The sequence below is a fragment of the Evansella sp. AB-rgal1 genome (genome assembly GCF_041820985.1).
Classification (GTDB): Bacteria; Bacillota; Bacilli; order Bacillales; family Salisediminibacteriaceae; genus Evansella.
Genome location: NZ_JBGUAU010000008.1, coordinates 57,672 through 115,342, shown reverse-complemented (window position 1 = coordinate 115,342; position 57,671 = coordinate 57,672). Strand labels below are relative to the sequence as shown.

Here is a 57,671-nt window from a genome sequence, read left to right as displayed (position 1 = left end):
TCTCTTCATCGGAGGCATAATCAATGAAAGCATGTCCGTAATCTAGTTTTATTTTTTCAGCTTCTTCAGAAGAAGTGCGAAATCCTACTGAAATATCATTGGTAATATGATCTCCGCCTACAGGAATTTGCTTTGTTCCTTGTAAGTTGCCATTTTCGAAAACTGATACAGTTGTTGACCCTCCACCCATATCAATTAAAGCAACACCAAGACTTTTTTCATCCTTAGAAAGTGCTATGGTTCCTGCAGCTAATGGTTGCAATACGATGTTTGCGACTTGTAAGCCTGCTTTCTCTACACAACGAATAACGTTATGTAATGATGTTCTTGAACCAGTAATAATTGTACCTTCCATTTCTAGACGTACCCCTATCATACCACGAGGATCATTTATTTCATCTAAACCATCAACAATAAATTGTTTTGGTATCACGTCAATAATCTCACGTTCAGGAGGAATAGAAATAACTTGTGCTGCATCAAAAACTCTAGAAATATCTTCATCACCAATTTCACGATCCTCACTGGAAACAGCAACAACTCCATGGCAAGGTTGCAATTGAATATGATTTCCTGTAATTCCAATGATAACATTTTCAATAGAAAGTCCAATCATTCTCTCTGCTTTTTCTACGGCAGTTCTTATAGAATGAACTGTTTCATCTATGTCCACGATGGATCCTTTTTTGATCCCTTCCGAGTTCGCTTCTCCAACACCTATAATATTAAGTGATCCATTTGTCATTTCGCCAATAACCACGCGAATGCATGATGTGCCCATATCTAGAGTGACGTATGTATCATGGTTGTTCATTTGTTGGCACCTCCTTAAATCCTACATCCATTTCAGTTTTCATTTCGGGTTAAATAGTACTACAAAAGAGTTATGAAATGTATTCAACATCCACTTCTCATTCCCTCTTTTTTTCAGAGGATTTTCATGGAAAATATATATTTTTTCATTTTTTCCCATAAATTTAGTTATTCTTTCTTTTCAATGACCAATTACTTAATAATGTACGACGTATCAAAGCAAGATTATGAAACAATCGTACACCAAATGCAAAAACTGCTGCTAAGTATAAGTCTACACCAAGATGGACTCCTAGAAAAGCTAAACCCGCAGCTAAAATGATATTGGAAAAAAATCCCGTTAAAAATACTTTTTCTTCAAAAACTTTATCTAAATGGGCTCGAATTCCCCCAAACAATGTATCAAGTGCAGCTAATACCGCGATAGATAAATAACTTGAGTATTCATCTGGCACTCGAAAATCACTAAAAAGACCAAGGAGGATCCCAACCAAAAGTCCGATGATCGGAAGCCACATTTACTATTCCTCCTTTATTATTTCCATATGTCGAACGCGCACTGGTTTTTCAAATGCTGGTAAAGACACATAGTTAATAGGGGTTGAATTGATGGAGAAATTTTCATAAGAGAAAAACTCTCTCGATTGCGATGACATAATTGCGTGATGAAGCGATTCGGGATCATCTGATAGAACCCTTACCCTTAAAGGAAATTGGGTTACTCGTGCACTATTAATGAGGGTGACACCATTTGCTTCCCTAATAGAAGAAGTGGAAATGAGTCGTTGATGGCCAATTGCAATTTCTTTTGCACCATTAATATTTAGCTCATTAACTAACATGCGTAATAAATAGGGAGGAATTGACCGAATAGGTCCACCTAGATAATCTTCATCAAAAACAAGAGAAATATCAATGATTACTCCTTGTCCATTTATTTCAGTGAGTCCAGCTCTTTCCCTTAATTCGTCAATGGTATCGCCCATGACTGATTCTACATCTTCGGTTTGTTGAAGTTGATATAAAAGATCTATTTGCTTTTCCATCTCGACATTTAGTTGCTTTTGACGATCTTTTTCCATTGCTAATGCTTGTCGAAGTTCATGAATGTTTCTTGTATCACGATATTCTGGTTCATTTGTCGTTTGGAATTGAATAGCAATCATAAACCCTATAATTGTTGTAACACATGTAAATATAATCATTTTATCTTTCATTTATGATCGTCACCCTCTTTCAGAATAATAAGGATCGAGTGCGATCTCATTCTTTTGCTCAATGCGAACTTCAATATTATCGCTAAGTAACTGATCTACTACACCACCAACCATATTTAATGCACTATTTAACGTTTCACTTTCACCGATAGCTGTAATTTCAAACGGTGCATAGGATATATTTCCGTCTACTTCAATTACTGGTCCAATACATTGTATATAAGAGCGATGGTTTATACGATGTCCATTAATAGCAATGGCCTCAGCACCAGTCACTAATAACTCATCGATAACTCTTTGGATATGCTGTTCATGAACGATATAATTATTTGGATTATCACCCTCTGGTACATAATCTGCATCACGAAGAATGACACTAAGGCCTTCACCCTTCACTTGTACTGACCCAGTAATCATACGAAGACGATCAATATCTTCTACCAAATTAAAATAAGTTCGTTGTTGGTTTGCAATTTCTTCTTCAATTTCTGTGATCTGATTTTGAATCACCCGTAATTCCTCTGTTAAATTTCGATTAATGGATTGTTCCATTAAAACCTGATTTCTAAGTTCATCTTCTGCTCTCCATTGAGAAGATGATAATTGATTTCCTGATTCACTATTTTCATTTGTAAATTGATAGCTTATAGCAAGAATGAAGCCAGTTACTAATAAAACAAATGAAAAAATAACATGACTACCCTTCACTCTCAACTACTTCATCCTCCTCGCTAGTAAACCTCTCAAAATACGGATTCATTCTCATGTGAACAATACCTTCTATTGCTGGGTCCAGATGCTCAATAATAGAAGGGTATGGGGAAATCCGTTCGGAAAATCTTCGTATTGTTGAATGTACAACGAACCCATCATTCATATAAAGAATAATACGTAACGGATCATTCTCTGAAGGCGCTAGATAAATTTCTGAAATTCGCTCCCGAATATATTGCGGGGTATCTAGTAATTCTTGTGCCATTTGCATTTTTTGATTTTCATTAACAAAATCAACTATTAGTGGTGCATCATATGGGATAAAAGCTTCTTCTAGACTAGAAAGTACCTCGCCATTTTCTAATAATGGTGTATATAAACCATCTTCTTGTATGTAAGCAATACGTTCATATTCTTCTACTAGAAGAGTAACTGTATTTGGCCATGCTCTCGCAATAGAAATATTTGATATTTCTTGATGGGCTAACAGATCGTTTTTTATTGCATCTTCATTTATTCCCCACATGCTTGTCTCATCTAATAATCGAGACTTGACCACTATCAAATCAGTAGGAACATGGATATTACCTGTCACCTCAACACTTTTCACATGGCTGATAGAAGATTGAAAATAAGTAACAATCGTAATTAAAATAAAGAAAAACGAGATATAAAAAATAAGTCTGCGATTAGCCCGTTGCTTGCGACGATCTTTCAAAGTGGGAATTCTTTCTTCTATATCAATTACATTCTTATTATTCATTCATCCTTCCTCCATTGTATAGCAAGCATTAAAACGAGAAAACATTTAAATCGCATTTTTTTCAAAAAAGGACAAAATGCCTGTATTTTCAACAAGAACTATAGTTAAATATACTCCTCAAAAGGAGAAATTTCTACTTTTTTATCATAAACCATATAGATTATTTTTTGGTAAAAAACTACACAGCATATTCATGATAATGGTTTCGAGGGTGTAGGAAAGATTTTTAATCATTCCTACACCCTCAATCATACCATTTTTGTTAGTCTATTTAAAATTAACACTACCAACTAATTCAACCTCAGTGTGCATAGTAACACCATATTTTTTTTTAATCGTTTCTTTTATATAATCAATTAAATCAAGTACATTTTGAGCCGTTGCATTACCTTTATTAACAATAAAGTTTGCATGCATGGTAGAAACTTCTGCATCACCAATAGAATATCCCTTTAATCCTGCTTCCTCAATCAATTTACCTGCATGATTTGGAAGTGGATTACGAAACACACTTCCACAACAAGGGTAACTCCAAGGTTGAGTTTCTCTGCGATAATCTTTATTCCCTTGCATTTCTTTCGTAATCGTTTCTTTGTCCCCTTTTTTCAATTCGAAAACTGCTTCTACGCAAATACCTTTTTCCTTTTGGAGCTTAGAGGTACGATAGGAAAATTCCATCTCCTCATTTGTATACCACTTAAAGGTACCGTCTGGAAGCAACACATGTGCCTTTGTAAGTATTTTAGAGATATCTGATCCATGGGCACCAGCATTCATAAATACAGCCCCACCGACAGAACCAGGTATTCCTCCCGCAAATTCTAAACCTGAGTACCCCTTTTTACTTATAATAGTGGCAAGCTTTATTAAAGAATAACCCGCCTCTACTTTTAAGGTTTCACCCTCTTGTGTAAAACTAGCTGTCTGTTCTCCTAATTTAATAACTATTCCATCAATACCTTCGTCGGAAATAAGTAAATTCGATCCTCTTCCAATAACAAACCAAGGTACTTTCCTTTTTATGATTTCAACCATAGCTTTTTGAAGCCCATCTATGGAAGAAGGCTCAAACAAAATTTTAGCCGGTCCGCCAATCTTCCACGTGGTATGATTTTTTAACGGTTCATTTTCCGTTACCTTCCCAACTTGAAGATCCTGTAGTATTTTTACTAAATTGTTCATACATACCCTCCATCACTATCTTTGTTGTACTAGTTGTATCATTAACTGATAGAGTTTATCTCCTGCAGTTTGCATGCCAATACTTAAAGCACCTTTACGCATTGATTCCCAGTTTGCATCATCTCCAATGATTGTATCAATTTCTTTTAATAACGTTTCAGGAGACATATCTTTTTCTAATATTACTTTTGCTGCATTCACACTCTCTAGAGAACGTGCATTTTTCTCTTGATGATTGTTAGTTACATATGGACTCGGAATCAAAATAGACGGCAGACCAAGTGCAGTTGTTTCTGATAAGGTTGTGGCACCTGCTCTAGCAACTAGTAAATGAACTTCACTTAAAACTTGTGGCATATCGTGAATATAAGGAACACAGACAATATTATTTAGCGTTGGTACCTTCTCTAACTCTTTCTTTACACTTTCATAATGGACTTCTCCGGTCACATATAAACATTGATAATCTTTCTTCTTCCACTCATCAAGAGTACCAATAATCGCTTCATTTATTGGCCTTGCTCCTCTACTTCCACCAACCACTAGCACGGTCTTTTTTGCTGAAGATAGACCTAGCTTTACAAGTCTATTTCCATTAGATTTCTTCGCTGCCTCCACTACTTCTTGTGCTCTAGGATTCCCTGTAAGCACTACTTTCGATTTTGGAAAATATTGTTTCGAAGCATCAAAAGAAATCGCAACACGATCAACATACTTACTCAAAAATTTATTGGTTAAGCCCGGAACACTGTTTTGTTCATGAATAATTGTAGGTATCCCTTTTTTGGCAGCTGCGTAAACAACTGGCCCACAAACATATCCACCAGTTCCTACAACAATATCTGGCTGAAAATCTTCTATATACTTTCTCGCAACTCTTACAGCCTTTAAAAAGCGTAGTATTGTTTGAACATTATCAAAAGAAAGTTTCCTCTTAAATCCTGAGATGTTTACTGTTTTAAAAGGAATATTTTCCTTGTTTACAATCTTTGCTTCTAACCCATTCTCAGTTCCAATATATAAGTATTTTGCATCTTTATTATGTTTCTGTATGGTACGTATGAAAGCTAAAGCAGGGTATATATGCCCACCTGTTCCACCACCTGTAACTAATACCTTCATAATTCCCCTCCAACATGACTCATTTCAAATCTCTTACATTATATTGTACAACCGATTGTCCTAATGAGACGATATTCAAAAATAGCGTAAATCAGATATGTTAAAAAACAACTGCGTATATTAGAGGGTACCGTAAAAGATCGTTTTCCATCCTTTTTTAGTTCCCTCTTTTACAATAAGAGTAGCCATTGTATTTTTAAAAAGATAAGTATAAGATTTTGAACTTAGAAAGTTCTAGCTCCAGGCGCCATGACCTCGTGTCAAATAACCTGGACGATGAAAAGTAAAAAGCACTTTTTATCGTCCAGAACATTTGCATTTCGGTCGTGAAAGGGCGCCTTGCGCTTTTCTTATCGACTAATAAGAGTGGAAACATTGAAAGAAGTTGAATTTTAGTTTTCGATAACTTCATATATAAGCAACTAGGTTAGTATACAATATATATCCATCATAGTATAAAAAAACCAAAAGATCAAAAATTGATCTTTTGGCGTTATGAAAGACTGTGACGAGTTTCATGACAATTGTTGTACCTTAACGCATATGCCGACTAATATTTAATAAAACACCTACGGATGTAAGCATAAGGGTTAATGACGACCCACCATAGCTTAAGAACGGCAATGTAATACCTGTAACTGGCATTAAGCCTATAACTACACCAATATTAATCATTACTTGTATTGCAATCATTCCGATAATACCAGTAGCCAACAAACTTCCATATAAATCAGGTGCATATAAGGCAATTCGTAAACCTCGCCATAATAGTAATGCAAAAAAGCTTAATACGAAAGCTCCACCAACAAACCCTAGTTCCTCTGACAGAATGGCAAAAATAAAATCCGTTTGTGGTTCAGGAAGATAAAAATATTTTTGTCTACTTGCACCAAGTCCTAATCCTAAAAAACCTCCTGGACCAATCGCATAAAGTGATTGGATGATTTGAAAACCCGTTCCTAATGGATCTTGCCAGGGATCTAAGAATGATGTTATTCTTTGTAACCGATAGGGAGCGGATACAATTAAACCAACTAAACCAGCTAGTCCCATAAAACCTATCACTACAAAATGCTTCACTTGAGCACCTGCGATAAAAACCATTACAACAGCAGTTAGCATCATTACCATCCCTGTACCTAAATCTGGCTGAAGCATTATCAAACCAAACGCAATTGATACTGTACCGAGAGTTGGCATTAGTCCTCGTTTTACTGTTGTGACATATTTTTGTCGTTCAGATAAATACTTTGCAAGAAAAAAAATCATGGCAATCTTCATGAATTCTGATGGTTGGATGGAAAAAGCCCCTACTCCTAACCAGCTTCTCGCTCCTCCTCGAACAAGACCTACGCCAGGAATAAGTACCAAGATCAGAAGTGCAAAACAGATAATCATAATAATCTTTGTCATTCGTCTCCATGTCCAAAAGTCAACATTCATAATGAAAAACATGGATATTAAACCTAAAATAGCAAAAAACAATTGTCGCTTAAGGAAAAAAAAGGAATCATTAAAATTGTATTCTGCCCAAACCGCACTTGCACTGTATACCATAATTAAACCAATCGTTAATAAGCTGACAGTTGCAGCTATTAATAAAATATCTGGTGCTTGTTTTATTTTCGGCAATAGAGAACACCTCAGTTTCTGTTCTAATTTCAATTACATAACGTTAAATTGAAATTACTATTGAATCTCTATTACCTATGTTTATGTGGTTATTGGACAAACATGACTCTTACTGGACAATCTTTTTTACTTCTTCAATAAAGCAATCTCCACGTTCTTCAAACGTTTTGAACTGATCCCATGATGCACAAGCTGGGGAGAGCAAAATAACATCTCCTTCTTGTGAATAATCGTATGCTTTTTGAACTGCTTCTGATAGCGTTTGAACAGAAGTAGTAGCTGCGCCTGACTTAGATGCTGTGTCGGCAATTTTCTGTGCAGTTTCCCCATATGTAACGACAGCCTTTACACGTTCAGTAAAAAATGGAATCAGGCCATCGAAGGATATTCCTCGATCAAGTCCACCAGCTATTAATACTATCGGCTGTTCAAAAGCTTTCAATGCAGTTATCGTCGCTTCTACATTTGTCGCTTTTGAATTATTATAAATAGATCTCCCTTTAAAATTATCTACAAATTGTAAACGATGTTTAACACCCGTAAATGTTTTGAGTACATGACGAATTTGCTCCTTACTCGCACCTGCTAAGAACGCAGCTACAGAAGCAGCTAAACCATTTGAAATATTATGGTCTCCTGGAAGTGACATTTCCTCTACAGAAATAAGGTTTTCACCAAATAATGTTAAGAATCCATTTTTTATACATGCGCCATCTTCAAAAACTGACTTAGTAGAAAAAGGTATTTTTTTTGCTGCTCCTCTTTCAATAAGTTTACTGACTTTAGAATCATCCGCATTATAAATGATACAATCGTCTACCGATTGATTTTTGAAAATATTTCCTTTGGCCTCCACATAATTTTCCATTGAACCGTGATAATCTATATGTGCTTCAATCAGATTTAAAACCACTGATATTTTAGGTCTAAATTGCTCTATTCCCATTAGCTGAAAGCTGGAAAGTTCAGTAACTAGTACGTTATCTGTTGAACTAGCAGCTGCAACCTCACATGCTACCTCCCCAATATTCCCTGCTAAAAGAGGAGTACGCTTACTACCCTTTAGCATTTCAAAAACGTAGGTTGTTGTTGTCGTTTTTCCATTAGAACCTGTTATCCCAATTATTTCTGCTTCACTAATGTGATATGCGAGCTCTACTTCGGTAATAACTGGAATACTATGTTTCATAGCTTCTGCTACGAGCGTATTATCGTAACGAATCCCTGGATTCTTTACAACATAGTCTAATTTTTCATGAACTAATTCAATGGGGTGGGAACCGCAAACTACTTTTGCTCCTAATTTTTGAAGTTGCTGTGCCTGTTCATTTTCCTCCAATGGCTTTTGATCGTTGACTGTCACACTAGCTCCTAGTTCTAAAAGTATTTTTGTAGCAGCTGTTCCACTTTTGGCTAAGCCTAATATGAGAATGTTTTTATTTTCAAAGTAATTTGTCTTTATCATTACAACCACACCTCTAAGTAGACTCCGATTGTTGCGAATAGTAAACCAACTGTCCAAAATGTAACTACTACTCGCCATTCGCTCCAACCAGATAATTCATAATGGTGATGCAAGGGACTCATTTTAAATATTCGTTTTCCACCTGTAGCTTTAAAATATACTACCTGTAAAATTACTGAAATTGTTTCTATAACAAATACTCCCCCAATAATGATTAGCAAAATTTCCATTTTGGTTAAAATAGCTATCATTGCAAGGGCTCCTCCAAGTGCAAGGGAACCTGTATCTCCCATAAATACTTTTGCTGGATGTGCATTGAACACTAGAAATCCAAGAACTGCCCCTACAACTGCTACAGAAAACAAGGAAACAGTATACAAAGAAAAGGAAAATGCTATTATTGCAAACGCGCCAAATGCTATCGCTGATGTACCAGCTACAAGACCATCTAATCCATCCGTTAGATTGACAGCATTAGAGGCTCCAACTAACATGACAATGATCAGCGGAAAATAGAACCAACCAACATCTAACGACAGTGTTGTACCAGGTAACGTTATCGTTGTAGATAACCCCGTTTGTAAAAGTACAACATAAACGATTGCTGATATAACCACTTGCCCAAGAAATTTTTGTTTCGATGTTAATCCTAAATTTCTCTTTTTTACAACTTTAATAAAATCATCTAAAAACCCTAATAAACCAAAACCGAACGTGACAAAAACAAGTAACCATATTTCCACATCGACAGAATGGAATTGACTAGCCATAATAAATGTAGCAACAATGACCGAAAGTAATATCATAATTCCACCCATCGTTGGTGTACCACTTTTCTTTTGATGAGATTGAGGACCTTCATCTCGAATACTTTGCCCAAATTTTAACCTTCTTAAAAAAGGTATGAAGATAGGTGATAATAAAACAGTTATTAAAAATGATAAGATCAGAGTAAATAGTAGACCCTGTTCCAGCATAATAGGAACTCCTTTCTAAAATGACGACACGATTATTCTATACAAAAGGAAAATGAAAAAACAAACAAGAAAAACGCAAGGCGCCCTCTCGGACCGAAATACAAATGCTCTGGACGATAAAAAGTGCTTTTTACTTTTTAATCGGCCAGGTTATTTGACACGAGGTCCTGGCGCCTAGAGCTAGACACCTTTCTAAGTTCAAAAAAATTTTATAAATTCTTATCTTTTAAAAAAAGTACTATTATCATTTTATCGCCCTTTGTACAATTTCATGCCTTCTGAATATGGAATTGTCTCAATTTTCTATAATTACATCTTTTATCGCATTAGAAATTTCATCTGCCAAAATCCCTAAATGGACACACAAGGCTATGGAAAACAAAGCGCATTTCACATCGGCTTTGCTTCTACTTTGAATAGTAAACGGCATATGCACACCAGCTAATTCAAAATGAATTTCTTGATCTGTCTGTGACATGGTGGTTACATGAAATAGATTACTTTCACCAAAACCACAGGAGACAACATCAGCTATCCAGTCAAGGTTAAGAAGATTCTCATCATCACCATCAAGAATTAAAACAGAACTTGCTTTCATTCCTGTTTCAACATCTATAACTTTTTGAATATCGTAATTCTTTGAAACATTTGCTACGATAGTAAAGCTTGGATGTAAGAATTCACTTATATGTTGCACACCTTGTTCGAGGTTGTATTCACATATAAAAATATCGGTTCTTCTATCCATATCAAGGATAGATAAAGAAAGTTCTAATAAGTTATTTTCTCTCAACTTACATTGATGAGTGTAAAACTTATTCTTGATAACGGAACAGAATAAGTCCATTGTTGTGGATGTCTGGTCGCAACCCGTTATAGTAACGATGATAGGTTCAATATGATTCATATAGTTTTTTGCAAGTGAAAGAATTGCATCCGTAACATTTTCCACTTCAAATATCATGAAGTTTTCAGGAAGGTTTGGAGGGGAAGGAATTCCTTTTCGCCACATAGCTGCAGTTATTCCTCTTTCCATAGCCTTCTCCAGGTTTACTTGTAGATTTTTTTCATCTAGTGCAATAAATAGAGAGCTATCAATACCGTCTTCACTGTCGATACAGATCCCTGTTACAGTAAAAGTAGCAGGAACCTGTCCAATAGTATTCACACTCACCGATTTTAAGAGTGCCACATTCATACTTCCTGCCATTATTTTTGTCTCTCCTCTACAGCTTCCCTTGCTACAACACGATCGTCAAAATGATGGTTCACTTTCCCAATTGTCTGATATGTTTCATGTCCTTTTCCAGCAATTAAAAGGACCTCATCTTTTTCCGCATTTTGAACTGCTTCGAAAATCGCATCTCTACGACTTTCTATGACAGTATACACATCTCCTCTCATCCCTTGTTCCATATCCTTCAAAATTGCTTTCGGATCCTCCGTTCTAGGGTTATCAGAGGTTAAATATACTTTATCTGCGTACTTTTCTGCTATCCCTGCCATTAATGGGCGTTTCGTTTTATCACGATCACCACCACATCCTACTACAACACTTATTTTTCCCTTAGCAAATTCCTGAATTGTCTCTAATACATTTTGCAAACTATCTGGGGTATGTGCGTAGTCAACAATGATATGAAAGTCTTCGTTCGTAATAATTCTTTCAAAACGACCTGAAACTCCTTCAACACTGGATAGACTTGAAGTTATCTGTTGTAATGAAATCCCTACTGCATATACAGCCGAAGCCGCGGCTAGGGCATTATATATGGAAAATGTACCAGCCATTTTTAAGGTTACTGGAACAGTCTCCCCATTTACTGATAAATCAAAATTGGAGCCTGACTCGTGTAAGTGTATATTCTCTGCCTTTACATCGGCTTCCCCTTCGATTCCGTATGTAATAATAGGGGCTGCAGTCATCGTTTCTAACCGCTGAAACGCATCATCATCTACGTTTAAAACAGCTTTTGGTTGGTGGTGTTTTTTATATGCATTACCTAATTGAGCAAATAGTAATCCTTTTGCATGAGTGTATCTTTCCATTGTCTCATGAAAATCCAAGTGATCCTGTGAGATATTTGTAAATACCGCTACATCGTATTGACTTCCATGTACACGCCCTAGCTCCAGAGCGTGAGAAGAAACTTCCATTGTCACAGCGTCAACCTTTGATTGGACCATTTCATGGAAGTGTTTTTGTAAAACAAGTGACTCTGGTGTTGTATTTGCAACAGGTACTTCTTGCCCTGCATACTTCATATACATCGTGCCAATAATAGCTGTATTTTTTCCCGAATCACTTAATATCTTTTCAATTAAATGGGTAACAGTAGTCTTTCCATTTGTACCTGTAACTCCTATTAAATCGAACTTTGTTGTAGGGTAGTCATAAAATAGTGATGATAAAATAGCCATTGCACGCTTTGAATTTTTCACTTTCACCACGGGGATAGGAACATGAAGATCCTGTTCTGCAACAATTGCAACAGCACCTTTTTCTACTGCTTGGTTAACAAAGTCATGACCATCGACAGTGTAGCCTCGTATACAAAAAAAGAGACTACCTTCAGATACTTCACGAGAATCCATGTGTAATTCATGAACTGTTGGATTTTCTTCTCCTGAAAGTTCATAAGAAGGTAACCCTTTTAGTAATGAGTGTAATTGAATCATTAAAACATCCCTCTTTCATTTCCACTGAGATAAAGATGGATGGAGGATCAAAAAGAGGGAATCCCTTTTTGATCACCAGTTCTCTATCTTTTACTCTTTCTCATACGTTCCATTTTACTGTTCTCCTTCAGGTTTGTCACCCATATATACCCGAATGGTAGAACCCGCCTTTACTCGAACTCCAGATTCAGGTGATTGAAGAACAACTTCTTTCCCTTCTCCAGATACATCTAATTGCAACTCATAGTATGCTTGATTTATTTCTCGAATCGTTAAACCTACTAAATCTGGAACATCTACAATGGGTTCATCATTCCAATTTAACTCTTTTGGGATCTGTCCTTCTCTTCTTTCTACCCCCATAACTCGCAGACTATCTTCCATTATATTTCCAACAATAGGGGCTGCTACGGTTCCCCCAAACTGTCTAATCTCTTTCGGATTATCAATCGCAACATAAATCACTATTTGAGGATCATCCGCAGGAGCAAATCCAATGAAAGACACAATATGGTTATTTTCTAAATAACGCCCTCCTTGAGCTTTCTGAGCTGTACCTGTTTTTCCTCCTACACGGTAACCATCAATGTATGCATTTCTTCCGGACCCTTTTGCAACAACATGTTCTAAAGCTCTTCTCACTTCAGCCGATGTGTCTTCGGAAATAATATTCTCTCTTGTTACAGTAGGTGTCGTTTTTGAAACAACTTCCCCTGTCTTTGGGTCCACAAATTCTTTTGCTAAAAAAGGCTGATACAACGTTCCACCGTTAATCGCAGCTGATACAGCAGCAACTTGCTGTATTGGTGTTACTGACACCCCTTGACCAAATGCTGTCGTTGCTAATTCCAACGGGCCCACAGCATCTAGATCAAATAAAATCCCAGTACCTTCTCCTTGTAAATCTATCCCCGTCTTACTTCCAAAACCAAAATTACCAATATAATCAAATAGGGTCTCTTTGCCTAACTTCTCCCCTAAAGCCACAAAACCAGGGTTACAAGAATTCTGTACAACTTCTAAATACGTTTGGGATCCGTGACCACCTTTTTTCCAACAACGGAGTCTGTGTCCTGCAACCTCGATAAACCCTGGATCATGAAAGTCATCTTCGTCCAAGTTCACATGCCCTTCCTCTAGTGCTGCAGCTAGGGTTATAATCTTAAATGTAGACCCTGGCTCATACTGACTCCATACTGGTTTGTTTTGATTATATATCTCAGGAGGCACTTCCTGAAAACGTTCTGGATCATAATCTGGGCGAGAGGACATCCCTAATATTTCACCTGTATTTGGATCCATTGCAATCGCTATTGCACCGTCAGGATTATAGATAGCTTCCGCATTATCTAACTCTCTTTCAATAATCGTTTGGATTCGTGAATCAATAGTCAATTTTAAGTGTTGTCCATCTATTGGTGCCGTATACTCATCTGCTAAGTTTGGCATCCTTCTCCCTTTTGCATCAGAGTAAAAGGATACATGCCCTTTTTCACCTGATAACTCCTTATCATAATATAGTTCTAGACCTGTTAACCCTTGATTATCAATGCCTGCAAACCCTAACACATGAGATAAATACTGTCCATTTGGATAATGTCGTTTATTATCCTCAGCGATGTACACACCATCTAGTTTTAACTGTCGAACTTGATTTGCTAATTCATTACTAATTTTCCGACCTTCTGGATTTATTCGTACAATAGATGCGTTTTCTGTTACTTTCTGGTATGCTTTTTGATTATCCATGTTAAGAATTTTTGCTAATTGCGCTGCTACATTTGAAGGATCCGAAACTTGTCGAGGAACTACTAATACAGATGGAGCACTTATATTAGTTGCTAATGCTACTCCATTTCTATCTAGTATCTCTCCTCGTTTGGCTTCAAAAGGAATATTTCTACTCCATGAATCTTCTGCCTTTTCAGAGATTTCATTCCCCATAACTAATTGAACAAAGCCTAAACGGATAATCATGACGAAAAACACAACTAGTCCTACACTTAATGCAAAAATAAGTCTTTTACGTACTGTTACATTCGATACTCTTTTCATCGTGAACCTCCCAATGTTTAAACACTATGGCTTGGTTCAGTCATATGAAAAAAATGGACAGGATAGAACCTGTCCATTACGATTTTATCAGAAAGTAGAAAACAGAGCGAACCTTGTTAATAATAAACAAACCAGGTACTTCTTTATTTAAATTTTCTGTTTAGGAACTATTTTTCATACAAATTATTTTACCCTATAACTCTCTAATCCATAAAAAACTCTTCTTCTTCCTCTTCATCCTCTAGAGAGTCTCCTTCCTGATGTTGATCCTCTTCCACGTGATCTCCAGGAAAACGAAGATTTGCGACAATCGTTGCACGCTCAGTTAATTCTTCTCCCGGACTAGGAGTTTGAGAGTATACATAGCCTCTTCCTACCAAATCAGCTGTTAAATCTAACATAATAGCTAATCCATAGACTTGTCTAGTAGACCATCCTTCAATATTAGGCATTATTACCGTAGCGCCATCTGTTTTTATAAAGACCTTTTCACCAGGAATTAGTTTTTGGTTCCCCAATGGGTGTTGTAACGTTACCTGTCTACCATCACCTAGTACAACAACATCATATCCCATTGACTCTAATTGTTCTATTGCATTAGAAACACTATATCCTGTTACATCTATCATTTCATTTATTTCGTCTTTCTGGTCCGTAGATTCTGTTGGTGATATGTTTAAATATTGTAAACTTTGATTCATGACTGATCTAAAAATTAATGATACCGGAGCAGACCCTGGTTCTGGATCCACAATTTTCGGTCGATCTACAGCAACGTATACTATAACTTCAGGGTCCTCTACCGGTGCCATCCCCATGAAAGAGTATATAAAGTTCCCATCTCCCGTTAGATATCCTGGGCCATCGTCACGAGGAATTTGTGCTGTACCTGTTTTACCTGCTACTCGGTATCCATCAATTGCATACGGCCTACCTGTACCAACTTCGGAAGTTACTACGGATTCTAGTAATTCCAACACTTCTTTTGATGTAGTTGCAGAAATAGGTTCCCCTACAATTTGTGGTTCATTATTAAGTATTGTCTCCCCTTCTGTAGATTCGATTCGATCGATGATATATGGCTTCATCATCTTACCACCATTAGCAATAGCAGTCGCTGCTTGAATTTGCTGAATGGGAGTTACTGCAGAAGCTTGTCCATAAGCCGTCGTTGCAGCATCAATTCGTTGATTTCGGGCTATAGTACCATTTATTTCATTTGGCAAGTCAATACCTGTAGGAGAGTAAAAACCAAAAGCATCTAAGTAATTATACAACTTGTCGGGACCTAGCTTTTCCAATGCAAGAATGGAAAAAGCAACATTTGATGACCTTTGAAATCCTTCATTAAACGATATTCTACCCCAACCTCCACGATTATGGTCATGAATTCTATCTGGTCCAATTTGATAAGATCCCGATTGATAGAATTCCTCTCCATCATAAATTCCTTCTTCAATAGCTGCCGCTAATGGGTACATTTTCATTGTTGAACCTGGTTCAAATCTAGCAGAAATATTAAAATTAGTATAATTAATAATAGATTCGTATTGATTAGGGTTAAAACTAGGACGATTGGACATTCCCAGAATTTCTCCTGTCTTTGCATTTGCAACAATTGCCATTACTCGTTCAGGATTATACTCTTCTATCACTTGGTTCATTGTTTGCTCTATGGCCATTTGAATTCTAGTATCTAAAGTTAAAAAAACATTATCTCCATTTTTCGGAGGATCTATAATTTCATTAGCATTTGTAAGCCTTCGATTCTTCCCATCCTTTTGGTAGGAAATTCTTCCTTGCTCATCTTTCAGATATTCATTTAAACTGCTTTCTAAGCCCATTCTTGCGACAGACATATCCCGTTCTGTATAACCTAATATATGAGAAGCAAATGTTTGCTTCGGATAATACCTTCTTGGATCTTGTCGAAATTGAATTCCAGGTAACTTCAATTCTTCTATCTCTTTCATTTTTTCATAGCTTAGGTTTTTTGCATTTGGACCTAATTCTACCTGAACTCTTCCTTCTTGACTTAAGTATTCAGTAAGACTGCTAACATCTATATCTAGTACGGTATTAAGTTGCTGTGCTGTGTGTACTGGGTCTTCCACTCTATCATGATAACGTTCATCTAGTATCGCTACCACTGTATAAGAAGTTAATTCCTCTGCTAACGTTTCCCCATTTCTATCAAAAATAGAGCCCCGTTTCCCTTCAAGAACTCTTGACTGAGACCAGCGTCTTTCCAGTAGTTCTTCAAGGTCATGCCCCTGAACCTCTTTAGCAGCTTGTATGTAAACAAAACGGGAAAATAAACCTGTTAACCCTAGAAGGAAAATAACTAAAATAATGAGGGCGCGCTTGATGACGATTGATCTATTTTTGTTCTTATCCACGGCGTACCTCCTCTGTTTATGTATAGCGGAGAGGCTGGGGCATAACGAAAGTGTAGAACTGAGAAGCAGAACGATGTGTAACCTTAGCGGAGGAAATATACGAAGACTCCGGCGGGATCAAAAGGCAAGGGTGAGACCCCAGGAGTGCTTAAGCACTCGGCGGCTCAGCAGCCACCCGCGGAAAGCGAAGTATATTTCCGTAGCGAATAGTAAACACAAGTATCATTTCGTTCTGCTTTCACCGTGATGAAAACACTTTTGGCCCAGCCACATTAGATTTTTGTACGTTTTTTAATCATGTTAATTGTCGTTAGAATGAGTGAATCGAACGTTTTCGTTATGTAAACCCATCCCCATTTCTTTTGCTTTAGATAGTATCGTTTCAGGATCAGATAACTCCATCACTTGTAGTTGTAGGCCCTCGTTCACACTTAATTGATTGTGGATTTCTAACTCTGATTTTTGAATTTGATGGTTCGTAACATAGATTGTAGCATAATTAGATAACACGAAATAGAGGGAAAATACAATCCCAATTAAAGCAATACTATATATGAGTTTTTCCCCTTTTGTAACTCTTTTTTTAGGAGTAGCTTTAGGAACAGGTTGTCTCCTTCTACTAGGGTTTATTACTGGTTGTTCCATTTGCCTTTGCACTAGTGAACTCATATTTCTCCTCCTCAATGTTTATGTTAATTTTTCTCTGCGATCCTTAATTTTGCTGACTGGGCTCTAGGGTTAGCGTCTAATTCTTCTTCCGTTGCTAATATTGGTTTTCTATTTATTAATGTTAGTTCTGGTTGCATCTCTTCTGGAATTATTGGAAGACCCCTCGGTAAATCTTCTCTAGTACTTTTACGTTTAAATAACTGCTTACAAATCCTATCTTCTAAAGAGTGAAACGTAATAACTGCAATTCTTCCTTTCGTTTCAGTGAAATCAATAGCATCCTCTAACGCTTCTTCAAACACATTCAATTCATCATTTACAGCAATACGAAATGCTTGGAAGGTTCTTTTTGCAGGATGCCCACCTTTTCTTCTAGCAGGAGCAGGGATTGCATCCTTAATTATTTCAACTAATTCAAAAGTAGTTTCAACAGGCTTGACCTCTCTAGCTTTTTCGATTTTTCTTGCAATATGTTTTGCAAAACGCTCTTCCCCGTACCTAGATATAACCTTCATTATTTCTTCAAACGGCCAACTATTTACAATATCAAACGCTGTTAAAGATTGATTTCTGTCCATTCTCATATCAAGAGGAGCATCAAATCTATAACTAAAGCCACGCTCTGGTTCATCAAATTGAGGAGATGAAACTCCCAAATCAAACACAAAACCATTTACTTTTTCAAAGCCCAATTTCGTTAATTCTTCTTTTAAGTACCGGAAATTACTATGTACAAAAATGATTTGTTTCTCGTAGGAGGCAAGGCGCTGTTTCGCATGGTTTAAGGCAACCTCATCTTGGTCGAATGCAATAAGCTTCCCGTTTTCATTTAGTTGCGAAAGAATTCGTTCACTATGACCTCCACCACCAAGGGTACAATCTACATATACTCCATCCGGTTGAATATTCAGGCCATCAATTGTTGGCTCTTTCAAAACTGTCTCATGTTCAAACAATGATGTATCCTCCCTTTTTTTAACCTTCGTTTATAATTCAAAGTCCACAATTCCTTCAGCAATTTCAGCAAAAGAATCTTCAGACTCAGCAAAGTACTCTTCCCAAATGGATTTACTCCATATTTCCACTCGATTAGATACGCCGATTACAACACATTCTTTTTCTAACTGTGCATAAGAGCGGAGAGTCGGTGCAATATTCACTCTACCTTGTTTATCTAAATCACTTTCTGTTGCACCTGAGAAGAAAAACCTTGTAAATGCACGGGCATCTTTTTTTGTGAAGGGTAATGTTTTTAGTTTCTGTTCTAATTGTCTCCATTCTTGCTCAGGATAAACAAATAAACATTTATCCATTCCTCGGGTTACGACGAAGTTGGGACCTAGTTCTTCACGAAACTTTGCAGGAATGATCATTCTTCCTTTTTCATCAATCGTATGATGAAACTCGCCCATGAACATAGGAACCCCTCCTTCCCCCACTTTATATCACTAATTTACCACATCCCCCCACTTTCCACCACCTAGAATAATGAATTTATGATAAAAAGACCTATATCGACAGTGTTTAATTAGGGATTAGACAAGGATATTTTTGATTTTACTTATTTCAACATCAGGAAAATAAAGAAGGAAATAGTGATTTTTCAATAAAACAGAGAGAAATTATCATGTTTTACTAATAAGTGGGGGTAAGTGGGGGATTATTTTATAAAATTATCACTAAAACGTGTTTTATGAATACAAAAAGGAAATGGCTAAGGCTCAGTTCGGGCACATTGGCGCCTCCATTGTTACCCATATACTGTTCAGGTGCGGTGGTCGGGCACATTGACGCCTCCATTGTTACCCATATACTGTTCTGATGCGGTGTTCGGGCACATTGGCGCCTCCATTGTTACCCAAATACTGTTCAGGTGCTCAGTTCAGGCACATTGGCGCCTCCATTGTTACCCATATACTGTTCTGATGCGGTGTTCGGGCACATTGGCGCCTCCATTGTTACCCAAATACTGTTCTGATGCGGTGTTCGGGCACATTGGCGCCTTCATTGTTACCCAAATACTGTTCAGGTGCGGTGTTCGGGCACATTGGCGCCTCCATTGTTACCCAAATACAGTTCTGATTAGGTGGTCGGGCACATTGACGCCTTCATTGTTACCCATATACTGTTCAGGTGCTCAGTTCAGGCACATTGGCGCCTCCATTGTTACCCAAATACTGTTCTGATGCGGTGTTCGGGCACATTGGCGGCAAATAAAAAAAACACGCATTATTTTCCCTAAGAAAATAATGCGCGTTATTCTTGCTCTTATAAATAAACATATAAAAAACTACCGATTAAATTTCGAGGTGGTAGACTTTTAAGCACCTGTAAAATTAAGTCTTCACCATGCTCATTCAAAAAAGGAAATATGTTCAAATATCTTTCCTGCCAATTACCGTTTGGCCTTAGTTCTGTCTGCACTTTATCAAATCGTAATAAAAATGGTCTATGCTTATCGTAGAGGTATTTCCCAACCCTTTTTTCATATTGATTTAGTTCATTTTTGAGCAATTTTTTATACCTATCATGTATCTGATTCGCATCGGGACCAAGAGGTTTCAAAGAATTTTCTACTTTTATGAGTATGTTCTCGAGGTCTTGAGATAAAATTTGAAATTCTTTAGGTACATCTACCTCACTAGATCGATTAAACCACCTTGTCTTGTGATTTTCAATCCCTTCTGTTGTCACTGTATGAGGCTCCACGTTCATCCACTGAAGGTTTTTTTCTGAACTTCTCGAAACAAAAGCCAAATGTAACCTCGGATAAATTAGTGGCATACAAATCCCCATTGTGCGAAACACTTTTTTTAATGTTCCCCAGTACATCAGTTCTCCAGGTCCTGATACAAAAGAAACAACTGGCAAAAGCTTATCTTGCATAATAGGACGAGTTACAACATTATTACTTAATAAAGAACTATTGCTGTTCAAAAGGTCGTGAAGTGCCTCAAGCGTCCATTTATTTATACCATTTTTTTCTTTAAAGTAACTTCCCTCTTTTTCTAATAAAAAACGCTGACCTTGGTCGTGTATAAATATGTGTGCGTTATTTTCATTTATTTCAATAGGTTCCCCAAAGCCTTCATTTCTAAATTGCATTGCTCCTTCTGAAAACGCCGCTCTGATATTGTCATTGTTTTTCAAGAGATCTTGAAAGTATGGCTTTTCAATATTTCTTATGTTCGGGTCTGCTGCATCCATTAACACGAGTCCTGTATCCTTAAATAACCTGTGAATGATACGGGCAAACCATTGAACATAGGTAACTTCATTTTTGTTTAAGTCCGCTATTAAATCTGAGTATAATCCCTTTGTATACATCGTCTCTGGTAAAAATAAAAAGGCATCTTTCAAGAGTGCTTTAGCCTCTTCGATAGATATTTTCCGTTCAGAGACAGGTTGTTTAATACTATTTTTCTCATGTAAAAGAATTTTTTTCGTTTTTCCCAAATAATGAAAATATGTATGGTTTACTTCATCGACATCATGATCTTCTCCTGCGATCCAAAAGATTGGTATAACAGGAACCTCCAATTGCTCTTCTACCATTTTTGCTTCATGAAGAATCGATAAAATTTTATTTATTGTATAAACTGGACCTGTTAAGAGGCCCGCTTGCTGACCACCAACAACAACGACAGAGTCTTCATCAAGCAACCGATGTATTTGTGTAAAAGTTGCTTCGGAATTGGTAAGAGGTCGATTAAACGAAAGTAACGCCTTTACTAATGCAGTACGTTCAAACTTTCTACTTTTCAATTCTTCGTATCTTTTTACCACTCCAGTTTCATTTAATGGATAATCATAAAACTCCATTACTTTAGGATCCCCGTGTATGTATTGGTGTAAAAAGGTATCTGGCTTTATATGATCCTGAAACATCATCTTCATGTAGATAACAACCTCTCACTCTTTTAGCAATTTAGTAACATCTTGATAGAATAAACTATGTTTCATTATAACAAAGAATAAGGACTGTACCAATTATCATGACTTATCATTTGGCTAGCACATACACATGTCTAACTAATCCATAAAATATTAGGATAAAGTATAAAACAAAAAAGACGAAGAATTGAAAACGCCATACTCCTTTTAATACCTTTGTGATTTGGATATCTTCATATTTTTTCCAGTGTAAAAATGTAAATATCATAGCAGATAATAGAACGAACAAAATGAAAAGCCACATTATTCTTACTTCCCATATTTCTAATATAATAAAATACACTGCAATGATAAATAAAAAGGCAGTGGAGTCAACAGCAAGTTTCACTGAATACACTTTATTATGTGTTGATTTTACAGCAATCAAATAAACAATATAGAGTCCAATTAATGGAGCGGTCACTAATGTCGCCGCAACGAATACGAATACTTCACTGACACCATTCACTTTCATACTCCCTCTCTAAACCAACGATGGATTGATGAACAAACGTTATAAATGGAAGTTCCCGATTCTCTTTTTTCGCTAAATCTAGTACATAACCAGTAATACTATGTATTTCTGTATTTCTTCTTTTTTTCATGTCTTGATACATAGATGAATAATTTCCTCTTGTTTTTTCAACTATCTCTTTAACATAATTCCATTCCTCCTGAGATAAATGTAAGACTGTAATGCCTTCTTCAAACATCTTTCTCGCATTTTGGTAAAAGAAACTATTTGTTAACAGCTTTCCATTCTTTATTCTATATATAGCTGTTAGGGGATTTACTACAAGATTTACTACTAATTTACGTTTCATTTCATACTGAATATCATCCACCTGTTTTATAGAGAAAAAAGGATGACTATCTAGTAACTTTCCTACAATGTGACTTTGTTCTTTCCCAACCACCATTTCACCGACTCCGGTATGTATAACAAGATTATCATCCATCCTCCTTGCCCCATGCGTTACAATTCCACAAAAAACGTTCGTAGAAAGAAATTGTTTTGCTAACTCTTCATGCCCCATCCCATTCTGTAAGAATAATACAGGAGGAATGCCTCCAACTTCTTTCCAACGTATTAAAAAATCCGGTAGAACTATTTGTTTTAATGTTACAATCCAGAGTTGTACATCACAATAATTTTCCTTATGTGTTAGTACTTTCTTTGGGCTTACACGAGAGCGTTTTCCATCTTTTTCTAAAAATAGTCCTTCACGAATTAAAATGTCTTTTTGCTTCTCTGTTTTTGTCACAATCGTAACTTCATGCCCCATTTTTAGTAAGTAGTAACTAATTAATAACCCTACTGATCCTGCACCGATAACTGCGATATTAATGGCATTCACCACCTTAGCGAAAGTCATATTTTAAGAGAACACCCCGTAATATGTATTGTAAATAGTTTATCATAACTGATCAAAATTAACTTCAATATATTCAATGAACGAACATCAATTTTATTCTTTCACATCCTTTGATTAAAGGGAAACTACTCCACCATTGGTAAATAAAAATACGTTGTGAAGTATATTAGTATCAATCCCTTCCTATGGATAAGCGCCGGTCCACGAACTCCAGTGGGAAGTAGAGTAGGGGCGAGACACCATAGCGACAGGAGCCAAGATGGCGACATGATGCCATTGCCGACAGGACGTGTGCGCGTACCTAGGCCAAATTGATGAAAGTGGCTCGGCAACTCCCCAAGGGAAAGGAGTGGACTGGAGTGAATGGAACACTTACCTACACAACCACTAATGAGATCACGTATTTTCAAGGTAGCTTTTTTACAACATACCTGAAAATCAACTTTATTATTTTCATAGTAATAAAAAAGATAACGTTTTCTTTTTGTTTCCTTTTAAATTATAATAATATATAGACTATTCAATTTTTATATTTTTTCTAGACCGATCAAAACACATAAATAAATAAAACGTGGAGGGATCAAGTTTGGTAACAAATAGAGTAGTACGATTACATGTGAATTTTAAAACATTAGAGGAATTTGAAAACTTCAGAGAATATGGTTTGCAGGAATTATCTATGAAAGAAGATTTAGAAGCTAATATTATTGAAAACGATAGTGAATCTCCCTTTTATGGAGTATACTTCGGAAATAAGCTTGTTGGTCGTATGAGTTTGTATAAGATAGATAAGAAGTTTGATCGATACTTTGAACCACCTCAAGACTATTATGAATTATGGAAATTAGAAGTTTTACCAGGATATCAAGGGAACGGGATAGGTAAATGTTTAGTAGATCATGCAAAAAGCTTAGGTTTACCTGTCAAAACAAATGCTAGACAACGCTCAGATGATTATTGGAAGAAATTAGGGTTCGAACCTCTTACATATCTACCTGATCGAGATCGTGGTGAAAACCCGTTCGTATGGTTCCCTGCTGGAGTCAAAGAGCAAGTCACAGAGTAAAGAGAGCTTATTAGCTTCAGACTTATTAAAGATAAGAGGGTGTAGCAAAATATTCTGCTACACCCTCTTTATTACTTTGCTGTATATTGCGTGGAACCTCTTTTCGACGCCCGCTCCATCACATTGATCATCAACTGATAATCGTTTTTCACAATTTCATATTCGTGCTTTAATCGTGTTAACTCTTCTTCTAAATGTTTATTTTCTTCTAACAACGCGTCTATCTGTTTAGACGTACGTTGTAAATCAGACTTTTCTTGATTAACTAATAACTCCTCTTTTTTGGAAAGGAGAAAGTGAACCATTTCGTCTATGGACTGTAAAACAGATTGACTTTCATCTTCATGGACAGTTACCTGAGTCTCTCTAGCTTCTGGAAAACGAAAGTCCTCCTTCTTAAGCTGTTTTCTCTGCTTTTTTGCTAACTGAATTGCTGACTCATACTTTTTTCTTATTGAGGAGTTCCAACGAAACCCACAAGCAGCTGGAGTTCGCGATAATTTTTCGCCCACTTCTTCAAAAGCAGCTAATTGAGTACCACCCTCCCGAATGTGGCGAAGTACTACTTCAGCTAACAATAGATCTTCATCTTGATTCCAAGCATCCTGTCTAACCAACGAACTAATCCCTCCTTCTTCGTTTATCATCTAATATGTATGCAATTAGTAGAAAAGATAGACTAATTTCTAGAAATAGTATGATCCTTTCTAAAAAATCAATTCGTAAAAGAGGAATTATCCGTAATCTTGTACTACCATTCTCTTCTATTTCTTCTTTGTTAGAAAGGTATTTACTGCAAGGTGATGGGATTCAGATTCCCAAAGACTAGCACAAGCTTCTATTTCTTCGTCCATTGCTAGAAACAATTCCTGTTGTTCCTTTTTAGTATGTAAAACACGTTTGTAGGCTTGTACAACTTCTGGATCTATCCATTGTCTTGCCCAATTATCAACCTCCGACACATCGTCTATAAATACTTGGATGAATCCAAAATCATAAGCTTCCGCCATCGTAAACTTATTTGCAGTTGCTAGCATCGAAAGAGCATTTTCTTTGCCTACTCTTTTTTTCAATAAGCTAGCACCACCCCAACCTGTTGTTATGTGGAGATTTCCCTGGATAAATCCTAAGACACCTCTATTGAGGCTCAGTCGATAGTCCGTAGCACTGGCTATTTCCGCACCCCCACCTACTGCCGTACCATTTAAGAGGGAAACAGTAATTGCTGGGAATGTTGCTATCAATTTCAATACTTCACACATGGGGCTAAGCATAGTAAGAGCATCCTCTTTTGTCTGAAGACTATGAAAACTATGAAGATCTCCCCCGCTACAAAAAGATTCTCCCGCTCCTCGAATAACTAATACAGAAATAGTTTTGTCCGTCTTTAATCGCTGTAGGCAGTCTGTTAATTGCTTAATTACATCGAAGTCCACTGCATTTCTTTTTTCTGGTCTATTTAATATGATTTCGGTTACGTGAGCAGATCGCTTTTGACATATTACTTTCAAGTTCGTTTGCCTCCTTATTATATTTTTGGGGGTCATCATGGTTCTGTGCGATTCTCGTGATTTCTGTACGATCCAACCATGGTTCTGTGCGATTCTCGTGATTTCTGTGCGATCCAACCATGGTTCTGTGCGATTCTCGTGATTTCTGTGCGATCCAACCATGTGGTTCTGTGCGATTCTCGTGATTTCTGTGCGATCCAACCATGGTTCTGTGCGATTCACATGATTTCTGTGCGATCCAACCATGGTTCTGTGCGATTCACATGATTTCTGTGCGATCCAACCATGGTTCTGTGCGATTCACATGATTTCTGTGCGATCTTACCCTGTTTTTGTGCGATTCTCGTGATTTTTGTGCGATCCAACCATGGTTCTGTGCGATTCACATGATTTCTGTGCGATCCAACCATGGTTCTGTGCGATTCTCGTGATTTTTGTGCGATCCAACCATGGTTCTGTGCGATTCACATGATTTCTGTGCGATCTTACCCTGTTTTTGTGCGATTCTCGTGATTTTTGTGCGATCCAACCATGTGGTTCTGTGCGATTCTCATGATTTCTGTGCGATCCAACCACGGTTCTGTGCGATCTTACCCTGTTTTTGTGCGGTCAAAAAAAACAGGAGGGTTGCCCCTTCCTGTTTTTGCGTTCATTATTTGTTTACTACTTCTTCACCTTTGTATGATCCACATTCTTTACATACGCGGTGTGATAATTTCATTTCACCACAATTAGGACATTTCACCATACCAGGTACAGTAAGTTTAATGTGAGTACGTCTCATTCTTTTCTTTGTTTTACTTGTACGTCTAAAAGGTACTGCCATGAGTCCCACCTCCTTGAAGATATTTAAAACACATGCTGAGAGCATCAGGTCATGTTATTTTTCCTTATCGAAGAACTTTGCAAGCTCTTGTAATCGAGGATCAACTTTTTCTTGTTCCTCTTCTTCTTTCGTATGAAGCTCCCATCCATTTCCTGAAGCAGGAGCCGCACCTTCGTCTTTATCACTAAAGACACGTAACGGTTTTTCTAACAATATTCTTTCTCTGACATAAGGTAACAAATCAACCGTGTTATCTTTCACTACATGTACATCTTCATCATTTTCAAACGTAGCCCATTGATCCAATTGAAAAATCTCTGTTGCATCAATTGTAAAAGGAAATTCTACATCATTTAGAGTCCGTGCACATGGTAACGTCATCGTTCCTTCAATAGTAAGCTGGAATGTGACTGCTGTATTTGAAAAGTAAGCATCTCCAACAACTTTTATAGGAGAAATCTCACGAATTTCACGGTCTATTTTTCTTACTTCCTCCATATTAACAAATTGATCAATATGGAGACCTTTTCCTTTATTGGCCAACAACTGTTGAACCGACCATTTCATAGGTTTTCACCTCAAGACAACAAATGTAATTATATCTTTCGTATTTTGGTTTGTCAAGATAAATTCTTTACAACAACCTTGTGAACCACTAAGTTGTAGGATACCACAAAATCATAGTAAAATAAACTAACTATCCATTAAAACTTTTACTATTATTTACTTTAGGATAATAAATTATCCATAAAGTTAGTAAAATGTGTGATTATTATGATACATAACGTATATTTCCCCTTTGAAACTGTGTAAAATGCAACTAGTTACTTAGTTCGATATAATAGGATATTAGAAATTCACTTGCAATTTACCACAGAATTCGGGGCAAAAGGAGGTATTACTATGAATATTCTTGGATTGATAGTTGAATATAATCCGTTTCATTTCGGTCATCTACACCACTTAAAAACATCTCAGCAAATAACAGATGCTGACATTACCATAGCTGTAATGAGCGGCTCTTTCTTGCAACGTGGCGAACCTGCCTTAACCACTAAATGGAAACGTACGAAAATGGCACTAGAAAACGGAGTTGACATTGTTATTGAACTCCCATACATTTTTTCCACACAAAAAGCTGAAATATTTTCTGATGCTGCTGTAAGTCTTCTCCACTCCATTGGAGCGAATCGTCTTTGCTTTGGAAGTGAGTTCGGGGAAATTGATACGTTTTCCACAACAGTAAGAAAAGTAAATGAGCACGAGCTTGAATTAAACACCCAAATAAAAAAGTACATGAGCGATGGGGTAAGCTATCCAAGAGGATTTTCCCTTGCATTTGAGACAATTTTTAATAACGAGGATTTAATTGACTTAAGTAAACCGAATAACATTCTCGGATACCACTATGTGAAATCCATTCAGAAATTAGACTCAACCATGATACCATCCACTATTAAACGAGAAAAAGCAGAATATCATGATCAAGATGTTACAAAAGGGGAAAAAATTGCAAGCGCTACATCTATTCGTAAGGAACTAATTGAACGAAACAGGAAACTGAAAGAGGTGCAAAGCTATCTTCCTCCTGCAAGCACTACTCAACTACAGAACCATCTTGATGAATGGCAAGAGTTTGCTCATTGGGAAAAATACTTCCCTTTCCTTCAACATCGAATTATTACTGCAACCGTCTCAGAATTACATGCCATTTACGAATGTGAAGAAGGATTAGAATATCGCTTGAAAGATGCAATGACAAAGGTAAACTCTTTCCAAACTTTTATGGAAGAAGTAAAAACAAAGCGTTATACATGGACAAGATTGCAGCGCCTACTTGTTCATATTTTATTAAACACAACAAAAGAATTTATGAATGAATACTGCACACCATTACAACCATCTTATTTGAGATTATTAGGAATGTCAGAAGAAGGAAGGGCATATTTATCTTCTGTAAAAAAACAGTTGTCAGTTCCTTTAGTAACTAGAGCAAGTGAGTGGGATCATCCTATTCTGAAGAAAGACATAACGGCGAGTCAGATTCATGGCCTCCCCTTTCGTATCTCACTAGATGAAGAATTTAAGAAAATACCTGTACAATACACGAAAGAAAAAGGAACCTTTCCATCGTAAAGGCTCCTTTTTTAAAAGATAAAAGAAAGTATAACATTTTGGGACTTAGAAAGTTGTCTAGCGCCTTGCGCTTTTTTATGTGTTATTTATTTATGTGGTAGTTGTTGTAAGTATTCTAATGCATCTTCATACGTATCAACTGGAACAATCTCCATATTCGTACGAATAGATTTAGCAGCTTCCAACGCTTGTTCATAATTTGAGCCTTCTACGCCCAACTCATGTGGAGCAAAAAAGATATCAGCTCCTGCATTATGGGAAGCAATAACCTTTTGTTTTATCCCGCCAATTCTTCCAACCTTTCCGTCTTCATCGATAGAGCCTGTACCAGCAATATCGTACCCCCTCGTTATATCTTCCTCACTTAGCTGATTGATGATTTCTAACGTAAACATTAAACCAGCAGATGGACCACCTATTTTATTTGTATTAATAGTGATCTCGGGGTCTCTAATCAATTCACTATCAGTTACAGGATAAGAAATCCCTACTCCAACTCTTTCTCCTGTATCATCAAGGTCTTCAGGAAAGTACATCATTTCAATTGCAACCGTCTCCACTGAATCGCCACGCTCAATGGTAAGTTCAACAATTTCTCCAAGCTCATATGAAGAAAGAACGTTAAGAAGCCTACTTGTTTCCAACACTTCTTCTCCTTCTACCGCAATGATTTTATCTCCCTGTTCTAACTTTCCTTCAGCACCCATATCAGGAATGACTCCTGTGACAAATACACCTTTATTCTCAATATATGCAGTTTTCCCAACATATTCGTAAGCAACGAGAACAGCTACATCCTGGGAACCTGTCATCATCATTAATTGTCGATGCTGATATTCTTCATCCGTTTCGCCTGGTGGCCTGATTTGCCTTTCTGGAATGATCTCACGTTGATCACTAAATAATGCCCACACGTAATTAACTATGTTCGCTTGCCCCATTCGAACAGTTGTAAGCATAAACGTACCTTCATATTCATGAGCATCCTCTACCTCAATTACATCTGTCAATACTAAAGCATCCCCTGGGATCGTAAAGTAATAAGGTAGTTTATAAAAATTAATAGTTAAAAGAATCACTGCTAAAATAATCCATTTTATCAAACTACGATTCATTGTACTATTTTTTCTTGTCATGCTGCTTCTCCTTCCAGTTCTGTATCTTCTTTTTCAATTGTTCTATATGTTTTTCAGCTTCCGCTTCCCCACTTTGAATTATTTCTTGTACATTCGAATATTGTGTGGATGATATGTGAGACAAACTTGGACGGATCATAATATCCGTTTCTATTTCCCGATGACGCATCACTTCTTTTTCCATAATATCCATGCTTTGTATAATGACATCATAAATAGATGTTATTTCCGGTTCCTCATCCACATAGGAAACATCTACAGCGATAATGATATCCGCTCCCATTTCTTTTACAACAGACACAGGAACTCGGTCAACAACACCACCGTCTACATACAATTTCCCATCAATGGTTTCAGGTACCACAATCCCAGGAATCGCTATGCTAGCACGAACTGCTTGAGCAATGTCCCCTTTTTTGAAAATTACCTTTTCCCCTTTCATTAAATCAGTAGTAATAACGTATACCGGTGGAGATAAATCCTCTATTTTTTTTTGATTTACAAGCATTTTAATTAATTGTTTCGCTTTATCCCCTTTAATAAATCCCATCTTAGGTACAGTAAAATCAAGGAGGTATTTTCTCCGAAATTGTAGAGCCATTTTTTCTAACATCGTTGCTTCATATCCTGCCCCATATAATACACCAATTAGTGCTCCCATGCTACTTCCAGCTATGTAATCAATAGAAACTCCATGTTCCTTTAATACTTTCAATACACCGATATGGGCAAAACCTCTTGATCCACCTGAACCTAGCGCTAAGCCAATCGTAGGTTTCATCCTTCCACTCCTTTCCTACTCGAATGAAAATGGTCTAATCTCTCTTTCCTTACGTATATTTAAAAGAGGACAAGTTTATGATTCTAGATTGAAAAGGAGTACGTATATGCAACTCAATCCCTCCCTCATAAAAACAATACTGTATGGTGGTACAACATCATTCTTAGCAATTTCCTTCATGATTTTTCCTAAAGAAGCCTATGAAGCATCGATTAGAGGATTAACAATGTGGTGGGATGTTGTATTTCCTTCATTATTACCTTTTTTTATTATATCGGAATTTCTCATCCGATTTGGTGTAGTTTCATTTATAGGTGCACTTTTTGAACCGATTATGCGCCCCTTGTTTCGCGTTCCAGGCTCAGGTGGCTTTGTTTGGGCAATGGGGCTCGCTTCTGGTTTTCCTGCTGGTGCTAAACTTACTGCACGCTTACGACAAGAGGAAAAAATCACTGCTGTAGAAGGGGAACGACTAGTATCATTTACAAATGCTTCCAATCCACTTTTTATTTTTGGTGCAATCTCCGTAGGCTTTTTCCAAAATGCAGCATTAGGTGTTGTTCTGGCAGCAGCTCATTATGCAGGTAATATTATTGTAGGTTTGTGCATGAGGTTTTATGGTACAAATCGTGAAAGACCAGAAGACACCTATAGAAAGAAAAAGAATTTTTCTATTTCTTATGCTGTAAAACTAATGCATCAAGAAAGATTAAACGATACCAGACCCTTTGGAAAACTAATGGGTGACTCTGTACACTCTGCAATCCAAACGTTACTTATGATTGGTGGATTTATCATTTTGTTCTCGGTACTAAATCAGATTTTAGAAATCATTAACATCGCTGCTATTCTGAGTTTTTTTATTAGTATTATTCTTACTACTATTCAAATGCCAATAGAATTAAGTCCTGCAATAATCTCCGGTATATTTGAAATTACGTTGGGAAGTCAAATGGTAAGCCAGTCGACAAGAAGTACACTTCTACAGCAAGCTATTCTTGTAAGTTTCATTTTGGCTTTTAACGGATTAAGTGTGCAAGCACAAGTGGCAAGTATTTTATCGGAGACAGATATTAAGTTTCGTCCATTCTTTTTTGCCCGTTGCTTTCATGGGTTTGTTTCAGCGATAATTACTTATTTTATCTTCGATTGGTTATATGTGGATCCATCCTCTTCCACAGGAGGGGAGGCGATCCCTGTGTTTCAACAGGAACAAGTTACATCTTTCTTTGTAAGCCAACTTGAATGGTTATTACAGTGGGGAGGTCTCATAACACTTTCAACACTCTTCTTATGGATTGTATTTAACTTGATGAAAGTAAGTGAGAAAAAAGTTTAAGATAACATGAAACAAAAGAAATTTGCACCATGGAGGATGAAAATACGTTATTAGATGTTTTAGAAACATCGACTTCCTATGGAATGAGCGAATGCCCACGGAACTCCAGTGGGAAGCAGAGCAGAGGCGAGACACCGTAGCAGACGAAGTCGCGAAGGTGGCTCGGCAGCTCCCCACAGGAAAGGGAGTGGGCAGTAGCGAATGGAATAGAAACCAACAATATTAGGAATACTAGATAAGTTAACCACCAATTGAGCAACGTATTTTCAGGGTAGACAATAAATAAATGGGTTCCTGCATTTACACAGGAACCCATTTGGATTAATTAGAAAACGCATATTTTTTCCTCAACGCTTCTTCAACAATATCAGGAACAAGATCGCTAACTGGAGCATGATATTTTGCAATTTCTTTCACGATACTTGAACTCAAATAGGAAAATTTATTATTTGTCATCATAAAAAACGTTTCAATATTCTCATCAAGCTTTCGATTAATTGATGCCATTTGTAGCTCATACTCAAAATCAGATACTGCCCTTAACCCTTTTATAATAGCGTTCGCATTCTTTTGTTTTACATAATCGATTAACAGACCATTAAAATGATCGATTTCCACATTAGGGATGTCCTTCGTCGTTTCACGCAATAACTCCATTCGTTCTTCTACCGTAAATAACGGCTGCTTATTTCTATTATTTAAAACAGCTACAATTACCTTATCAAAAACCTTTGATCCTCTCGTTACAATATCTAAGTGACCTAATGTCACAGGATCAAAGCTTCCAGGACAAACTGCAATACTTCCCATTATTCTACTCCCCCACTTTTGAAAAAATAGTAATCACTGTATCTCCATATCGTTCTTCTCGTATCTTCGTTAATGATCCATATGTATCGCCTAATTCTAACGTTGCAACGTGCTCTACAACAATTTTTCCTGAAGAATGAAGAATTTCATGCTCATCAATAAATTGCAATTCATCAGTTAACCGCTGCTTTAAGTATGGTGGATCTAAAAAAATGAAGTGGAATTGGCTCCCTTTTTTATGTAAGGCTTTTAACGCACGAGATGATTCTGCACGATACACTTCTGCTTTATCTTCAAGTTTACAAATTTTTAAATTCCCATGGATAGTTTCAATTGCTTTTTTATCTCGATCCACAATAACTGCATGCTCCATTCCTCTACTTAATGATTCAATAGAAATAGAACCGCTACCACCATATAAATCTAACATGCTTCCGCCGTCAAAATAGGGACCTACCATGTTAAAAATAGATTCCTTCACTTTATCTGTTGTGGGCCTTGTAGATTGCCCTGGTACCGCTTTTAAATGTAGCCCTTTTTGTTTACCACTAATTACTCTCATACATTACTCTCCTACACATTGGAATTCTTTGATTCATATGCTATCACAAAAAAGTAGAAATTGCGAAAATACTGCCAAGAAACGTCGAAAGATTCTCACTACTTTTTTTTACGTATAAACTTTCGTATCATGTCCATAATAGAGGTAGCAACATCAATGAATGTTGCTGACAACCGCGGAGAAGGCTTACGTTTCCCCATAAGTTCTTCCTCCGGTTTCTCCTCTCCCATAGCCTTGACAATGAAAAAGAAGATATTGCATCTTCTCAATCTTGTCGTAAGGCAACCCACAGTTTTCTGTGGGTTTTTTTATTCTATACAGCAGATTTCGGTTCCTGTTGTTCTCTCTTTTTCATCTGCGGGATTACTTTTAATCTTACAACAAAAACATTCGTAATTAATAAAACAAAGGAAACAAGAAATAAACTTCGAATTCCTGCATAGGATGCCAACCAACCACCTGCAATTGGTCCAATCATTGTACCCAAATACATAGCACTATTGGAAAACCCATACGTACGACTTTCCATACCTGTCGGTGCCAAATGGCGAATGAGTGAATTGATGGACGGTATCAAACCACCAAGACATAATCCTAGGAGAAAACGAAACGCGATAAGCTGCCAATAACTTTGAACAAATGCTTGTGGCAACGTTACTATTGCTGCAAACAGAAGCGAAAAAAACAAAACATGATGAGCTCCTTTTCGATCACTGATTCTCCCGAGAAATGGACTAGCCGACATATTGGCAAATCCCATAATTGACATAGCTAGCCCTGCATAGAACGCAACATTCTGAGAGGGGCTTAGCTCTTGAACATAAATGGATAATAAAGGATTGATGCCTATCAGTGCCATCTGAATGATAAAAAATACGAAGAATAAAGATAAGATCGGTGATGTAGATACAATTTTTTTGAAGTCTTGAAGCGTATTTGTTTTTACCTTTTCTTCTTTTTTCACGAAATTTTCTTTCACAAATAATAAACAAACAATGGCAGCCACAAGTATTACAGCTCCTGTAATGTAAAAAATGGTCCTGAAACCGAATAGATCCGCCATCATTCCTCCGAATAAAGGACCAAATATCCCCCCTGCAACAGCCCCTGCTTGAAGTAAACCTAAGGCATAGCCCACATCCTTCTTTGGAGTACTCATAGACATAAGGGCAATTGCTGCTGGAATAAAGCCAGAGATCATTCCATTTAACAATCGAAGAAGTAATAAACTCCATGGACCTGTTGCAAAACCAGTCAGTGTGATGACAATTGCCATTCCAAAACCAGAACGAAGGAGCATCATTTTCCGTCCATGTCGATCAGCTAACTTTCCCCATAACGGAGAAAACAAAAAAGCAGATAAGAAATTTGCTCCAAAGATAATTCCTGCCCAACGACTAACAGCTCGAGGATCTGTTACCCCAAGCTCCTGTAAATATAATGGTAAAAAAGGGATGATCATGGTCATTGCACCCATTACACAAAACTGACAAACCATTAATATGTATAAATTTCGTCTCCATTGTGGCAACTTCAGTCACTTCCTTTTCTATTTATCCATTATATATTTCGAGTGACGAAGTTTTCAAGAGATAATATACAATTAATCAAAAAACTCCTAACATTATGTTAGGAGTCAAGCTACCAATATTAAATTCCCATCTTATAATCAAACTCTTTTTCCTTGTCAGGAACCGAGTTTTGATATTCTGTCTTAATCCACGGACGCATTGACATGGAAACATCTTTCACAAAATGGAAGGATTTCAGCTTTTCCATCGTTTCTTCTGCTTTGCCTTCCTCACAATACATCACTACATATTTCATCTTTTTAGAGACGTAATGAATGTTTCCAAAACGTTTAAGCTGTTTCACCTGCTTTAACGATTGAACCCAAATAGCTAGTCCTACTCGATTACCAACCATAATTGTTTCTCCTTTTTCCATATCAGTTTGCCATCAGTCTAGCATTAGTTACAATTTTTTGCAATAGGGGGGGTTATTTACCACCGCTACAGCCACAGCTACCACCGGACCCACAACCACCAGTCCCACAACCACCTTGATCAAAAAATGGATTTCCTGTAGGTACTTTAATTTGAGTAGAAACAGAATTAGCCAAGATTCTACTTACTTCTATCAGAAGCTGATGAAGACTGTCTTCCGATTTTTTAAACGCAGAAATAGATGGGTGTGTATCCACCTTTCTTTTCCACTCCCGAACATCTTTCGTGATTGTTTGGAAGTCAGGATGATACTTTCCAAACCGTTGTACCTCATCATAGTTTTCTTTCATCTTTTGAAAATGTTCAATGATCGATTGTGCTTCGTGATCTTGCTCTAACACTTGTTTTGCTTCAATATATGCATAAAATACTTCCGAAGAAGTAATAAGTTCACTAAAATCGTATGCCTCTTGGAGAACATCGACATTTGTCATTGTTGTGCTCATACACACATACACCTCCAAAACACATTATAACACGAATCTGTTGTTTTCATAAGAAAAAGACGATTATTTTGACGATGACAACTGATAAACGTTATTTACTTGCATCCATACCTTACTTCACTTCGTTCCCCTTCTTATTCTTCCTAGGATGAGCGATGGCAACACGCCTTATGTTATATAACGGGATTACATTTCCTTTATAAGTCTTCACGTCCGCATCACTCGACTCAAAACGAAGCGTTTTTATTTCTGCCGTAAACGTATCCCCCCCCTTGTCTTCTATACAGATAGGGAGCTTTAACGCTTGACTTTGTCGAATGAGTCGGGCAATCATATTTTCTTTATAAGACATTAACTGAAAGCTAACAGGAGGTAATCGGTCCACTTCACACCATTCTAGCGGTATATTAGGTTCATTAATATGTTGAACTGCCACCCTACCTGTTCCTCTCACCTCTTCATCCTTAACCGTAACAGCTGATGTAAGCTCTATAGAAGCAGCTTTCAACTGGTTTTCCCAATCAGAAGTTATTGCTGCGTCAATCAAGACACCGTTGCTATTTGGGATAACAACCCCTTTTCCATATTGAGTTAAAGCATCCTTCGTCAAATGCTCAAGTAGGGCCTCATTTTTAATCTCATAAAGAACAAATTCCCCTACTTTCACAACAGGAGAGGCACCCTCCCAAAAGGAATGCATTCGCTCACGTTCACCTTCTTTATCCACCGGCAAACAGGTTACCGCCTCTTCCCACAATTTCAAAGGGACACGCTCTTTCTTGCGCTTCTGCACTAACTCACTTACCAAACGAACATGAATCATTTGCCCCGTACTCAGCACTGAACAAAACTGCAACACATTCCACAATTTTGCAGGCTGAAATCTCACCGGAAGGATCCATTCATTTCCCTGTATATACATTGCATCATCGTGTTCAAATGGATCAAGGATAGTTGCTTGATTTCGGAAAAACAAAAACGGGCACTCGTTCACACGGTCTTTTATCCATTTAGATTTAAGTAACCTCTCAAAGTGCTCTATTCCAACTGATCTTCCAAAAATCAACTGCTTTATCACTCGTAGCTCAGTAGAGTTACTCCCAAGTTCTAAAACACGTTGAAGGTATTCTAAAGCTATTGGTTCAAATATGTCATCGTAGCCAACCTGGAACCATTCGTATAGATCACTTTTAGAATGATGAGATAAACTATCCGCTTGTTTTAAAAGCCATGTAGAAAGCTCATCGTTGTATTCCTTTGAGAGTAACTCCTTCTTATCCTCATGCATAATTAATAGAATGGAACTTATCAGGTATCGAAAATCAAATGTAACAAACTCATTAGAAGTCTTACTAACGCTTAGTATCGAATTGCTATGTTTGTCTACAATCAATTTCTCTATTTCTCTCGGAACAATATAATCTACCTTATCTCCAAACTTCATTGGGAAGACTAAATCATAAGAAATTAATTTCTCCATCGTGGTGAAATAAGAATGCGGACCAAACTTCTCCATACCATGTTGGTCTACGAAATCCTTCTTCTTGTGCAGTAAACAAACCAGCCATTCTAATGTATCTGTTTCGTTCGTTGTTAACTTATCTACAGAATCTAATAGTTTTTCTTCTTTTATTTCCCTATTTATATAACAATTTATATACTTTGTGAACATTCAACCCACTCTTCCCAATCATATGAATATCCTTGTTCCACCATAAATAACTGACGATGGGATGCGACATCTTCTTCTTTCGTCATAGGAGTCACAAGGGTATAAAAATATACTGGTTCATTTTTTTTCTTACGTCGTAACAATCGTCCAATTCGCTGAGCCTCCTCTTGTCTAGAGCCATATGTACCAGATACCTGAATCGCTACCATCGCATCAGGTAAGTCCACTGCCATGTTTGCTACTCGACTCAAAACAAGAACCATTTCTTTACCACTCTTAAAATCATTATAAAGCTTTATACGATCCTGTTTTTTTGTATCACCTGTAATTAAAGGAAAGGAACATTCTTCAGAAATCTTTTTCAATTGCTGTAAATATTGTCCGATAATAATAATTGGTTTACTAGAATGTTCTTTCAACAGTTTTTTCACTGCCCGTATTTTCCCTGGATTTTCACTTGCATAACGATACTGATCACGCTTCGATAAGGTCGTATACTTAGCCCACTGCTCTTCATGGAACGGAATCTTGATTTCTTTACAAACTGGTTTTGCAATCCAGTCATTTTGTTCTAACAGTTGAATCCCTACTTCATACCGTTTTGGACCAATTAAGCTGTAGATATCTCCTTCTTTACCATCTTCTCTCACAAAGGTTGCTGTTAAACCTAATCTTCGTTTACCTTGAAGATTCGAAGTAATTCGGAACAATGGAGCTGGCAATAGGTGAACCTCATCATAAATCACTAATCCCCAGGATCTATCATGGAATAAAGAGTAATGTGGAAACGTTCCTTTGTTTTTTCGATCGTGGTACGTTAACATTTGATATGTTGTAATTGTAACTGGCCGAATTTCTTTATTCTCACTCGTATACCTTCCAATCTGTGATGGTGTAAGTGTCGTTTTTTTCAATAATTCGTTATACCATTGCTGCAAAGAGGTATCGTTTGGTACAAGAATCAACGTCTCCTCTTTCAACTCACTCATCACGCCCAGACCAACGATTGTTTTACCTGATCCACACGGAAGAATGATAAAGCCATTTCCCTCCTGAACTCCTTTACCAACAACAAACGAGTCTACCGCTTCTTGTTGATAGGATCGTAAAAAGACAGAAGGGTGGAGTGTTACCGGCAATTCTTTTCCCTTGTCAAAACCTAACTCATCAATTACAGAGTAACCAAACTCCATGAGACGTTGTTTTACATAACCTCTTTCCGATATAGAGATAGGCATACATTCGCCTTTATGTAATGGAAAAAATTCTTTATCTTCTTTATTAAATATTTCTCTTAAGCTATTGAACTCTGCAGTATAAACACAACACCCATATTCAGAAGAGTTAAACAAGCGAAATTTTCCATTTCGCCTTTCCCAATCATGTAATTTTCCTTGTACAACTACAGGTACGGGTAGTCCTGAAAAGTTTTCTAAAAAAGTGATTACTTCATTTATAGAAATACCTTGATCTAATGCATACCAGATAGAATAAGGTGACAATTCATAGAAATGGATTGAGGAAGGTGTTTTTACTAGTTGTGCGAATTCACTTAAAAACGGTTGAACTATTCTTGCTTCCTTATGATTGGAACGGAAAAATATCGTTCCATTGTTCTGAATGGTTAAAGGCATATTGGAAGACATCTCTTCTACCTCCATTTTTTTTCATACTACTTCTTACTATCTGCCATTACAGGGGTTCCTATACAAATTTTATCCCAATTCTGATTGCTATAATCCAGAGGGTACAAGAAGAATAAATGGTTCATCCACAGAAAAAAAGAAAGGTTTCTCCAATCCACCTTTCTTAGCTTTTCGTATTAAATTGTTTCATCATCTCGAGCATCATTACTGCCATATTCATACTATTCTGAAGTCGATCTATCCGTTGAGGATATGTTTTCCCATAAAACACTTTTGCTTCCTTCTCCATATCTTTCAACATATAAGGGTTTCTAGATAGCTTTCGATACCAATTAGGATGGTAACGTAGAAATCGATGTAATTCAGGTTCATTTCGGATATAATTGTAAACTTCTGTTCTCATTTACAAATCCGCTCCCTTTTTAATCGTCTCGGTACGAAAATGGAGAGTTGGACTGTTGTTGATTTTGATTGGTTGGTGGAGTTTGAGACTGATCTTGTTTAAATTGTCCTAGTAACTCTTGAATGGAAACAAGGACACCGCTAAATTGCGTTAAATTTTCTTGTAAATCATTTAAATTCATTTTTTTAACCATACCTAATAAGTCCTGAGCACTAATGGACTCCTTCTTCTTATTCTTATTATTTTTCCCTTTACTTTTGTCAGCATCCACATCTTCATCTTCGTCCATATCATTTTCATCTGATTCATCGTCATCATCATCTTCTTCTCGATACGTTTCCCAGATGTCGTCCTCTTCCCCAAATAATAAATATTCCTCAAACAAATCCTGGAGTGTTTTATCCCCATTTTTTACCCCTTTTAATACATGAGGATTATTCTTCACGAACAGTTTAAACTTCCTCACATCAGGATGAAGAGATTTCTTATTTCTCACACTAGACACCTCCTCTTAGACATACGACTAGCATTTTACTTACTACATCATACCCAACACATAGATAGAAGGTGCGCCCAATTTTACAATAAATTTTTCTCCCTATAAATAGAGAGGTAACTTCCCCATCACCATGGAACCATGAAATTCTGCGTATAATAATTGCGGTAAACGCCAACTCCCAAATGAGTAAACCTCTCATCTAATAAATTTACTCTGTGACCTTCACTATTTAACCACCCTTCCACTGCCTCAATACCATCAACATAATTAGCAGCAATATTCTCTGCCGCTAATTGAAAAGATATTTCTCCTGCTTGAAAACGATCCTTAAGTTCTCCATACGTTGGAGAAGAGTGGGAAAAATAATCATTCACTTTCATATCCTCACTGTGAAGATAGGCAACATCAGCCGTTGTGTCGTCCCATTCTAAAGCTGATAAATTATGCTTTTTTCTAATGAGATTTGTTAAATCAAAAATTTGACGCGCTTGCCCTTCTTGCACCATTTCCCATTCATCATCACTTAGTTGTGGTGCTTCTGGTAAGGAACCACGATACACGATAGAATATGGACGATGGAGAAGCAACGTAGCTTGATCAATAAAACGAATGGAGGACAACTCCCTAGTAACAGTGTCAAAATAAAACTGAATCCATATATCACTGATCGGTGCCAACGGTCGCATTAATACATCCTCTGCTTTTAGTTCGAATCTATAAGAGTTAAAAGACCCTGTTAATGTAACCTCTTCTGTAAATGAAAAATATTCACCCACAGTTTCATAAGAATCACCTATAGAAATATATGCGGTATCAGCTAGTGGATCATTCGTATAAACAGAAACCACCATTCCATCACTTACACCAATCTGTATATATATAGGAGTATGATATATCCACCAGTCATAGCCATAGGAACTAACATCGACTCTGTCAGGTTCACCGTACTCCGCTTGTATTTCAGCAATTTCCATTCCAACGAACGAATGAATACCTGATATTTCTTCCTTTTCTGGTTCTCTCCCCTTCTCAGAAGATTGCTTTTCCTTATCATTGTTTTGAACATTAGGCTCTTGATTGACAGAAGAAGAGGTTTCCGTTTCACTTGGTTCCTTTTTTTCTATATCATTTATGAAATATAAAATACTAAAGAAAAGAAAAAATCCAAGAATAAGAGTACATATTGTTTTCATACGATTACTGCCTCCCTCCTTTTGAAATTTTCATTCTAACTTTTTCTATATATTTTTGCTAAGTTCCTGCTCTAGAACAATCTCTCCTATATATCGAAAAAATAAATAGTATTACGACAAAAAATGAGGGTGAGTTATAGGTATAAACCTATAACTCACCCTTGTAGCAAGCATATACTTACATTAGTATGCGGTAATTGGTATTCTAATAACCGTTCTAGTGATGATAATGCTCACTCTCCGAAATCTCCGATAAAGCATATCCTGCTTCGTTTGCAGTTGAAGTATGAACAGCTAAATCACCTAAAGATACGATCCCAACTAAATTACTGTTTTCCACAATAGGGAGTCTTCGAATTTGATGATCTGCCATCATTTTCGCTGCATCATCTACACTCATATCAGCTTCAGCAGTTAACAATCGTTCACTCATAATATCTGTAACTTGTGTAGAATTAGGTCTCTTTTCTGCTACACCACGAATTACAATATCTCTGTCTGTAATCATCCCTAATAACTGACGATCTTTACAGATAGGGATTGCACCTACGTCCATCTGTTTCATTTTTAATGCCGCTTCATATACATTGTCTTCTGGATTACAAACTTCAATTTCCTCTGTCATTATGTCTCGTAACATTTTCATAAGTATCCCTCCAAATTTTACAACATTCATTATTAATTTCTCCTTCTTTGTATATTTCATTCATGCAAACAAATAATTGATAAGATAATGTTTTCTTTGCATCTTATCGCATTTCGTAATATCATAAGAAGGAATGAAGTTAGTCTCATTGGCAGGAGGTAAAGAAAATGAAATTTGAAGAAACAGGACTTGATGGCTTAACAATAGAATATCAGGCACTCGAAGACATTATGGAGTCGGCTGGTTTTCAACCTGTATATGATTATGAACGAGTAACTTTTGATTACAAAATAGTGGATACAGTTAAGGATGAAATTCACTATTTCCGTGTTCAAGGCTTTGCAGTGGAAGGAGAAATTCCGAATCCACATAGTCATGTTAAAATCATGCAGCTTATTTTAGGGAAGCATTATTATCCACATGGTGTGGAATATGACGAAGAATTCCCTAAGAAAATTGTTGATAAATGCAAAAGAAAGATTGACCTTATTTCTGAAAAAATCAAAAGTGAAGCACTTTAATAGATTCATACATATTTTTCAAGTAAGGTGATATGTACTTTTTTTCATTTTTGATTTTTATATTAGGTCTTTGTAGAAATGCGAAAAGTAAAAATGCTCCCGATTCGATCCCTTTTGATCATATCGAGAGCATATTTTTTTCCTTTCGTTGAAATCTAGTTTTTATATTAAAATGTTACTAAAGTTTTCTTAATATTATACTGTCATTACCTTCGCTTTCATAATATAATGAAAGAAAGAGTGCAGATAGGAAGGGAAGGACTTTACATTGACGTCGCCATCAGTTAAAAAATATACTTATATTGTATTAGGACTAATAATAGCAGCCTTATTAATATATTTTGTTTTACCAGTTTCCTTACCAATAATATTTGGCTTAGTAACAGCCTTATTCTTAGCACCAGCTGTTACAACTCTCATTAAGAGAGCAAAATTATCTCGAAGCTTAAGTGTATTTATCGTATTTATTATCTTTTCGTTTATTGTCACAATCCTTCTCTATTTCTTACTAACGAGAGCAATTACTCAATTAAGTATCTTTGTTGAAAGTCTACCAAGAACGGTAAGTGAAGTATACTATGCTTGGGGAACCTTCTTAAATAACTTAAAAGAACAGTTTGTTCACTACACAGATGTAGTGGACGAAATTGATGCCTCTGTAGCAAATATGCTTTTTCAATTAAGAGAAGACTTAATGAAGCTTGATATAATTGGCCATGTTACGAATATTTTAGTGAAAATTCCATCCTATATCGTTTCACTTTTAGTGTATTTAATATCCCTTTATATGTTTTTACTTGAACTGCCACGCCTAAAAGAAAAAATGTTTAGTTATATGACAGATAAGACAGCAGAAAAAGTGAAATTTATGACAACGCGATTATCATATGTTATATTCGGATTCTTTAAGGCCCAATTTCTTGTAAGTATTCTTATTTTTATTGTTACATTTATAGGTCTACTTTTCATTGCACCTGAAGTGGCTCTCATCATGTCTATTATCATTTGGGTAATTGATTTTATACCAATCATTGGATCTATCGTTATTCTAGCACCTTGGGCGTTATATTACCTTATTGCAGGAAACACTGCATTAGGTGTACAGCTGTTAATACTTGCAGCTATACTATTAACAATTCGTCGTACAGTAGAGCCAAAAGTAATGGGTCATCATATAGGTTTATCTCCACTAGCTACGCTTATCTCTCTATATTTAGGCCTGCAGCTTCTTGGAATATTAGGTTTTATTCTCGGTCCATTAGTGGTAATTTTATTTACTAGTGCAAAAGAGGCTGGAATTATTAAATTTAATGTGAAATTTTAATATATAAAAAGGTTGTCACTCAATTAAGTGACAACCTTTTTTCTCTTCCTTAAGAAAAGCGCAAGGCGCCCGCCTATCGGCGAAAAGCAAATGTTCTGACCGATAAAAAGTGCTTTTTACTTTTAATCGGTCAGGTTATTTGCACGAGCCGATGGCGCCTGGAGCTAGACAACTTTCACAGTCCACTTTCTTATCTTTAAAAAAATGTGGTTGATACGTAAGGGGATAATTTTCATACTGTACTGCAATTAGTATATTGTTAATTACCCCCCTAAAATAGCACGAAATAAGTTTGTCGTTTCACCAGAAGGGTATATCACATAAAGCATAAAATAAACAGCTATTCCTGTTGTTGCAGAAATAAACCATATAATAGAAGTAATAGGTCCTAATCTGCGATGTCTTGCCAAATTATTCTTATACCCAGTTACAAGTGTGATAATCCCTAATACTGCCGCTATTGTAGCTAATATAATATGGATTATTAAAAATATCTGATAATACAAGCGAATCCCTTCAGGTCCACCAAAGGTTGTACTACCGATAAAAAATGTTTTTGATAGATACGTGATAAAAAAGATAGAAGCTAAAACCGCAGCCCAAAACATTGCTTTCTTATGTTGCTCTATTTTACGTTCGCCAATAAAGTACCAGCCTATTGCAACGAAAACGGCACTTAAACCGATAAACACTGTACTAATAAATGGTAGAAAAGTTGCCACGTATAATTCATCCCTTTCTGTATTCTATGAATTCAATTATATAAGTTTTTTAATATAAAAATCAAAAATTATATGAAGAAAGTATGACTTTCATTCCATGTCAAAAGGAAAACCCTTGCAGCTATGCAAGGGTTCTCTAGTTACTTTACCATTTAACAATTCCTAATAATAGCATTAAAGCTGCTACTGTTGGGATTGCAATTAGTACTCCAGTCCATATCATCGCATTTGTCCATCCATTTCCACGTTCATTCAAGTGCATAAAAACGTAGAGTTGAAGAATAACTTGGATGACAGCTAGGATTAGGATAAATGGAAATGCAAATCCTGAAGGAATCGCATCGCTCGCAATCGAGATAAACGCCATACTCGTTAAAAATAACATGAACACGAATGAAATAAGTTGCGTACGCATTTCACGAGCCAACTTACGCTTCGTTTTTTTCGAAGGTTCCCCTGTCAATGGAGCAGTAGGATCTATACCATGCTGAGCCATTTTATCATCCTCCTATTCCCATTAGATATACTACTGAGAAGATAAATACCCACACTACATCGATAAAGTGCCAGTATAGTACAGCTGTATAAAATTTTGGAGCATTTGTTAATGTTAATCCCGATTTTCGGTATCGAATTAATAAAGTGGAAATCCACAATATACCGAATAATACGTGGGCTCCGTGAGTACCAACAAGTGTATAGAAAGCGGAAGAAAATGCACTTGTTGTAAAACCTAATCCATAATGATAGTATTCTACAAACTCATAAATTTCAAAACCAAGGAATGTAATTCCTAATACTACTGTTAACAGCATCCAACCAAGTACACCTTTGAAATTCCCTTTTTTCATGGAAATAATCGCAAATACACTCGTTAAACTACTTGTCAAAAGTATCATTGTCATGATAAATACTAGTGGTAAATGGAACAAGTCACTAGGACCCGGTCCACCATTTAATCCTCCTCGTAACCCTAAATAAGTACCGAAGAGACTGGCAAACAATACCGTTTCCCCACCAAGGAAGAACCAAAAACCTAAAAACTTATTTTTACCTTCCAACGTAGCTTTTTCAGGATTTGGAGGTAAGGTGTTAGAATGAACAGTGTGATCAGCCATATTACCTTCCCTCCTTTTGTAAATCTTTTTTAATTTCATCTACTGGAATATGGTATCCATGATCTTCTTTTACAGAACGAGCAAACATTGCACCGAATGTAATTAATAAACCTACGATAGCTAACCAAGTTTGACCAGCATCGTGATAAATGAAACCAAAGCTTGCAACGAATAAACCGAAAGACATAATAAATGGTAAAATGGATCCATTTGGCATGTGAATATCCCCTAAAGGTTCTGCTGCCTTCATTTTTCCATCCCCTTCGTATTTTTCATACCATAAAGGATCAACGTCACGAACTAACGGTGTTTGTGCAAAGTTATATTCTGGAGTTGGAACTGGAATTGTCCACTCTAGAGTACGACCATCTTTCCATACGTCTGCTTCGTTCACTTTGTTTTTCATAGAAGTAAAGATACTTACTACGAAAATAATAAATGCAATACCCATTAAGAATGCACCCATTGTACTAATAAAGTTCATTTCATTTAAACCTTGACCATCTAAATAAGAAGCAACACGTCTTGGCATACCAATTAGTCCTAAGAAATGTTGTACAAAGAACGTTAAATGGAAACCAATTAGGAATAACCAGAAAAAGATTTTACCTAATTTCTCATCAAGTGTGTATCCAAAAATTCTTGGCCACCAATAATACGCACCACAGAATAATCCCAATACAACCCCACCAATAATTACATAGTGGAAGTGAGCTACTACGAAATACGTATCATGGAATTGATAGTTTGCTGCACTTGTTGCAAGCATTACACCCGTTACCCCACCCATTACGAATGATGGAATAAACGCCAATGCGAATAAGTTAGCAGTAGTAAAGCGGATGCGCCCTCCCCAAAGGGTTAGCAACCAGTTAAAGATTTTAATACCAGTTGGAACAGCAATTGCCATTGTTGCAACAGCGAAAATCGAATTAGCTACTGGACCCATACCTACTGTAAACATATGGTGAGCCCATACCATGAATCCTAAGAAACCGATAATTAATGTAGCAAATACCATTGCTGAATATCCAAATAAACGTTTTTTTGCAAATGTCGGAATAACTTCCGAGAAAATACCAAACGCAGGTAAAATTAAAATGTATACTTCTGGATGTCCAAAAATCCAGAATAAATGTTGCCAAATAATAACGTTACCACCAAAGTCAACCGCAAAGAAGGTTGCCCCAAATACTCGTTCTAACATTAATAAAAGTAATCCAATAGTTAGTGCTGGAAAAGCGAATAGGATAAGCATAGAAGCTACGAACGAACTCCACGTAAATAGTGGCATTCTCATCATACTCATACCAGGCGCTCTCATGTTAATGATCGTAACAAGGAAGTTAATACCCCCGATTAATGTTCCTAAACCACTAACCTGTAAACCTAACACGTAATAATCTAGACCTGTTCCAGGTGATTCACTTGATAATGGTACATATGCAGTCCAACCTGCATCAGGTGCCCCACCAGTAAACCAACTAATATTTAATAGGATTCCCCCAAATAAGAACAACCAAAATCCTAATGAATTTAAAAACGGAAATGCTACGTCACGCGCCCCAATTTGTAGTGGGATGATGTAGTTCATTAATCCAAATAATAGCGGCATTGCTGCCAAGAAAATCATTGTCGTACCGTGCATCGTTAACAATTCGTTAAACGTTTGCGCCGGTAGGAAGGTAAACTCAGGAAACATGAGCTGAATACGCATTAATATCGCTTCTAAACCACCGAGAGCGAAGAAAAATGCACCTGCGACCAAATACATAATACCGATCTTTTTATGGTCAACAGTAGTCAGCCAGTCCCATAGAGTACTTTTAGACTGAGCCTTCGCATATGACACGTTGTTTTACCCCCTTAACTAACCAATTATTCTAGTACTTTTAGTGTTTTAAGATATGCAATAAGTGCTTCCATTTCTTCATCATTTAAATCGCCATATGGTAGATCCGCTACTGCTGGCATTGCATTACCAGGCTTTAATGGTCCTGGATCACGAATCCATGCTTCTAAGTTTACATCATCATCATCCCAAGGAAGATACCCTGCGATAACTGTACGCTCTCCGAAGTTTGTTAATGCTGGACCACCTTGAGGGTTTCCACCTTCTCCAGCTACTGCATGACATGCAATACAGCTCGCCTCAAAGATTTCACGACCTTCAACTGCAATTTCATTTCCAGTTTCCGTTACATCTTCAGGTCCTTCTACCATATTTGCTGCCCATGTTTCAAATGTATCTGGATCTACAGCAATTACTTTGAAGTCCATTAACCAGTGTGCAGGTCCACATAGCTCCGTACATTTCCCCATGTAAACACCCTCATTAGGTGCTTCAATCCACATTGGGTTCATAATACCAGGTACGTTATCTTGCTTACCTGCAAGAGCCGGCACCCAGAAGGAGTGAATTACATCGCTCGCTTCAAGTTCTAAAACTATCTTTGTATTCGTAGGAATATACATATCTTGACCAGCAACTACATCATAGTCAGGATACTCAAACTCCCACCAAAATTGATGTGCATGTACCCGAACCGTCATAGATTCCTCTGTCGGTTCTGTGTCTGCAAGTGTAAATGTTTCCATTACGTTCGGTACCGCTAAAATAAGTAATAAAACAATCGGAATTGTAGTCCAAATCACTTCTAACGCTTTGTTACCATGAACCTGTTTCGGCATATGTGTATCGTCTTCTTTATCACGGAACTTAATTAAAACGAACACATAGATGGCGAAAACAACAACGATAACAAAGATCATGATGTACAAGCTGAGACGAATGAGTGAAAACTGTGTTTCAGCTACAGGACCTTGCGGATCCAATGCTGATAAATTTTGTTTCCCACACCCTGCCAACAGCATGATGAAAGTGAATGGAAGCAGTCGCCATAAATACTTCATCTCGTCACAAACCCCTCTTTCTCTTTTCCAGAATTAAAACATGTGTACAAGGACCATAAGCACAAACATAACAGTTAAATAGTTTAATGAATATAAAAACATATGTTTTGCCCATTTTAAATCATCTTTGTACTTATAGGCTGCTAGCCCAATGGCTAACCACCCTACCCCAAGTAAAGCTGCTACAACCGTATAAACTGTTCCAAAATGCGCAACTGTCAGTGACACTGGAATTAATGCTGCTACATACCAAACAATTTGCCTTTTCGTTACTTTAAAGCCAGCTACAACTGGAAGCATTGGTATACCAGCTCTTTTATACTCATCCACCCTTTTCATTGCTAATGCTAAAAAGTGTGGTGGTTGCCAAATAAACATAATCAGGAATAAAGACCATGCGATGGAATGTAATCCTGGATCAATTGCTGCCCAACCAATTAATGGAGGTACGGCACCAGAGAAACTTCCAACGATCGTATTTAATGTTGTTGTACGTTTCGTCCACATAGAATATAAGACAACATAAACGAACAATCCTGCTAGACCAATCACTGCTGCTGTTAACGTCGTCATAGCTAAAAATATAGTACCAATTGCTGATAAGCTAAGACCATAAGTTAATACTTGTTTCCCTGTTAATTCTCCACTAACAGAAGGTCGTTCTTTCGTACGTTCCATTAAATGATCGATATCACGATCAATATAATTATTTAATGCACATGCTCCTGCCATAACGAGAGCGGAACCTAATAATGCTAATAAAGCATTTAGAGGATCGCTAGATAGTGATGTGCCTGTATAATAAGCTGCAAGAAATAGTCCAGTAAATGTTGTAATTAAATTTGATATTACAATTCCCGTTTTAGAAATAGCAATATACGTTTTCCACGTAACTTTGTTCATCACTTCATTCACTTCTTCTTTTTCAAGTGCCCCCGCAGAAGTTAATGTACTAGTTTTATTCACTTGATAATTCACCCCCCAATAAATATGAATTACTTTCCTTAATCAAATCATGAATCGAAGCATAAGTCTAATAATCTGCCCACAAAATAGTGCATGTTTAAACGATAATCAATAACTAGTTTCATCGTTTATTTAAAGCAAGTATCATTTTCTATAAAATGAAATTATTTATATAACGAGATAATAAAATTAGACTTACAGAATGACATTATAATTTAATTAAAGATAATTTACATTACAATTTTGTAAGATTACAATAAGTACCACATCACCTAATATTCATTTTACCATAATCACTATACTAATATTAATAATCTTTTCGATAAAAATAAAGTACTATATTTTATTTTTTCTTAAATACTACTAATTTGTAAAAAAGTGAAATGGAACATCTTACAAATTTTAACTGTTTCTGATAAATAATCTGATAAATTGACTTTTTTTTAGCCCCTGACTTAAAATAGAGATGAAGATTACTCCGTAATTATTTTAAACTAATTAATTAAATTATTATTCCAAAAAACTTTTCATACTTTTTACTATAGAAAGTCGGTGAAGTGTTGAATAACTTATCATTAAAATTATTTGGCATTATATGTACATTAGGTATGGTAATCGTGCTAGTTCAAGGGGTTCTTGTAACACAAACTGGCTCTGGCGATGCATGTGGACCAGAGTGGCCACTTTGTCTCGGACAAGTCTTCCCTGAATCCCCTACAGTTCAGACTATGATTGAATACACACATCGAGTAGTATCTGGACTATTAGGAATTATGGTAATCATACTTGCTATTTGGAGTTGGAAAAAACTAAGTCACATTAAAGAAACTAAATTTTTCTCCTTCATGGCAGTTTTATTTATTGTTTTTCAAGGTTTATTAGGAGCTGCAGCTGTTGTTTGGGGGCAATCAAATGCGGTAATGGCTTTACATTTCGGGTTTTCCCTAATATCTTTTGCTAGTGTATTGTTGTTGACTGTACTTGCTTTTGAAAATGATATGCCGAAGCATTATGTTGAACCAAAAATCTCAAATCGCATGAAAAACTATATATATTTTGTATTAACATATTTATATATTGCGGTTTATACTGGTGCTTATGTGAAACATACGGGGTCAAGTGGTGCATGTACTGGATGGCCATTATGTAATGGACAGTTAATTCCTCCGCTAGAAGGAGCTGTTGGAATACAATTTGGTCACCGTGTGGCTGCTGCGATATTATTTGTATTCATCCTTATTATGTTTATCCAACTTCATCGTGGATATAGAGATCAAAAGCCACTATATTACAGCGGATTATTTAGTTTCCTATCCGTCATTATTCAAGTTATTAGTGGAGCTGTTGTTGTTTTAGGTGGACATACTTTAGAATCAACTATTTTCCATGCCATTTTTATCAGTATCCTTTTTGGGATCGTAAGTTATACATCCTTACTAGCATATCGATCAGCACCTAAATAAGAGGGATAGTTTTGAAAATCAGAACCTGGTTTCCGTTAGTGGAGCTAGGTTTTTTTATATTGTCTCGGCATCTATCATTAGACTCTAAGTTATTCATTATTTCAGATTAATTTTTGTCTAATATTGTTGTTTCTAGACACTTTACTCCTTCCTCGACTGCATTTTGTCTAGTAAGCGGTATCTTTCTAGATAATTCGACTCTGTCCAAATTGTCTTTTCTCCAATACCTACCGACCATACCCAAAATAAAAAGCCAACCAAAAAGGTTGGCTTTTATTCTGTATTATTACTCACCTAGGAATGAGCGTAGCATCCAATTATGTTTTTCAACAGATTGACGTACACCAATTAACATATCTGCAGTACCCTCGTCATCTAAGTCTCCGTCTAATGTTTCAATATCTGAACTTAACTCAGCAATTAACGTGTCAAAATCTTGTATTAACGTTTTTACCATATCCTCTGCAGCTCTTTCCCCTTGAGCTTCCTTAATTGTTGCAATTTCTAAGTACTCTTTCATTGTTGCAACTGGTTCCCCTTTTAACGTTAATAGACGCTCTGCTAGTTCGTCGATGTGTCCAGCAGCTTCGTTGTAAAGCTCTTCAAACTTTTCATGGAGCTTAAAGAAGTTTACTCCTTTCACGTACCAGTGATAGTTGTGTAGCTTCACGAATAGAACGTTCCAGTTTGCTACCTGTCTGTTTAAGATGTCTGCTGTTTTCTCGTGTGCCAAGATGATCAACTCCCAAAATATTATTGTATACTTTTTTAATTCCCCGAAAAAGTCCATTTTTAAACAACTTTTTCATGTTTCATTATATACAAAACTTGCCATGTATCCAAGTAATATAAGAAACGTACGAAAATAGTCATTTTTATAAAGATTAATAAGTAGAGGAGCTACTCTTAAAAAATACGTAAGTTTTGGTGGTCAAGCTTAACATGCGTATTTTCATCTGCATGGTTATAAATAGTAAACGGTAAACTCTTCTCAGGGGAAATACTTGTTCATTGTCATAAAAATCAAAGGCACTAATAAAGTGAAGTGTACTCTTAATTTAGCGCCTACTATATATATGATGCATCAATTGGACAAAAGCTACACCATAAATGACCCTCTTATAAAAGCCAATTTATTCAAACTCCACTAACAAATCCCCCGCTTGAATTGATTCTCCATTTGTTATGAATATCTGTTTTATTAGACCATCTTTATGAGCTTGAACAGTCGTTTCCATTTTCATGGACTCCGTAATAATGAGATGATCTCCTTTTTTCACTCTGTCACCTTTTGATACCAGTGTTTTCACAACAGTTCCTGGCATCGATGCACCAATATGATTCTCATTATTTTTCTCAGCTTTGGTTTTAACAGCAATAAGGGATTCGATGTTTTCATCTTTTACTACAACTTCTCTTGGTTGACCATTTAATTCGAAATAAATCACTCTTGTACCATCTTTTTGCGGTTCCCCTATGGACACGAGCTTCACGATTAGCGTTTTTCCTTTTTCAATTTCCACTTCAATTTCTTCACCTAGTCGTAAACCATAGAAGAATGTTAATGTATCTAAAACGGAAATATCACCATATTGTTCAATAAATGCTTCATTTTCCAAATACACTTTAGGATATAAAGCATATGAAACTATATCATGACTAGTTACTTGTCGATCTAATTTATTGTACAATTCTTCACGTAATGCTTCAATTTGTACAGGTTCTAATCTTTCCCCAGGACGATTGGTAATACATTCTTTTCCCTTTAAGATAACTTCCTGTAATCGTTTTGGAAAACCTTTGTAAGGCTGTCCCAGATACCCTTGAAACAGTTCAATCACGGAGTCAGGAAAATCTAATTGCTCTCCCTTTTCATACACAGCTTCTTCCGTCAAATCGTTTTGCACCATAAATAGAGCCATATCACCAACTACTTTGGAGGAAGGCGTAACCTTCACAATATCTCCGAACATTTCATTTACTTTACTATACATTGATTTCACTTCATCCCAACGATCCCCAAGCCCTACACCTTTTGCTTGCTGTTGTAGATTACTGTATTGACCGCCAGGCATTTCATGTGTGTAGACCTCTGAATGTGGAGCCATCATCCCACTTTCAAATTCTACATAATATTTTCGAGTATCTTCCCAATATGCACTTAACTGCTCCACTTTATCACTATCTAATTTGGGTTGTCGATTATGTCCACTTAACGCGTAATACAAGGAATTCATACTTGGTTGACTTGTAAGTCCTGCCATGGAACTAATAGCTGTATCCAATATATCAACTCCAGCATCAATAGCTCTAGCATACGTAAATATTCCGTTTCCACTAGTATCATGAGTGTGTAAATGAATTGGGATATCTACAGTTTCTTTTAATGCCGAAATGAGCTCATAGGCTGCTTGCGGTTTTAATAGCCCTGCCATGTCTTTAATGCCTAATATATGTGCTCCAGCTCCCTCTAATTCTTTCGCTAACTGTAAATAATAATTCAAGTTATACTTCGGTCTACCTGAATCAAGAATATCTCCTGTATAACACATACTTGCCTCAGCAATTTTGCCAGATTTTCGAACCGCTTCAATAGCAGGAACCATTCCTTTTACCCAGTTTAAGCTATCAAATATTCGAAAGACATCAATCCCAGCATTCGCTGATTCATCTACAAACTCATGAATTAAATTGTCAGGATAATTTTTATATCCTACTGCATTGGAAGCTCGTAATAACATTTGGAACAACAAATTCGGAGATTTTTCTCGAAGTTGAATCAACCTCTTCCACGGATCTTCGTGTAAAAATCTCATTGCTACATCAAATGTGGCGCCACCCCACATTTCTAACGAGAATAGATTCGATAAAATTCTTGAAGTAGGTTCCACTATTTGTATTAAATCTGTAGTCCTTACACGAGTAGCAAGTAGGGACTGGTGCGCATCACGAAAGGTTGTATCGGTTAACAAAACTTCCTTTTGCTCTTTCACCCATCTAGCTAACCCTTCAGGTCCGTGTTTATCTAATATTTGCTTCGTTCCATTAGGAATTGGCTCCATATCATTCACAATAGGAACTCTTCTTTTTTGGAAAACAGGCTTTTTCTTTATTCCCACTTCGGGATAACCATTAACAGTAACATTCCCGATATAAGAGAGCATTTTCGTTCCACGGTCTTTTCGTTTCGGAAACATAAATAACTCTGGTGTTGTATCAATAAACGAAGTATCATATTCACCACTTAGAAACTTTCTATGCTGAACAACATTCTCTAAAAAGGAAATATTTGTTTTTATTCCACGAATACGGAATTCACGTAAATTACGGACCATTTTTTTGGCAGCGTTCTCAAATGAAAGTGCAAACGTAGATACTTTTACTAATAAAGAATCATAATGAGGAGAGATGATAGAACCCTGAAAGCCGTTTCCAGCATCTAACCGTACACCAAATCCCCCTCCACTTCGATAAGCCATGATTTTTCCTGTATCAGGCATAAAATTATTTTCAGGATCTTCTGTTGTTACCCTCGATTGAATAGCATATCCCATCATTTTTATATCCGGTTGCTTAGGAATCCCAACTGTTGGACTATGTAAGTTCATTCCATCTGCTATAAATATTTGTGATTGGACGATATCAATTCCCGTAATAAGTTCCGTAATAGTATGTTCAACCTGGATTCTAGGATTTACTTCAATAAAATAATAGTCTTCTTCTGAAGTTACAAGAAATTCTACTGTTCCTGCATTTACATAGTTAATGCTCTTCATTAATTGGAGCGCAGCATTATTTATTTTTTCTCTAGCTTCTTCAGATAGAGATACACTCGGGGCAACTTCTACTACCTTCTGATGACGTCGCTGAACAGAGCAATCACGTTCATAAAGATGAACTATATTTCCGTGATGATCTCCTAATATTTGAACTTCTATGTGCTTTGGATTTTCTACAAATTTTTCTACATACACCACATCATCACCAAAAGCAGATTGTGCTTCAGACTTTGCGCGTTCAAATGATTCTTTTAATTCATCTTGAGAGCGTACAATCCTCATACCTCTCCCGCCACCTCCTAGGGCAGCTTTAATGATAAGAGGAAATCCATGTTGAGAGGAAAACTTTTCCACTTCTTCTATATTAGTAACTGGTCCATCACTTCCAGGGATGACAGGTATATTAGCTTGAATAGCTGTTTTTCTAGCTTGTACCTTGTCACCAAACATTCTTAGATGCTCAGTTGTGGGGCCGATAAAGATAATTCCTTCCTCTTCACATCTCCTTGCAAAGTGAATATTCTCGGATAACAAGCCGTATCCTGGATGAATAGCATCAACTTTATTTCTTTTCGCAATCTTGATGATTCCTTCAATATCTAAATAAGCATCAATCGGTTTTTTTCCTTCTCCTACTAAGTAAGCTTCATCTGCTTTGTAACGATGGTATGCACCAGTGTCCTCTTTAGAGTATATTGCAACTGTTCTAATTTCTAATTCTGTACAAGCACGAAAGACACGAATTGCAATTTCCCCTCTGTTTGCAACTAATACTTTCCTTATTTTTTCTAATCGCCTCATTCACTTCTTCCTCCTACCTGGACGTTGTTTTAGATTTTTATATCTATATGTATCTTTCATGCTGTCTCTACATTCCATTTATATTTTCATCATATCATGTGAACATGGGGAATTCACTCAAAAACAAAACCAAATAAAAAAACCAAACGGTTACACGTCTGGTTAGGTAGAATTTCCATTTATTTTTTTCTTAATGTTGCCTCATGGAGTGTTGATAGCTGTCTTTCTAATTGTCCTAATAGCTCTTTCCCGTCTTCTTCTTGGATTAATTTTAGACGGATAGCAAAATCTATTTCTCGTGATAAACCGAACATTTGTGTATCTAAAACTTCTTCATATAGAGGACACTGTGGCATTGTTAAATTAGTCATCTGTACTTCAATAAGTTTTAGTATTTTTTGAGCATCTTCTTGTAGAAGGGCATACGCTTTTTCGCTCTGTCCGGATAGGGTTTCTATTGACAACGGAATCCCTCCTCCTCACTAATTAAAAAACTCTTTATTTATTTATATTAGCTTCTATACTAAAAAAAAGCAATATAAACTAGAAGATACTCAAATCATAATGTGCTGAAAGAGACTCTAATAACTTCATGCCTGCAATACTATTTCCTTTATCATCAAGTGCTGGACCATATATGCCAATACCTACACCGTGCGGGATAGAAGCCATTATCCCTCCCGACACTCCACTTTTCGCTGGAATTCCTACGCGTATAGCAAATTCCCCTGATGCGTTGTACATTCCACAAGTAATCATAAAGGTTTTTAAAATTCTCGCAATATCATGTGGAATAATTTGCTGCTTCGTTTCTGTATCTTGACCTTCGTTTGCAATAATATATCCCATTTTTGCTAAATCCTCGCAGTTCATTTCAATAGCACACTGCTTCGTATATAAATCTAACAACTCTTCTACATTATCATGAATCACTCCATGCTGTTTCATAAAATAACATAGAGAACGATTTAAATCAGCAGTTTCAAATTCTGATTTTGCAACATTCTCGTTAAAATTTATAGTTTTTCTCCCTGTCAAATCATGAACAAATTGTAATAACCGATCTAGTTTGTCTCTTGCTGTTCTCCCACTGATCATTGACGTTACAGCTAGAGCACCAGCATTAATCATAGGATTCAACGGCTTAGACGGTGTATGAGTTTCTAACTTTATAATTGAATTAAACGGATCTCCCGTTGGCTCCATCCCAACTCGCGAAAAAACATATTCCTCCCCATGATCCATCAAGACCAATGCAAGGGTAATTACCTTAGAAATGCTTTGTAAAGTAAATGTTTCTTCTATGTTCCCTGCTTTCATGCATGATTTCCCCCCGCCATAGACTGCTACTGATAATGTATCGTTATTTGCAAGCTGTAAAGCAGGAATGTAATCTGCTACTTTCCCAAATTGTGTATAGTTTTTTGCAGCTTCAATCATCTCATTCAAAGTACCTTGATCATTACAAATCATTGTTGACACCTCTTCTTCTGATGTTCTAACAGTGACAAACCTACTCTTTCCATCTATACTAAACAAAGAAAGGGGCTGTTTGTTGTTGACTACTACTATTTTTACTATTTCAGGAAACGTAAAACATAACATTACAATTGATCCAGGTGTATGGATATTTGACGATCGTAAAGTAGATCTTGATACTTATTTTTCCCAGGAAATCATAGACCATCAGGAACTAGAACTAAAAAATTTAGCATTAGCATGGAACAAACATCGAAAAGAAGGTGCAAATGCACTCTCAAACGGAAATGATATTAAAATGAGCAAAAAAGAGTTAACTTCAAAATCCTTTGGTGTTCCTCTCGCTCCATTCTTGAATAACGCTTCTCCTAATGAAAATGTCCATGCTATCGTATTTAAACGAAATAGCGAAGATGACTTCGTATGCTCCATGGAAGAAGCAAAAACGGCTATCCTTGGTTTCTCGAAAGATGGACAACCACTTCGGGAAGACGGACCTGTTCAGTTTTATTACGGCGATGGCAGAAACCAAGACAACCCAGTGACGAATATCATTAGCATTATTGTAAAATAGGGAAATTATACAAATTTGACAAGACCATCTGTTAGGAAACAGATGGTCTTGTCTTGTTTTTTCCTTATTCATTATAAGAGATCAGCAGCTACCTGAGCTAATGATGATCTCTCCCCTTTCTCTAACTTCATGTGTCCTGATTCTGTCAGGTGCTTCATTCGTTCCGTAACGTATGTTAATCCATTAGTATATTCATCCAAATAAGGATGATCAATCTGTTTCGGATCCCCCATTAATACGATTTTACTACCTTCTCCAACACGAGTTAATATAGTTTTCACTTCATGTTTCGTTAAATTTTGAGCTTCATCAATGATAATGAATTGATCAGGAATAC

Annotated in this window: 56 protein-coding genes (2 of these 56 cut by a window edge); 8 read left to right on the top strand and 48 right to left on the bottom strand. The window is 36.6% G+C overall.

Annotated elements, in window-relative coordinates:
- The 20 genes from ftsA to ACERII_RS08615 form a co-directional block, all read right to left on the bottom strand.
- Nucleotides 1-814, bottom strand: partial view of a cell division protein FtsA gene (gene ftsA, locus ACERII_RS08710; protein ID WP_373641613.1) — the 5' portion only. Its footprint begins 473 nt before the window's first position; 814 of the gene's 1,287 nt are visible here — the first part of the coding sequence; it begins with the start codon at nt 812-814; its stop codon lies beyond the left edge, outside the window.
- A 163-nt stretch (nt 815-977) separates the two neighbouring features.
- On the bottom strand, nt 978-1,331 hold the full coding sequence (locus ACERII_RS08705; RefSeq protein WP_373641611.1) for a small basic family protein: 354 nt from the start codon (nt 1,329-1,331) through the stop codon (nt 978-980).
- A 3-nt stretch (nt 1,332-1,334) separates the two neighbouring features.
- Nucleotides 1,335-2,030, bottom strand: a complete 696-nt coding sequence (locus ACERII_RS08700; RefSeq protein ID WP_373641610.1) for a DUF881 domain-containing protein — start codon at nt 2,028-2,030, stop codon at nt 1,335-1,337.
- A gap of 9 nt (nt 2,031-2,039) precedes the next feature.
- The gene (locus ACERII_RS08695) at nt 2,040-2,744 is read right to left on the bottom strand and encodes a DUF881 domain-containing protein (protein ID WP_373641609.1); all 705 of its coding nucleotides are present in this window, start codon (nt 2,742-2,744) and stop codon (nt 2,040-2,042) included.
- Nucleotides 2,728-3,507, bottom strand: a complete 780-nt coding sequence (locus ACERII_RS08690; RefSeq protein WP_373641607.1) for a cell division protein FtsQ/DivIB — start codon at nt 3,505-3,507, stop codon at nt 2,728-2,730. Before ACERII_RS08690 ends, ACERII_RS08695 begins: the two co-directional genes overlap by 17 nt.
- A gap of 267 nt (nt 3,508-3,774) precedes the next feature.
- Nucleotides 3,775-4,689: a UDP-N-acetylmuramate dehydrogenase gene (gene murB / locus ACERII_RS08685; RefSeq protein ID WP_373641606.1), complete on the bottom strand. Its 915-nt coding sequence runs from the start codon at nt 4,687-4,689 to the stop codon at nt 3,775-3,777.
- Between the two features lie 15 nt (nt 4,690-4,704).
- Complete coding sequence (murG, locus tag ACERII_RS08680) at nt 4,705-5,811, bottom strand: undecaprenyldiphospho-muramoylpentapeptide beta-N-acetylglucosaminyltransferase (protein ID WP_373641604.1); 1,107 nt, start codon at nt 5,809-5,811, stop codon at nt 4,705-4,707.
- Between the two features lie 534 nt (nt 5,812-6,345).
- On the bottom strand, nt 6,346-7,443 hold the full coding sequence (spoVE, locus tag ACERII_RS08675; RefSeq protein ID WP_373641602.1) for a stage V sporulation protein E: 1,098 nt from the start codon (nt 7,441-7,443) through the stop codon (nt 6,346-6,348).
- Between the two features lie 109 nt (nt 7,444-7,552).
- Complete coding sequence (gene murD / locus ACERII_RS08670) at nt 7,553-8,908, bottom strand: UDP-N-acetylmuramoyl-L-alanine--D-glutamate ligase (protein WP_373641601.1); 1,356 nt, start codon at nt 8,906-8,908, stop codon at nt 7,553-7,555.
- Nucleotides 8,908-9,885 carry a phospho-N-acetylmuramoyl-pentapeptide-transferase gene (gene mraY, locus ACERII_RS08665; RefSeq protein ID WP_373641599.1) on the bottom strand — a complete coding sequence of 326 codons (978 nt, stop codon included), beginning with the start codon at nt 9,883-9,885 and terminating at the stop codon, nt 8,908-8,910. The genes murD and mraY overlap by 1 nt, the downstream gene beginning before the upstream one ends.
- A gap of 295 nt (nt 9,886-10,180) precedes the next feature.
- Nucleotides 10,181-11,095, bottom strand: coding sequence for a UDP-N-acetylmuramoyl-tripeptide--D-alanyl-D-alanine ligase (locus tag ACERII_RS08660; RefSeq protein ID WP_373641597.1), 915 nt, complete (start codon nt 11,093-11,095; stop codon nt 10,181-10,183).
- Nucleotides 11,095-12,564 (bottom strand): UDP-N-acetylmuramoyl-L-alanyl-D-glutamate--2,6-diaminopimelate ligase, encoded by a 1,470-nt coding sequence (locus tag ACERII_RS08655; protein WP_373641596.1) that lies wholly within the window; start codon nt 12,562-12,564, stop codon nt 11,095-11,097. Before ACERII_RS08655 ends, ACERII_RS08660 begins: the two co-directional genes overlap by 1 nt.
- A gap of 114 nt (nt 12,565-12,678) precedes the next feature.
- Nucleotides 12,679-14,619, bottom strand: a complete 1,941-nt coding sequence (locus ACERII_RS08650) for a stage V sporulation protein D (RefSeq protein ID WP_373641593.1) — start codon at nt 14,617-14,619, stop codon at nt 12,679-12,681.
- 203 nt (nt 14,620-14,822) lie between these two features.
- The gene (locus tag ACERII_RS08645; RefSeq protein WP_373641591.1) at nt 14,823-17,018 is read right to left on the bottom strand and encodes a penicillin-binding protein; all 2,196 of its coding nucleotides are present in this window, start codon (nt 17,016-17,018) and stop codon (nt 14,823-14,825) included.
- 300 nt (nt 17,019-17,318) lie between these two features.
- Nucleotides 17,319-17,687, bottom strand: a complete 369-nt coding sequence (gene ftsL, locus ACERII_RS08640) for a cell division protein FtsL (RefSeq protein WP_373641590.1) — start codon at nt 17,685-17,687, stop codon at nt 17,319-17,321.
- A 23-nt stretch (nt 17,688-17,710) separates the two neighbouring features.
- Nucleotides 17,711-18,643, bottom strand: a complete 933-nt coding sequence (rsmH, locus tag ACERII_RS08635) for a 16S rRNA (cytosine(1402)-N(4))-methyltransferase RsmH (protein WP_373641589.1) — start codon at nt 18,641-18,643, stop codon at nt 17,711-17,713.
- A 30-nt stretch (nt 18,644-18,673) separates the two neighbouring features.
- Nucleotides 18,674-19,105: a division/cell wall cluster transcriptional repressor MraZ gene (mraZ, locus tag ACERII_RS08630; RefSeq protein ID WP_373641587.1), complete on the bottom strand. Its 432-nt coding sequence runs from the start codon at nt 19,103-19,105 to the stop codon at nt 18,674-18,676.
- Nucleotides 19,106-19,955: 850 nt separating this feature from the next.
- The gene (bshC, locus tag ACERII_RS08625; protein ID WP_373641585.1) at nt 19,956-21,584 is read right to left on the bottom strand and encodes a bacillithiol biosynthesis cysteine-adding enzyme BshC; all 1,629 of its coding nucleotides are present in this window, start codon (nt 21,582-21,584) and stop codon (nt 19,956-19,958) included.
- 106 nt (nt 21,585-21,690) lie between these two features.
- Nucleotides 21,691-22,089, bottom strand: a complete 399-nt coding sequence (locus ACERII_RS08620) for a DUF3397 domain-containing protein (protein ID WP_373641583.1) — start codon at nt 22,087-22,089, stop codon at nt 21,691-21,693.
- Entirely contained in the window at nt 22,073-22,996 is a 924-nt protein-coding gene (locus ACERII_RS08615; RefSeq protein WP_373641582.1) for a 2-dehydropantoate 2-reductase, read from the bottom strand. Before ACERII_RS08615 ends, ACERII_RS08620 begins: the two co-directional genes overlap by 17 nt.
- 586 nt (nt 22,997-23,582) lie before the next feature.
- On the opposite strand from ACERII_RS08615, the gene ACERII_RS08610 reads away from it, so the two are divergent.
- Nucleotides 23,583-24,062 (top strand): N-acetyltransferase, encoded by a 480-nt coding sequence (locus ACERII_RS08610; protein WP_373641581.1) that lies wholly within the window; start codon nt 23,583-23,585, stop codon nt 24,060-24,062.
- A 71-nt stretch (nt 24,063-24,133) separates the two neighbouring features.
- On the opposite strand, the gene ACERII_RS08605 is transcribed toward ACERII_RS08610, so the two are convergent.
- From ACERII_RS08605 to ACERII_RS08590, 4 genes are all read right to left on the bottom strand, one after another.
- Nucleotides 24,134-24,709: an RsfA family transcriptional regulator gene (locus ACERII_RS08605; RefSeq protein ID WP_373641580.1), complete on the bottom strand. Its 576-nt coding sequence runs from the start codon at nt 24,707-24,709 to the stop codon at nt 24,134-24,136.
- A gap of 117 nt (nt 24,710-24,826) precedes the next feature.
- Nucleotides 24,827-25,573 carry an enoyl-CoA hydratase/isomerase family protein gene (locus tag ACERII_RS08600; protein WP_373641579.1) on the bottom strand — a complete coding sequence of 249 codons (747 nt, stop codon included), beginning with the start codon at nt 25,571-25,573 and terminating at the stop codon, nt 24,827-24,829.
- 652 nt (nt 25,574-26,225) lie between these two features.
- On the bottom strand, nt 26,226-26,399 hold the full coding sequence (gene rpmF / locus ACERII_RS08595) for a 50S ribosomal protein L32 (protein WP_373641577.1): 174 nt from the start codon (nt 26,397-26,399) through the stop codon (nt 26,226-26,228).
- 54 nt (nt 26,400-26,453) lie between these two features.
- Nucleotides 26,454-26,966: a YceD family protein gene (locus ACERII_RS08590; protein ID WP_373641576.1), complete on the bottom strand. Its 513-nt coding sequence runs from the start codon at nt 26,964-26,966 to the stop codon at nt 26,454-26,456.
- 336 nt (nt 26,967-27,302) lie between these two features.
- On the opposite strand from ACERII_RS08590, the gene ACERII_RS08585 reads away from it, so the two are divergent.
- A complete protein-coding gene (locus ACERII_RS08585) occupies nt 27,303-28,535 on the top strand; it encodes a nucleotidyltransferase (RefSeq protein WP_373641574.1) in 1,233 nt (410 codons plus the stop codon).
- An 86-nt stretch (nt 28,536-28,621) separates the two neighbouring features.
- Here the strand turns inward: ACERII_RS08585 and ACERII_RS08580 are convergent, their stop codons facing one another.
- Nucleotides 28,622-29,671, bottom strand: a complete 1,050-nt coding sequence (locus ACERII_RS08580) for a SepM family pheromone-processing serine protease (RefSeq protein WP_373641573.1) — start codon at nt 29,669-29,671, stop codon at nt 28,622-28,624.
- Nucleotides 29,655-30,452 (bottom strand): patatin-like phospholipase family protein, encoded by a 798-nt coding sequence (locus ACERII_RS08575; protein WP_373641571.1) that lies wholly within the window; start codon nt 30,450-30,452, stop codon nt 29,655-29,657. Before ACERII_RS08575 ends, ACERII_RS08580 begins: the two co-directional genes overlap by 17 nt.
- Before the next feature lie 106 nt (nt 30,453-30,558).
- On the opposite strand from ACERII_RS08575, the gene ylbJ reads away from it, so the two are divergent.
- Together ylbJ and ACERII_RS08565 are read left to right on the top strand one after the other, a co-directional pair.
- Nucleotides 30,559-31,791, top strand: coding sequence for a sporulation integral membrane protein YlbJ (ylbJ, locus tag ACERII_RS08570; RefSeq protein WP_373641570.1), 1,233 nt, complete (start codon nt 30,559-30,561; stop codon nt 31,789-31,791).
- Between the two features lie 91 nt (nt 31,792-31,882).
- Nucleotides 31,883-32,017 (top strand): hypothetical protein, encoded by a 135-nt coding sequence (locus ACERII_RS08565; protein ID WP_373641569.1) that lies wholly within the window; start codon nt 31,883-31,885, stop codon nt 32,015-32,017.
- A 95-nt stretch (nt 32,018-32,112) separates the two neighbouring features.
- Here the strand turns inward: ACERII_RS08565 and coaD are convergent, their stop codons facing one another.
- The 11 genes from coaD to ACERII_RS08510 all read right to left on the bottom strand — a co-directional run bounded on the left by coaD (nt 32,113) and on the right by ACERII_RS08510 (nt 41,674).
- On the bottom strand, nt 32,113-32,601 hold the full coding sequence (gene coaD, locus ACERII_RS08560) for a pantetheine-phosphate adenylyltransferase (protein ID WP_373641568.1): 489 nt from the start codon (nt 32,599-32,601) through the stop codon (nt 32,113-32,115).
- A 4-nt stretch (nt 32,602-32,605) separates the two neighbouring features.
- Nucleotides 32,606-33,163: a 16S rRNA (guanine(966)-N(2))-methyltransferase RsmD gene (gene rsmD / locus ACERII_RS08555; RefSeq protein WP_373641566.1), complete on the bottom strand. Its 558-nt coding sequence runs from the start codon at nt 33,161-33,163 to the stop codon at nt 32,606-32,608.
- Nucleotides 33,164-33,476: 313 nt separating this feature from the next.
- The gene (locus ACERII_RS08550) at nt 33,477-34,694 is read right to left on the bottom strand and encodes an MFS transporter (RefSeq protein WP_373641565.1); all 1,218 of its coding nucleotides are present in this window, start codon (nt 34,692-34,694) and stop codon (nt 33,477-33,479) included.
- Nucleotides 34,695-34,813: 119 nt separating this feature from the next.
- Complete coding sequence (locus ACERII_RS08545; RefSeq protein WP_373641564.1) at nt 34,814-35,089, bottom strand: YlbG family protein; 276 nt, start codon at nt 35,087-35,089, stop codon at nt 34,814-34,816.
- A 73-nt stretch (nt 35,090-35,162) separates the two neighbouring features.
- Nucleotides 35,163-35,615, bottom strand: coding sequence for a YlbF/YmcA family competence regulator (locus ACERII_RS08540; protein WP_373641561.1), 453 nt, complete (start codon nt 35,613-35,615; stop codon nt 35,163-35,165).
- Nucleotides 35,616-35,727: 112 nt separating this feature from the next.
- Complete coding sequence (locus tag ACERII_RS08535; protein WP_373641559.1) at nt 35,728-37,287, bottom strand: hypothetical protein; 1,560 nt, start codon at nt 37,285-37,287, stop codon at nt 35,728-35,730.
- Nucleotides 37,269-38,933 (bottom strand): DNA repair helicase XPB, encoded by a 1,665-nt coding sequence (locus ACERII_RS08530; protein ID WP_373641557.1) that lies wholly within the window; start codon nt 38,931-38,933, stop codon nt 37,269-37,271. Before ACERII_RS08530 ends, ACERII_RS08535 begins: the two co-directional genes overlap by 19 nt.
- Nucleotides 38,934-39,096: 163 nt before the next feature.
- Nucleotides 39,097-39,336 carry a YlbE-like family protein gene (locus ACERII_RS08525; RefSeq protein WP_373641556.1) on the bottom strand — a complete coding sequence of 80 codons (240 nt, stop codon included), beginning with the start codon at nt 39,334-39,336 and terminating at the stop codon, nt 39,097-39,099.
- A gap of 19 nt (nt 39,337-39,355) precedes the next feature.
- Nucleotides 39,356-39,832, bottom strand: a complete 477-nt coding sequence (gene ylbD / locus ACERII_RS08520) for a spore coat protein YlbD (protein WP_373641555.1) — start codon at nt 39,830-39,832, stop codon at nt 39,356-39,358.
- A 128-nt stretch (nt 39,833-39,960) separates the two neighbouring features.
- Nucleotides 39,961-41,028: a CAP domain-containing protein gene (locus ACERII_RS08515; protein ID WP_373641554.1), complete on the bottom strand. Its 1,068-nt coding sequence runs from the start codon at nt 41,026-41,028 to the stop codon at nt 39,961-39,963.
- Nucleotides 41,029-41,245: 217 nt separating this feature from the next.
- Nucleotides 41,246-41,674 carry a CBS domain-containing protein gene (locus ACERII_RS08510; RefSeq protein WP_373641736.1) on the bottom strand — a complete coding sequence of 143 codons (429 nt, stop codon included), beginning with the start codon at nt 41,672-41,674 and terminating at the stop codon, nt 41,246-41,248.
- Nucleotides 41,675-41,841: 167 nt separating this feature from the next.
- Here ACERII_RS08510 and ACERII_RS08505 point away from each other — a divergent pair, with 167 nt between their 5' ends.
- Nucleotides 41,842-42,195: a YugN family protein gene (locus ACERII_RS08505; protein ID WP_373641552.1), complete on the top strand. Its 354-nt coding sequence runs from the start codon at nt 41,842-41,844 to the stop codon at nt 42,193-42,195.
- 268 nt (nt 42,196-42,463) lie between these two features.
- A complete protein-coding gene (ytvI, locus tag ACERII_RS08500; protein WP_373641550.1) occupies nt 42,464-43,519 on the top strand; it encodes a sporulation integral membrane protein YtvI in 1,056 nt (351 codons plus the stop codon).
- 263 nt (nt 43,520-43,782) lie between these two features.
- Here the strand turns inward: ytvI and ACERII_RS08495 are convergent, their stop codons facing one another.
- The 6 genes from ACERII_RS08495 to cyoE form a co-directional block, all read right to left on the bottom strand.
- A complete protein-coding gene (locus tag ACERII_RS08495) occupies nt 43,783-44,241 on the bottom strand; it encodes a DUF420 domain-containing protein (protein ID WP_373641549.1) in 459 nt (152 codons plus the stop codon).
- A gap of 145 nt (nt 44,242-44,386) precedes the next feature.
- A complete protein-coding gene (locus ACERII_RS08490) occupies nt 44,387-44,737 on the bottom strand; it encodes a cytochrome C oxidase subunit IV family protein (protein WP_373641548.1) in 351 nt (116 codons plus the stop codon).
- Nucleotides 44,738-44,741: 4 nt separating this feature from the next.
- A complete protein-coding gene (locus tag ACERII_RS08485; RefSeq protein WP_373641547.1) occupies nt 44,742-45,359 on the bottom strand; it encodes a cytochrome c oxidase subunit 3 in 618 nt (205 codons plus the stop codon).
- A gap of 1 nt (nt 45,360) precedes the next feature.
- On the bottom strand, nt 45,361-47,211 hold the full coding sequence (gene ctaD / locus ACERII_RS08480; protein WP_373641546.1) for a cytochrome c oxidase subunit I: 1,851 nt from the start codon (nt 47,209-47,211) through the stop codon (nt 45,361-45,363).
- A gap of 26 nt (nt 47,212-47,237) precedes the next feature.
- On the bottom strand, nt 47,238-48,272 hold the full coding sequence (gene coxB / locus ACERII_RS08475; RefSeq protein WP_373641544.1) for a cytochrome c oxidase subunit II: 1,035 nt from the start codon (nt 48,270-48,272) through the stop codon (nt 47,238-47,240).
- Nucleotides 48,273-48,305: 33 nt separating this feature from the next.
- The gene (cyoE, locus tag ACERII_RS08470; protein WP_373641543.1) at nt 48,306-49,238 is read right to left on the bottom strand and encodes a heme o synthase; all 933 of its coding nucleotides are present in this window, start codon (nt 49,236-49,238) and stop codon (nt 48,306-48,308) included.
- Nucleotides 49,239-49,795: 557 nt separating this feature from the next.
- On the opposite strand from cyoE, the gene ACERII_RS08465 reads away from it, so the two are divergent.
- A complete protein-coding gene (locus ACERII_RS08465) occupies nt 49,796-50,701 on the top strand; it encodes a COX15/CtaA family protein (RefSeq protein WP_373641541.1) in 906 nt (301 codons plus the stop codon).
- Nucleotides 50,702-50,987: 286 nt separating this feature from the next.
- Here the strand turns inward: ACERII_RS08465 and ACERII_RS08460 are convergent, their stop codons facing one another.
- From ACERII_RS08460 to glsA, 4 genes are all read right to left on the bottom strand, one after another.
- On the bottom strand, nt 50,988-51,434 hold the full coding sequence (locus tag ACERII_RS08460) for a Dps family protein (protein WP_373641539.1): 447 nt from the start codon (nt 51,432-51,434) through the stop codon (nt 50,988-50,990).
- A gap of 400 nt (nt 51,435-51,834) precedes the next feature.
- A complete protein-coding gene (gene pyc / locus ACERII_RS08455; protein ID WP_373641538.1) occupies nt 51,835-55,281 on the bottom strand; it encodes a pyruvate carboxylase in 3,447 nt (1,148 codons plus the stop codon).
- 179 nt (nt 55,282-55,460) lie between these two features.
- Complete coding sequence (locus ACERII_RS08450; RefSeq protein WP_373641537.1) at nt 55,461-55,745, bottom strand: Fpa/YlaN family protein; 285 nt, start codon at nt 55,743-55,745, stop codon at nt 55,461-55,463.
- 79 nt (nt 55,746-55,824) lie between these two features.
- Entirely contained in the window at nt 55,825-56,754 is a 930-nt protein-coding gene (glsA, locus tag ACERII_RS08445) for a glutaminase A (RefSeq protein ID WP_373641535.1), read from the bottom strand.
- 85 nt (nt 56,755-56,839) lie between these two features.
- On the opposite strand from glsA, the gene ACERII_RS08440 reads away from it, so the two are divergent.
- The gene (locus ACERII_RS08440) at nt 56,840-57,334 is read left to right on the top strand and encodes a peptidyl-prolyl cis-trans isomerase (RefSeq protein WP_373641533.1); all 495 of its coding nucleotides are present in this window, start codon (nt 56,840-56,842) and stop codon (nt 57,332-57,334) included.
- Nucleotides 57,335-57,405: 71 nt separating this feature from the next.
- Here ACERII_RS08440 and ACERII_RS08435 read toward each other — a convergent pair whose 3' ends face one another.
- Nucleotides 57,406-57,671 carry the end of a PhoH family protein gene (locus ACERII_RS08435; protein WP_373641531.1) on the bottom strand. 1,066 nt of this gene lie beyond the right edge of the window, so 266 of the gene's 1,332 nt are visible here — the last part of the coding sequence; the start codon falls outside the window, past its right edge; the stop codon is at nt 57,406-57,408.

Excerpts from the sequence above, each read along its gene's own strand:
- ACERII_RS08605 (WP_373641580.1), bottom strand. The coding sequence starts at position 24,709 with ATGATAAACGAAGAAGGAGGGATTAGTTCGTTGGTTAGACAGGATGCT.
- ACERII_RS08510 (WP_373641736.1), bottom strand. The coding sequence starts at position 41,674 with ATGAAAATGTTACGAGACATAATGACAGAGGAAATTGAAGTTTGTAAT.
- ACERII_RS08690 (WP_373641607.1), bottom strand. The coding sequence starts at position 3,507 with ATGAATAATAAGAATGTAATTGATATAGAAGAAAGAATTCCCACTTTG.
- rsmD (WP_373641566.1), bottom strand. The coding sequence starts at position 33,163 with ATGAGAGTAATTAGTGGTAAACAAAAAGGGCTACATTTAAAAGCGGTA.
- ACERII_RS08655 (WP_373641596.1), bottom strand. The coding sequence starts at position 12,564 with ATGATTCAATTACACTCATTACTAAAAGGGTTACCTTCTTATGAACTT.
- murD (WP_373641601.1), bottom strand. The coding sequence starts at position 8,908 with ATGATAAAGACAAATTACTTTGAAAATAAAAACATTCTCATATTAGGC.
- ACERII_RS08590 (WP_373641576.1), bottom strand. The coding sequence starts at position 26,966 with ATGAAATGGTCGGTTCAACAGTTGTTGGCCAATAAAGGAAAAGGTCTC.
- ACERII_RS08535 (WP_373641559.1), bottom strand. The coding sequence starts at position 37,287 with ATGTTCACAAAGTATATAAATTGTTATATAAATAGGGAAATAAAAGAA.
- ACERII_RS08490 (WP_373641548.1), bottom strand. The coding sequence starts at position 44,737 with ATGGCTCAGCATGGTATAGATCCTACTGCTCCATTGACAGGGGAACCT.
- coaD (WP_373641568.1), bottom strand. The coding sequence starts at position 32,601 with ATGGGAAGTATTGCAGTTTGTCCTGGAAGCTTTGATCCTGTGACATTA.
- ACERII_RS08650 (WP_373641593.1), bottom strand. The coding sequence starts at position 14,619 with ATGAAAAGAGTATCGAATGTAACAGTACGTAAAAGACTTATTTTTGCA.
- ACERII_RS08705 (WP_373641611.1), bottom strand. The coding sequence starts at position 1,331 with ATGTGGCTTCCGATCATCGGACTTTTGGTTGGGATCCTCCTTGGTCTT.
- mraZ (WP_373641587.1), bottom strand. The coding sequence starts at position 19,105 with ATGTTCATGGGCGAGTTTCATCATACGATTGATGAAAAAGGAAGAATG.
- ACERII_RS08485 (WP_373641547.1), bottom strand. The coding sequence starts at position 45,359 with ATGGCTGATCACACTGTTCATTCTAACACCTTACCTCCAAATCCTGAA.
- ACERII_RS08585 (WP_373641574.1), top strand. The coding sequence starts at position 27,303 with ATGAATATTCTTGGATTGATAGTTGAATATAATCCGTTTCATTTCGGT.
- coxB (WP_373641544.1), bottom strand. The coding sequence starts at position 48,272 with ATGAAGTATTTATGGCGACTGCTTCCATTCACTTTCATCATGCTGTTG.
- ftsL (WP_373641590.1), bottom strand. The coding sequence starts at position 17,687 with ATGAGTTCACTAGTGCAAAGGCAAATGGAACAACCAGTAATAAACCCT.
- ACERII_RS08565 (WP_373641569.1), top strand. The coding sequence starts at position 31,883 with ATGCCCACGGAACTCCAGTGGGAAGCAGAGCAGAGGCGAGACACCGTA.
- ACERII_RS08660 (WP_373641597.1), bottom strand. The coding sequence starts at position 11,095 with ATGGCAGGAAGTATGAATGTGGCACTCTTAAAATCGGTGAGTGTGAAT.
- ACERII_RS08700 (WP_373641610.1), bottom strand. The coding sequence starts at position 2,030 with ATGAAAGATAAAATGATTATATTTACATGTGTTACAACAATTATAGGG.
- ACERII_RS08525 (WP_373641556.1), bottom strand. The coding sequence starts at position 39,336 with ATGAGAACAGAAGTTTACAATTATATCCGAAATGAACCTGAATTACAT.
- ACERII_RS08530 (WP_373641557.1), bottom strand. The coding sequence starts at position 38,933 with ATGTCTTCCAATATGCCTTTAACCATTCAGAACAATGGAACGATATTT.
- ACERII_RS08545 (WP_373641564.1), bottom strand. The coding sequence starts at position 35,089 with ATGGTTGGTAATCGAGTAGGACTAGCTATTTGGGTTCAATCGTTAAAG.
- ACERII_RS08540 (WP_373641561.1), bottom strand. The coding sequence starts at position 35,615 with ATGAGCACAACAATGACAAATGTCGATGTTCTCCAAGAGGCATACGAT.
- glsA (WP_373641535.1), bottom strand. The coding sequence starts at position 56,754 with ATGATTTGTAATGATCAAGGTACTTTGAATGAGATGATTGAAGCTGCA.
- rpmF (WP_373641577.1), bottom strand. The coding sequence starts at position 26,399 with ATGGCAGTACCTTTTAGACGTACAAGTAAAACAAAGAAAAGAATGAGA.
- ylbJ (WP_373641570.1), top strand. The coding sequence starts at position 30,559 with ATGCAACTCAATCCCTCCCTCATAAAAACAATACTGTATGGTGGTACA.
- ACERII_RS08515 (WP_373641554.1), bottom strand. The coding sequence starts at position 41,028 with ATGAAAACAATATGTACTCTTATTCTTGGATTTTTTCTTTTCTTTAGT.
- mraY (WP_373641599.1), bottom strand. The coding sequence starts at position 9,885 with ATGCTGGAACAGGGTCTACTATTTACTCTGATCTTATCATTTTTAATA.
- ACERII_RS08615 (WP_373641582.1), bottom strand. The coding sequence starts at position 22,996 with ATGACTTTCGCTAAGGTGGTGAATGCCATTAATATCGCAGTTATCGGT.
- ACERII_RS08580 (WP_373641573.1), bottom strand. The coding sequence starts at position 29,671 with ATGACAAGAAAAAATAGTACAATGAATCGTAGTTTGATAAAATGGATT.
- ACERII_RS08575 (WP_373641571.1), bottom strand. The coding sequence starts at position 30,452 with ATGAAACCTACGATTGGCTTAGCGCTAGGTTCAGGTGGATCAAGAGGT.
- murB (WP_373641606.1), bottom strand. The coding sequence starts at position 4,689 with ATGAACAATTTAGTAAAAATACTACAGGATCTTCAAGTTGGGAAGGTA.
- bshC (WP_373641585.1), bottom strand. The coding sequence starts at position 21,584 with ATGAAGATGATGTTTCAGGATCATATAAAGCCAGATACCTTTTTACAC.
- ACERII_RS08505 (WP_373641552.1), top strand. The coding sequence starts at position 41,842 with ATGAAATTTGAAGAAACAGGACTTGATGGCTTAACAATAGAATATCAG.
- murG (WP_373641604.1), bottom strand. The coding sequence starts at position 5,811 with ATGAAGGTATTAGTTACAGGTGGTGGAACAGGTGGGCATATATACCCT.
- pyc (WP_373641538.1), bottom strand. The coding sequence starts at position 55,281 with ATGAGGCGATTAGAAAAAATAAGGAAAGTATTAGTTGCAAACAGAGGG.